The organism is Enterobacter sp. CP102 (assembly GCF_025152625.1).
Classification (GTDB): Bacteria; Pseudomonadota; Gammaproteobacteria; order Enterobacterales; family Enterobacteriaceae; genus Enterobacter; species Enterobacter soli.
In genome coordinates, this window is record NZ_CP104014.1 from 2,697,406 (window position 1) to 2,755,076 (window position 57,671).

The 57,671-nt window shown below is 55.9% G+C and carries 53 protein-coding genes and 1 pseudogene; 23 read left to right on the forward strand and 31 right to left on the reverse strand.

What is annotated here, in order from left to right; genetic code table 11:
• Positions 1-10: 10 nt before the first annotated feature.
• The 3 genes from N1249_RS12780 to N1249_RS12790 are packed head-to-tail and all read left to right on the forward strand — an operon-like array spanning position 11 to position 4,250.
• Positions 11-3,250, forward strand: coding sequence for an ATP-binding protein (locus N1249_RS12780; RefSeq protein WP_259829793.1), 3,240 nt, complete (start codon positions 11-13; stop codon positions 3,248-3,250).
• On the forward strand, positions 3,247-3,849 hold the full coding sequence (locus tag N1249_RS12785) for an HNH/ENDO VII family nuclease (protein ID WP_259829795.1): 603 nt from the start codon (positions 3,247-3,249) through the stop codon (positions 3,847-3,849). Before N1249_RS12780 ends, N1249_RS12785 begins: the two co-directional genes overlap by 4 nt.
• Positions 3,846-4,250, forward strand: coding sequence for an SMI1/KNR4 family protein (locus tag N1249_RS12790; RefSeq protein WP_259829797.1), 405 nt, complete (start codon positions 3,846-3,848; stop codon positions 4,248-4,250). Before N1249_RS12785 ends, N1249_RS12790 begins: the two co-directional genes overlap by 4 nt.
• A 50-nt stretch (positions 4,251-4,300) precedes the next feature.
• Here the strand turns inward: N1249_RS12790 and N1249_RS12795 are convergent.
• Positions 4,301-5,011, reverse strand: a pseudogene (locus N1249_RS12795) (carboxymuconolactone decarboxylase family protein); the annotation flags it as partial.
• A 22-nt stretch (positions 5,012-5,033) separates the two neighbouring features.
• Entirely contained in the window at positions 5,034-6,080 is a 1,047-nt protein-coding gene (locus tag N1249_RS12800; protein ID WP_259829801.1) for an aldo/keto reductase, read from the reverse strand.
• 146 nt (positions 6,081-6,226) lie between these two features.
• Between N1249_RS12800 and N1249_RS12805 the strand changes: the two genes are divergently transcribed.
• The 3 genes from N1249_RS12805 to N1249_RS12815 all read left to right on the forward strand — a co-directional run bounded on the left by N1249_RS12805 (position 6,227) and on the right by N1249_RS12815 (position 10,841).
• Complete coding sequence (locus N1249_RS12805; RefSeq protein ID WP_259829807.1) at positions 6,227-7,126, forward strand: LysR family transcriptional regulator; 900 nt, start codon at positions 6,227-6,229, stop codon at positions 7,124-7,126.
• Positions 7,127-7,544: 418 nt separating this feature from the next.
• Positions 7,545-9,833, forward strand: coding sequence for an FdhF/YdeP family oxidoreductase (locus N1249_RS12810; RefSeq protein ID WP_259829818.1), 2,289 nt, complete (start codon positions 7,545-7,547; stop codon positions 9,831-9,833).
• Positions 9,834-9,938: 105 nt separating this feature from the next.
• Complete coding sequence (locus N1249_RS12815) at positions 9,939-10,841, forward strand: LysR family transcriptional regulator (RefSeq protein ID WP_259829824.1); 903 nt, start codon at positions 9,939-9,941, stop codon at positions 10,839-10,841.
• A 17-nt stretch (positions 10,842-10,858) separates the two neighbouring features.
• On the opposite strand, the gene N1249_RS12820 is transcribed toward N1249_RS12815, so the two are convergent.
• The gene (locus tag N1249_RS12820) at positions 10,859-11,173 is read right to left on the reverse strand and encodes a cupin domain-containing protein (protein WP_259829826.1); all 315 of its coding nucleotides are present in this window, start codon (positions 11,171-11,173) and stop codon (positions 10,859-10,861) included.
• A gap of 120 nt (positions 11,174-11,293) precedes the next feature.
• Here N1249_RS12820 and N1249_RS12825 point away from each other — a divergent pair, with 120 nt between their 5' ends.
• The 7 genes from N1249_RS12825 to N1249_RS12855 all read left to right on the forward strand — a co-directional run bounded on the left by N1249_RS12825 (position 11,294) and on the right by N1249_RS12855 (position 17,197).
• Positions 11,294-12,034: an AzlC family ABC transporter permease gene (locus tag N1249_RS12825; RefSeq protein WP_259829832.1), complete on the forward strand. Its 741-nt coding sequence runs from the start codon at positions 11,294-11,296 to the stop codon at positions 12,032-12,034.
• 1 nt (position 12,035) lies between these two features.
• Entirely contained in the window at positions 12,036-12,356 is a 321-nt protein-coding gene (locus N1249_RS12830) for an AzlD domain-containing protein (RefSeq protein ID WP_014070589.1), read from the forward strand.
• A gap of 160 nt (positions 12,357-12,516) precedes the next feature.
• The gene (locus tag N1249_RS12835) at positions 12,517-13,605 is read left to right on the forward strand and encodes an ABC transporter ATP-binding protein (RefSeq protein WP_259829834.1); all 1,089 of its coding nucleotides are present in this window, start codon (positions 12,517-12,519) and stop codon (positions 13,603-13,605) included.
• Positions 13,598-14,227, forward strand: a complete 630-nt coding sequence (locus N1249_RS12840) for an ABC transporter permease (RefSeq protein ID WP_166715711.1) — start codon at positions 13,598-13,600, stop codon at positions 14,225-14,227. The genes N1249_RS12835 and N1249_RS12840 overlap by 8 nt, the downstream gene beginning before the upstream one ends.
• A complete protein-coding gene (locus N1249_RS12845) occupies positions 14,227-14,904 on the forward strand; it encodes an ABC transporter permease (RefSeq protein ID WP_259829837.1) in 678 nt (225 codons plus the stop codon). Before N1249_RS12840 ends, N1249_RS12845 begins: the two co-directional genes overlap by 1 nt.
• A gap of 30 nt (positions 14,905-14,934) precedes the next feature.
• Positions 14,935-15,825 (forward strand): ABC transporter substrate-binding protein, encoded by an 891-nt coding sequence (locus N1249_RS12850; RefSeq protein ID WP_259829844.1) that lies wholly within the window; start codon positions 14,935-14,937, stop codon positions 15,823-15,825.
• Positions 15,826-15,880: 55 nt separating this feature from the next.
• Positions 15,881-17,197: an LLM class flavin-dependent oxidoreductase gene (locus N1249_RS12855; protein ID WP_259829846.1), complete on the forward strand. Its 1,317-nt coding sequence runs from the start codon at positions 15,881-15,883 to the stop codon at positions 17,195-17,197.
• Between the two features lie 4 nt (positions 17,198-17,201).
• Here N1249_RS12855 and N1249_RS12860 read toward each other — a convergent pair whose 3' ends face one another.
• The 19 genes from N1249_RS12860 to N1249_RS12950 all read right to left on the reverse strand — a co-directional run bounded on the left by N1249_RS12860 (position 17,202) and on the right by N1249_RS12950 (position 33,000).
• A complete protein-coding gene (locus N1249_RS12860; RefSeq protein ID WP_259829847.1) occupies positions 17,202-18,002 on the reverse strand; it encodes a phosphate/phosphite/phosphonate ABC transporter substrate-binding protein in 801 nt (266 codons plus the stop codon).
• Positions 17,995-18,966: a fatty acid desaturase gene (locus N1249_RS12865; RefSeq protein WP_259829849.1), complete on the reverse strand. Its 972-nt coding sequence runs from the start codon at positions 18,964-18,966 to the stop codon at positions 17,995-17,997. The genes N1249_RS12860 and N1249_RS12865 overlap by 8 nt, the downstream gene beginning before the upstream one ends.
• 132 nt (positions 18,967-19,098) lie before the next feature.
• Positions 19,099-20,025: a catechol 1,2-dioxygenase gene (catA, locus tag N1249_RS12870; protein WP_259829851.1), complete on the reverse strand. Its 927-nt coding sequence runs from the start codon at positions 20,023-20,025 to the stop codon at positions 19,099-19,101.
• A 35-nt stretch (positions 20,026-20,060) separates the two neighbouring features.
• Positions 20,061-20,348: a muconolactone Delta-isomerase gene (gene catC, locus N1249_RS12875; protein WP_259829853.1), complete on the reverse strand. Its 288-nt coding sequence runs from the start codon at positions 20,346-20,348 to the stop codon at positions 20,061-20,063.
• A gap of 9 nt (positions 20,349-20,357) precedes the next feature.
• Positions 20,358-21,473, reverse strand: a complete 1,116-nt coding sequence (locus N1249_RS12880; protein ID WP_259829855.1) for a muconate cycloisomerase family protein — start codon at positions 21,471-21,473, stop codon at positions 20,358-20,360.
• Positions 21,457-22,236, reverse strand: coding sequence for a 3-oxoadipate enol-lactonase (gene pcaD, locus N1249_RS12885; RefSeq protein ID WP_259829857.1), 780 nt, complete (start codon positions 22,234-22,236; stop codon positions 21,457-21,459). The genes N1249_RS12880 and pcaD overlap by 17 nt, the downstream gene beginning before the upstream one ends.
• Positions 22,237-22,248: 12 nt before the next feature.
• The gene (locus N1249_RS12890; protein WP_259829859.1) at positions 22,249-22,911 is read right to left on the reverse strand and encodes a 3-oxoacid CoA-transferase subunit B; all 663 of its coding nucleotides are present in this window, start codon (positions 22,909-22,911) and stop codon (positions 22,249-22,251) included.
• On the reverse strand, positions 22,908-23,591 hold the full coding sequence (locus N1249_RS12895) for a 3-oxoacid CoA-transferase subunit A (RefSeq protein ID WP_259829861.1): 684 nt from the start codon (positions 23,589-23,591) through the stop codon (positions 22,908-22,910). The genes N1249_RS12890 and N1249_RS12895 overlap by 4 nt, the downstream gene beginning before the upstream one ends.
• Entirely contained in the window at positions 23,588-24,841 is a 1,254-nt protein-coding gene (locus N1249_RS12900; protein ID WP_409193176.1) for an MFS transporter, read from the reverse strand. The genes N1249_RS12895 and N1249_RS12900 overlap by 4 nt, the downstream gene beginning before the upstream one ends.
• A gap of 90 nt (positions 24,842-24,931) precedes the next feature.
• Positions 24,932-25,426 carry a flavin reductase gene (locus N1249_RS12905; RefSeq protein WP_259829865.1) on the reverse strand — a complete coding sequence of 165 codons (495 nt, stop codon included), beginning with the start codon at positions 25,424-25,426 and terminating at the stop codon, positions 24,932-24,934.
• A gap of 10 nt (positions 25,427-25,436) precedes the next feature.
• The gene (locus tag N1249_RS12910; RefSeq protein WP_259829867.1) at positions 25,437-26,369 is read right to left on the reverse strand and encodes a PDR/VanB family oxidoreductase; all 933 of its coding nucleotides are present in this window, start codon (positions 26,367-26,369) and stop codon (positions 25,437-25,439) included.
• Positions 26,370-26,378: 9 nt separating this feature from the next.
• On the reverse strand, positions 26,379-27,113 hold the full coding sequence (locus tag N1249_RS12915; protein WP_259829869.1) for an SDR family NAD(P)-dependent oxidoreductase: 735 nt from the start codon (positions 27,111-27,113) through the stop codon (positions 26,379-26,381).
• 10 nt (positions 27,114-27,123) lie between these two features.
• On the reverse strand, positions 27,124-27,603 hold the full coding sequence (locus tag N1249_RS12920; RefSeq protein ID WP_409193177.1) for an aromatic-ring-hydroxylating dioxygenase subunit beta: 480 nt from the start codon (positions 27,601-27,603) through the stop codon (positions 27,124-27,126).
• A complete protein-coding gene (locus N1249_RS12925) occupies positions 27,603-28,916 on the reverse strand; it encodes an aromatic ring-hydroxylating dioxygenase subunit alpha (RefSeq protein WP_259829873.1) in 1,314 nt (437 codons plus the stop codon). Before N1249_RS12925 ends, N1249_RS12920 begins: the two co-directional genes overlap by 1 nt.
• A 19-nt stretch (positions 28,917-28,935) precedes the next feature.
• Positions 28,936-29,448, reverse strand: a complete 513-nt coding sequence (locus N1249_RS12930) for a nuclear transport factor 2 family protein (RefSeq protein WP_259829875.1) — start codon at positions 29,446-29,448, stop codon at positions 28,936-28,938.
• Positions 29,449-29,459: 11 nt separating this feature from the next.
• Positions 29,460-29,819, reverse strand: a complete 360-nt coding sequence (locus N1249_RS12935) for an IacB protein (protein WP_166715748.1) — start codon at positions 29,817-29,819, stop codon at positions 29,460-29,462.
• Positions 29,820-29,841: 22 nt separating this feature from the next.
• Positions 29,842-30,969 carry an acyl-CoA dehydrogenase family protein gene (locus N1249_RS12940; protein ID WP_259829877.1) on the reverse strand — a complete coding sequence of 376 codons (1,128 nt, stop codon included), beginning with the start codon at positions 30,967-30,969 and terminating at the stop codon, positions 29,842-29,844.
• Between the two features lie 99 nt (positions 30,970-31,068).
• A complete protein-coding gene (locus tag N1249_RS12945; protein WP_259829879.1) occupies positions 31,069-32,193 on the reverse strand; it encodes an amidase in 1,125 nt (374 codons plus the stop codon).
• 333 nt (positions 32,194-32,526) lie between these two features.
• Positions 32,527-33,000 carry a MarR family winged helix-turn-helix transcriptional regulator gene (locus tag N1249_RS12950; protein WP_014070613.1) on the reverse strand — a complete coding sequence of 158 codons (474 nt, stop codon included), beginning with the start codon at positions 32,998-33,000 and terminating at the stop codon, positions 32,527-32,529.
• A gap of 265 nt (positions 33,001-33,265) precedes the next feature.
• Here N1249_RS12950 and hpaX point away from each other — a divergent pair, with 265 nt between their 5' ends.
• The 4 genes from hpaX to gap all read left to right on the forward strand — a co-directional run bounded on the left by hpaX (position 33,266) and on the right by gap (position 38,106).
• Positions 33,266-34,654, forward strand: coding sequence for a 4-hydroxyphenylacetate permease (hpaX, locus tag N1249_RS12955; RefSeq protein WP_259829884.1), 1,389 nt, complete (start codon positions 33,266-33,268; stop codon positions 34,652-34,654).
• Positions 34,655-34,787: 133 nt separating this feature from the next.
• Complete coding sequence (locus N1249_RS12960; protein WP_259829886.1) at positions 34,788-35,984, forward strand: DUF2235 domain-containing protein; 1,197 nt, start codon at positions 34,788-34,790, stop codon at positions 35,982-35,984.
• 52 nt (positions 35,985-36,036) lie between these two features.
• A complete protein-coding gene (locus N1249_RS12965) occupies positions 36,037-37,017 on the forward strand; it encodes a GlxA family transcriptional regulator (protein WP_259829888.1) in 981 nt (326 codons plus the stop codon).
• 78 nt (positions 37,018-37,095) lie between these two features.
• Positions 37,096-38,106: a type I glyceraldehyde-3-phosphate dehydrogenase gene (gene gap / locus N1249_RS12970; RefSeq protein ID WP_259829890.1), complete on the forward strand. Its 1,011-nt coding sequence runs from the start codon at positions 37,096-37,098 to the stop codon at positions 38,104-38,106.
• A 110-nt stretch (positions 38,107-38,216) separates the two neighbouring features.
• On the opposite strand, the gene N1249_RS12975 is transcribed toward gap, so the two are convergent.
• On the reverse strand, positions 38,217-39,404 hold the full coding sequence (locus N1249_RS12975) for an MFS transporter (RefSeq protein WP_259829897.1): 1,188 nt from the start codon (positions 39,402-39,404) through the stop codon (positions 38,217-38,219).
• 116 nt (positions 39,405-39,520) lie between these two features.
• Here N1249_RS12975 and N1249_RS12980 point away from each other — a divergent pair, with 116 nt between their 5' ends.
• Positions 39,521-40,477, forward strand: coding sequence for an AraC family transcriptional regulator (locus N1249_RS12980; protein WP_259829899.1), 957 nt, complete (start codon positions 39,521-39,523; stop codon positions 40,475-40,477).
• A gap of 13 nt (positions 40,478-40,490) precedes the next feature.
• Here N1249_RS12980 and N1249_RS12985 read toward each other — a convergent pair whose 3' ends face one another.
• Both N1249_RS12985 and N1249_RS12990 read right to left on the reverse strand, forming a co-directional pair.
• Positions 40,491-41,873, reverse strand: coding sequence for a carbohydrate porin (locus N1249_RS12985; RefSeq protein WP_259829901.1), 1,383 nt, complete (start codon positions 41,871-41,873; stop codon positions 40,491-40,493).
• A gap of 97 nt (positions 41,874-41,970) precedes the next feature.
• The gene (locus N1249_RS12990) at positions 41,971-43,329 is read right to left on the reverse strand and encodes a glycoside-pentoside-hexuronide (GPH):cation symporter (RefSeq protein ID WP_259829903.1); all 1,359 of its coding nucleotides are present in this window, start codon (positions 43,327-43,329) and stop codon (positions 41,971-41,973) included.
• A gap of 356 nt (positions 43,330-43,685) precedes the next feature.
• Here N1249_RS12990 and N1249_RS12995 point away from each other — a divergent pair, with 356 nt between their 5' ends.
• A complete protein-coding gene (locus tag N1249_RS12995; RefSeq protein WP_311202491.1) occupies positions 43,686-45,371 on the forward strand; it encodes an alpha,alpha-trehalase in 1,686 nt (561 codons plus the stop codon).
• Between the two features lie 187 nt (positions 45,372-45,558).
• Here the strand turns inward: N1249_RS12995 and N1249_RS13000 are convergent, their stop codons facing one another.
• Together N1249_RS13000 and N1249_RS13005 are read right to left on the reverse strand one after the other, a co-directional pair.
• Positions 45,559-47,661 carry a TonB-dependent siderophore receptor gene (locus N1249_RS13000; RefSeq protein ID WP_259829905.1) on the reverse strand — a complete coding sequence of 701 codons (2,103 nt, stop codon included), beginning with the start codon at positions 47,659-47,661 and terminating at the stop codon, positions 45,559-45,561.
• 113 nt (positions 47,662-47,774) lie between these two features.
• Positions 47,775-48,029 carry a GlsB/YeaQ/YmgE family stress response membrane protein gene (locus N1249_RS13005; protein ID WP_259829907.1) on the reverse strand — a complete coding sequence of 85 codons (255 nt, stop codon included), beginning with the start codon at positions 48,027-48,029 and terminating at the stop codon, positions 47,775-47,777.
• A gap of 206 nt (positions 48,030-48,235) precedes the next feature.
• Between N1249_RS13005 and N1249_RS13010 the strand changes: the two genes are divergently transcribed.
• Positions 48,236-48,967, forward strand: coding sequence for a flagellar brake protein (locus N1249_RS13010; RefSeq protein ID WP_257273316.1), 732 nt, complete (start codon positions 48,236-48,238; stop codon positions 48,965-48,967).
• A gap of 37 nt (positions 48,968-49,004) precedes the next feature.
• Here the strand turns inward: N1249_RS13010 and emtA are convergent, their stop codons facing one another.
• Positions 49,005-49,616 (reverse strand): membrane-bound lytic murein transglycosylase EmtA, encoded by a 612-nt coding sequence (emtA, locus tag N1249_RS13015; RefSeq protein WP_166715770.1) that lies wholly within the window; start codon positions 49,614-49,616, stop codon positions 49,005-49,007.
• Between the two features lie 108 nt (positions 49,617-49,724).
• On the opposite strand from emtA, the gene ldcA reads away from it, so the two are divergent.
• Positions 49,725-50,639: a muramoyltetrapeptide carboxypeptidase gene (gene ldcA / locus N1249_RS13020; RefSeq protein ID WP_259829914.1), complete on the forward strand. Its 915-nt coding sequence runs from the start codon at positions 49,725-49,727 to the stop codon at positions 50,637-50,639.
• A 97-nt stretch (positions 50,640-50,736) separates the two neighbouring features.
• Positions 50,737-52,470, forward strand: coding sequence for a potassium/proton antiporter (locus tag N1249_RS13025; protein ID WP_257273318.1), 1,734 nt, complete (start codon positions 50,737-50,739; stop codon positions 52,468-52,470).
• Positions 52,471-52,525: 55 nt separating this feature from the next.
• Here the strand turns inward: N1249_RS13025 and dadX are convergent, their stop codons facing one another.
• Both dadX and N1249_RS13035 read right to left on the reverse strand, forming a co-directional pair.
• A complete protein-coding gene (dadX, locus tag N1249_RS13030) occupies positions 52,526-53,596 on the reverse strand; it encodes a catabolic alanine racemase DadX (RefSeq protein WP_259829916.1) in 1,071 nt (356 codons plus the stop codon).
• Between the two features lie 12 nt (positions 53,597-53,608).
• Complete coding sequence (locus N1249_RS13035) at positions 53,609-54,907, reverse strand: D-amino acid dehydrogenase (protein WP_014070630.1); 1,299 nt, start codon at positions 54,905-54,907, stop codon at positions 53,609-53,611.
• Positions 54,908-55,229: 322 nt separating this feature from the next.
• Between N1249_RS13035 and N1249_RS13040 the strand changes: the two genes are divergently transcribed.
• Complete coding sequence (locus N1249_RS13040) at positions 55,230-56,762, forward strand: SpoVR family protein (protein ID WP_166715777.1); 1,533 nt, start codon at positions 55,230-55,232, stop codon at positions 56,760-56,762.
• 110 nt (positions 56,763-56,872) lie between these two features.
• Here the strand turns inward: N1249_RS13040 and fadR are convergent, their stop codons facing one another.
• Positions 56,873-57,592, reverse strand: coding sequence for a fatty acid metabolism transcriptional regulator FadR (gene fadR, locus N1249_RS13045; protein WP_257273320.1), 720 nt, complete (start codon positions 57,590-57,592; stop codon positions 56,873-56,875).
• Positions 57,593-57,671: the final 79 nt, after the last annotated feature.

Genomic DNA, 57,671 nt, shown 5'->3' on the forward strand with positions numbered 1-57,671 from the left:
AGGCATCACCATGCAAAAACCAATGATGCCACTGCAAATCCAGGAGATGGAACAGCGCGCGGCAGGTACCCTCGCCTCTGCTAACACGCTGATTAACCGTAGCTATCTGGCTGAAATGCGCCACTACCCAGTGCAATCGCTTGAAGATTATCAGGGCGTGCCAATCCACCGCGCCGGTGATATCCGCCTGTTTCGCATTGAGCGTATTGTTCAGGAAAACAAGCAATCGGTGCTGGAGAGCACCACTGCCGCTTACACCGCATTAGGCGCTGCCGGTTATAGCGTCTTTTTGCTGCTGAAATCCGATGGACGGGAAACCGATGTCTATATCGGCACACGTGGTGCTCCAGGTAAGATGCTGGGGCAAAACTCCGGTGAACTGCTCAATGAAACGTTCAAAGGACATTTCCCCGGCAGTAAGCTGATTGCGCAGGACGCGCAACAAACCGCACAGTTACTGGATGGTGCGCTGGCGCAAAAAGAAAATCCGTCCTCCTCGGTGACCGCCGTCACGGGAGTACCGTCGCTGGCAACAGAAGACAGCGAACATTTTATGCAAGGGCTGGAGCATTTTATTGATGCCGCCGAAAGCCGCGTTTATCAGGCCATTATCCTTGCAGAGCCGGTGACGCCGCCGGAACTGGATCGCATTCGCACCGGTTATGAAAAGGTCGCCACCCAGCTCTCTGTCCTGGCAAAGCGTCAGTACGCTTTTGGCGTGCAGGACAGTGACAGCGTAGGCCTGAGCATCAGTGAAGGTCTGAGCCAGTCTCTCGGTGAAAGTTTAGGTATGACGGTGTCTCAGGGCACTTCTTTCACCCGTGGTACGAACCACTCCACAAGCGTTGGCATCTCAAGCAGCGAATCCACCTCCGGGGTCCTTGCTGACGTCATGGCGGGCTATAAAAAGGGCAGCCAGATATCACTCGGTGCGACCTTTAAAGGTGTGCTGCAGGGTATCGCCCTCAACCGTACCCACTCGGACAGCGTAAGCGAAAATACCACCACCGGCACGTCGGAAACACAAGGCAGCAACACTTCCCAAAGCGAGTCGCGCACGCTGAACCGAAACGATACCACCACCCGCACTGACGGCCAGACTATCAATAAAACGACGGGCAACAGCCAGCAGATTTCGCTGGAGGTGAATGACAAAACCATCGAGAACCTGCTGGCAAAAATCGATCATCATCTGGAACGAGTGAATGAAGCGCGAACCTATGGTGGCTGGCAAACTGCCGCCTACTTTATTGGTGACAGCACCGCCTCGTCAGAATCGCTGGCCAGCATTTTCCTGGGGTTAATGCGCGGAACCCGCTCAAGCACGGAGGATTTCGCTTTAACCACCTGGAACTCACAAAGCAAACAACCCATTCTTGACTGGCTGTCGGTACTGGCGCACCCACCGCTGAAACCCGCCATTGCCCCGGTGCTGGCTATCGACTGGCTCACCCCGGCAACGCTGGTTTCCGGCAAAGAGATGGCTATACAGTTGAGCCTGCCCCGTCGTTCAACCTCCAGCGTCGCAGTACTGCATACCCAATCATTCGGGCGAAAAGTCCTGCCCCTCGACGGCCCGGAGCCTGATGGAAAACAGAGCCGGACGCTGCGGCTCGGGCAGATGCGCCATTTGTGGAACGATCTGGATATGCCCATCGATCTGGACGTGGACAGGCTCACCAGCCATGTATTTATCACCGGTTCCACCGGCGCAGGCAAAAGCAACACCATTTACGCATTGCTGGAACAACTGGGTCAGAACAATGTCCCGTTCTTGGTTATTGAACCGGCTAAAGGTGAGTACAAGCAAGTCTTTGGTCATCGTGATGATGTCTCGGTCTTTGGGACGAATGCTCGCTTTTCACCCCTTCTGCGTATTAACCCGTTCCGCTTTCCTGAATCCACCCACGTTTTTGAGCATATTGACCGCCTGGTGGATGTTTTCTCCATGTGCTGGCCGATGTATGCCGCCATGCCTGCTGTATTAAAAGATGCCATTCTGCAAGCTTACACCGTGTGCGGCTGGGATCTGGTGACATCGGAAAATCACTGGCACCCCGCCCCTCTTTTTCCAACTTTTGCCGATCTGCAGGAACAACTTCGCCAGGTGATTGAACAATCCGAGTGGTCGCAGGAGGTGAAAAGCAACTACATCGGTTCACTGGTGACACGCGTTAACTCGCTGACCAATGGCCTGAATGGGCAAATTTTTAGCGGTGAGGAGATAGATAACAGCCTTCTTTTTGACAGTAATACCATTATCGACTTAAGCCGTATCGGCTCGCAGGAAACCCGATCGTTCATTACCGGTATTCTGGTGATCCGCCTCAGCGAACATCGTGCCGCGATGAGCGGGATGAACCAGGCTTTACGCCATGTGACCGTGCTTGAGGAGGCCCATCACCTGCTGAAACGCAGCGGCGGTAACGCTGGCGCAGAAGGTGCGGATATCACGGGTAAAGCCGTGGAAATGCTCGCGAATGCCATTGCTGAAATGCGCACCTGGGGCGAGGGTTTTATCATTGCCGATCAGTCACCTGCGGCAGTAGATATGGCAGCCATCCGCAACACCAATACTAAAATCATCATGCGTCTGCCGGAAGATACGGATCGCCGCACTGCCGGAAAATCAGCGGCCCTGAGTGATGAACAACTCGATGAACTGGCGCGCCTGCCACGTGGGGTCGCGGTGGTGTATCAGAACGACTGGCTGGAGCCGGTACTTTGTAGAGTCAGGAAGTTTGAGGCCCCAGCAGAGCCATGGCAGTACAAGCCCACGGTAGCGCTGGTTGCCACAAATCCGCAAGCCTGGACGCCGCTTTTAAGCTGGTTACTTAACCATCGTCTCCCCCATCCGGTCGACATCACGCCGCAACAACTGGTCGAGCGGATCGATACACTGATGCTGTCGACGCGCAACAAAATCCTGCTGCGCTCATTAATTGCAGAGTTCGAAACCCATCGAACTCTGCGAATTCAACGTGAAGACCAGTTCCGTCAGTTAGCCAGCACCATCACCGGGTTACTCGATTGTCGTCGTGAGCTGATCCATCAACTCAGCCAGTGCAGCGACTTCAGCACCCTGAATAGCACACTTGATACCCTGCTTACCCGTCGCACCGGTGAGTTACCTACAGCGCTGCGTATTGCAGTACAGCAGTGCCTGATGAAAGACGTTTCGGCGGAGTCAGAAACATGGCTGAAGACCTACGCCGGGTGGCGTAAACACGTACAGGAAACCCTGCAATGAGCGAAATGCTAGTTTTAGAAACGGCCCTTGAGATCGTGGGTGAGCACGGAGAGCTGACTGAACTCACTAAAGATATTGATATTACCGACATTGACATTGATAAGCTGGATGAGCCCCTGAAGACGGTTGACACTCCGCTGACTGAACTGAGTGACGAGATGCGTGAAACACTGCGTGACAAAGGCTACAGTGAAGACGTCATTGAACGCATCGGAAGCGAGCAGGAAGCGCAGATTTACCTTGATGCCGGGCTGGAATGTGAAACGGTCAACGGGAAAGATGTGCTGGTGCAACCGGATATCGACCCCGACCAGGTGGATGAACTGGGCAGAACGAATCTTGAGCGAATGGAAAAAGGTCTGCCGCCGCAGGATGCCGACGGCAAGCCTTATCAGCTTCACCATATCGGGCAAAATGCGGATTCACCATTAGCAGAGCTGACGCAAAGCGAACATATGGGCGGTGGTAATAATAAAATCCTCCATGATGTCACCAAAGATTCGGAAATTGACCGCGGTGATTTCCAAAAGGAACGCACCGACCACTGGAAACAGCGTGCAGAAGATATTAAAAATCAACGAAGCGAGGCCGCAGCATGAAACAACTGAAAACGTTTATCGAACAACATGATGTGACTACCCGCCCGGTTGACGCGGCAACGATCAACAACGCGGAAAAGGCGCTTCATATTACCTTCACCCCGGACTATAAAGCCTGGCTGCAAAACGTCGGGATCCTCTCTTATGAAGCCACCGAAGTGTTCGGACTGGGGGTAAAGGAGACAGCGTGGTTAAACATTCTGCGCTCGACGGCGGAGTTACGTCAGCAACACCCCAACTTCCCGGTCTGCGCGGTTCCGCTAATGGATGCGGAGGATGGTCACTATTATCTCTATGACAACGCGACCGGCAACATTGTGCGCTGGTCACCGCTGTCCGGCGTGCGCGAAACCCTGAACGTCTCATTAGAAACCTTCGTGTTACAACAAATCGAGCAATAAAACACGCCTGTTGCGCCCCCTGCCGCTGCAGGGGGCGCAACACTATCAGTTTAACAAGGCCGAACCAGGCTTTCCTTCCCTGCAATACTTCCCCCCACCACACCAACCGCTGAAAAGGCATTTGGCCAGCCGGCGTAGAATGCGGCGTGCGCCACAATTTCCCCCGCCTCCTGCGCGGTAAGTCCATTGTCCATCGCCCGGTTCAGGTGATAGCCGATTTGCGCACTCTGCCCGGCGGCAATCAGCGCGCTGACGGTAACCAGGCTCCGGTCACGGGAGGCGAGCGCTGGCCGTTGCCACAGCTCAAGAAAAAGAGGATCGGCGGTGAATTTCACCAGCCCCGGCGAAACTGGTTCAACGTTCTTTTTCACGGTTTCAGCTCGTAGCCGTTCAGCCTCTTCATTCAGGGGCAATAGCTGCGGTGTCGCCTGTGGGAGTTCATCAGGGCTTACTCCGCGTGTGCGGAAAATATCTTTAGTCACCGCAATGGCAGCCATCGCATTCGGCCAGCCGGAATAAAACGCCAGATGGGTAATCACTTCAGAGATTTCAGCCGGGGTTACGCCGCACTCGAGCGCTACTTCCACATAGTGCTTCAGTTCGGCAGGCTGATTTCTGGCGATAAGAATAGCCAGCGTGACGATACTGCGATCCCGCGCTGACAGCTCATTTCGCTGCCATAGTTCACCGGAGATAACCTCATTACCAAACCGGACAAGTGCGGGTGATACCGACTGAATATCGGCGTCAGACAGTACGGATGCATTAACTTTCATTGTGTGTTCACCTTATTGATTCTCCGGGCCGTTTGCGGGTCCAGACCTGTTTCTGGTCTTTCGTGGCTGGGGTGTTTTGCGCCATGATCCCCGATAATGCGTGAGGCTGATAGCAGGCCTCCAGATAACGGATATCTTCCTCGCTCAGCCGCAAGTTCACAGCTTTTACCGCGCCCTCGACATGCTGCATTTTCGTTGCGCCCACAACCGGGGCCGTCACTTTGGTTAACAGCCAGGCCAGTGAAACCTCGGTCATTGACACCTGGTACTGGCTGGCCAGCTCCGCCACGCGGGCAATTATCTCTGCGTCCTGCTCTGCCGTTTTGTCGTATTTCCCTTTGGCATAGCTGTCTTCCCTGGCGCGTCGCGTCTGAGCATTATCAATGCGGGAAAGACGACCACTGGCCAGCGCGCTGTAGGGCGTCATGGCGATATTGTCCTGCGCGCAAAGCCCCGCCAGCTCGCGTTCATCCTCGCGCATAATAAGGTTGTAATGACTCTGGACAGAGACAAAAGGCGTCAAGCCTTCGCGTTCCGCCAGCGCGTTGGCTTTCGCCAGCTGCCAGGCAAAGCAATTTGAGATGCCAATGGCTCTCACTTTTCCCGCCTGAACCGCCTGGTGCAGCGCGATCAACACGTCAAGGACTGGCGTGTTGTAGTCCCAGATGTGGTAGATATAAAGGTCGATGTACTCCATGCCGAGGTTTTGCAGGCTCTGGTCAAGCGAGTGCGCAATGGCCTGCTGGCCGCCGATCCCCGCGGCAATCTGTTGCCCGGTGCGGGGCAAAAATTTCGTTGCCAGCACCACCTCATCTCGCCTCGCCATGTCGCGAAGCGCTTTCCCGACAAAACGTTCACTTGAGCCATTCTGGTAGGCGATAGCGGTATCGAAGAAATTGATCCCCTGCTCCAGGCCGTAGCGGATGATGTCCCGGCTTTCCGGCTCGCTCAGGGTCCAGCTGTGTTGACCCGAAGAAGGATCGCCAAACCCCATGCCCCCCATACAAATGCGGGAAACGCGTAAATCGCTGTTACCCAACTGACTGTATTGCATTCGCTTTCCCCACCTGAACGTAGCATGAATGTAAAAAGACACCGCCAGTATAAGGTCGCGATCGCGGGAAGATTAGGTCATCATTGATTCAAAGATAGTTAGCCAACAGCTAATAATCAGTATGCTGATTACATCAGGATGGCCTAATGAACAATGTGATTTATAACCAGATACGGATCTTTCAGAGCATTGCCCGCGAGGGCAGCATCACAGCTGCGGCCAGAAAGCTGGAAATTACGCCCCCGTCCGTGAGCAAGGCGCTAAAACTGCTGGAGCAGCACATCGGGCATCCTCTCTTTGTCCGCACAACGCGGCATATAGCGCTGACGGATGCCGGGCAACAGCTGTTACAGCAAACTCAGGCGGCGGTAGCGTCACTGGAAAATGCGCTTGAGGGCATCAAGGACACGCATCAGGCACCTTCCGGGCTGGTCAGGATCACCTTGTCCCGCTTCGCATATCTGTTGATCCTCAAGCCTCATATGGCCGAGTTTTGTGCTCAGTATCCGGGTATTCAGCTTGAGGTATCCGTCTACGATGGAACCATCAACATTGTCGATGAGCGCTATGACCTGGGGATCCGGTTTGGCGATATCCTTGAAGGCGGGGTCGTCGCACGTCAGCTGATGGCACCCTTTCGTGAGGGCTTGTATGCCTCATCCGCCTATCTTGAGGAGTTTGGTATTCCAGTGACCCCCGCAGATCTTTCGCGGCATCGACTGATAGGCTATCGGTTTATCACCAATAACCGTATCCTGCCGTTGATTCTCGAGGAGAACGGTGAGCAGTTAACCCTTGATATGCAAGGCCAGCTTATCAGTAATGATATTGACGTGATGGCAGACGGGATCCGCAGCGGATTGGGCATCGGGCGTCTTTTCGAGCCGGTGTATCGGTTACAGTCCGATAAAGACCGTTTTATTCCGGTAATGGAGCCCTACTGGAAAACCTATCCCCCGGTGTTTCTTTATTATCCTAAAAGCGCGGGTAAAACCAAAAGAGTCCAAAGCCTTATTGAATTTTTAATCTTAAAAAACGCCAGGTAATACGGTTTTCCATTGCACAATGGTCAATGTAATTATTAATAAACACGGCCTGGTGAATTTTAAATATGTCAGTGTGTAAGATTTCAGCGCTGACATTGAAATATAATTAACAAATTCACCTGCACACAGTAATTCCTGAATAGGTTAAATTTAATAAGTGATAGATAACATTTATTATGAAGATGATAAATTCCTGTTATAATTTCTTTAAATCAAAAGCATTGATTTTGTTAACCGCTGCAAACTGTGTGTTTTAAACGAAACTCATCATCGGTTATGTAATGAGTTATACAACGATTATTCATTGCTTCTGTTTATTATCCCAACCCACTGCTGTAGTGGCCCCTTTAATTAACCATAGTTTATTTATGGTTAATCTGGCCGCGCTTTGTCATGACCAGAATAGTCAGGAGTTCGTATGAATAAGAAAAGACGTTCAGTTCCCGGGATCAGACATTATGACGGGCCTGCCGGTGGCTGGGGTGCCTTAAAAGCGACGGCGATAGCCGTACGCACGCAGATGGATGCGCTGGACGCTCCCGTCACGCTGCTGCGTACCAACCAGCCCGATGGGTTTGACTGCCCGGGCTGCGCGTGGCCGGATAAAGAACACAAATCCACGTTCCAGTTCTGCGAAAACGGCGCGAAAGCCGTAACGTGGGAAGCCACCAACAAGCGCGTCACCCCGGAATTTCTGGCGAAAAACACCGTTACTTCCCTGCTGGCAAAATCCGATTACGAGCTTGAAGGCTATGGCCGTCTGACCCGCCCGCTGCGTTACGACCGGGCAAGCGACACGTTCCGCCCTGTTGAGTGGGAAGAGGCCTTTGAGCGGATCGGCGAAGTCCTGCGCGGGCTTGAACCAGACCAGGTGGAATTTTATACCTCGGGCAGAGCATCGAACGAAGCGGCTTATCTGTTCCAGCTGTTTGCCCGTGAATACGGTACGAACAACTTTCCTGATTGTTCCAACATGTGCCATGAAGCCACCAGCGTCGGCTTACCGCGCTCTATCGGAATCGGGAAAGGCACCGTTTCACTGGATGATTTCGACAAAACAGAGCTGGTTATCTCTATTGGTCACAACCCGGGCACAAACCACCCGCGCATGATGGGGACGCTTCACGAGCTGGCGCGCCGCAATGTGCCGATCATCGTATTCAACCCGTTGCGTGAAAGAGCCCTGGAGCGTTTTGCCGACCCGCAAAGCGTCTTTGAAATGGCCACCTACAGCTCGACCGATATCGCCTCTACCTATTTCCAGGTGAAAGCCGGTGGCGATGCCGCGGCCTTAAAAGGGATCGCCAAACACCTTCTGCAAATGGAAGAAGAACGTGGTGGCGTGCTGGATAGCGAATTTATCGCCGAACACACTCAGGGGTTCCCGGCCTTTGCGGACGATATCGCGCAAACCTCCTGGGAGGCGATTGAACGCGAATCCGGGTTAACCGCAGACGCGTTGAAAAGCGTGGCTGAAGCCTATGCAAAATCGAACGCTACCATTATCACCTACGGTATGGGGATCACCCAGCACAACAAGGGTACGGCGAACGTGCGGCTGATTGCCGATGTGCTGCTAATGCGCGGCAACATCGGCAAACCGGGTGCGGGGATTTGTCCGCTTCGTGGCCACTCGAACGTGCAAGGCAACCGTACTGTGGGGATCACCGAAAAACCTACCGCAGCGTTTATTGCGCGCCTTAAGGATGTTTTCGGCTTCGATGCGCCAGCTAAACATGGTCACGATGCCGTACAAGCCACACAGGCGATGATCGACGGCCATGCCAAAGCCCTTATCTGCCTTGGCGGGAATTTTGCGGTTGCGATGCCCGATCACGAGAATGGATTCCCGGCCATGCAGACCCTGGATTTAAGTGTGCACGTGGGCACCAAACTAAACCGTACTCACCTGCTGGTGGGCAAAGAAACCTATATCCTGCCCTGTCTTGGCCGTACCGAGCTGGATCTGCAGCAGACGGGGCGTCAGTCCATCACCGTGGAAGATTCCATGTCGATGGTTCATGCCTCCTCCGGTAAGCTGAAACCCGCCTCCCCGCTGATTCGCTCTGAACCGGCCATCGTTGCGGGCATGGCTCGCGCAACGCTGAAACAGACCAAAGTGAACTGGCTGGAACTGGTGACAGACTACGATCTGATCCGCGAGTTAATCGAGCAAACCATCCCCGGTTTTGACAACTATAACGACCGCATTCGTGTGCCGGGCGGTTTCCGGATGCCGCTGCCGCCAATCCAGCGCATCTGGCCTACAGCCACCGGTAAAGCGATGTTCTCCGTGTTCGATGGCGTGGATGAGAATGCCAGAGGCGAAGGGGACAACGTTCTGCGCCTGATTACCCTTCGCAGCCACGACCAGTACAACACCACCATCTATGCGCTGGACGATCGCTATCGCGGCGTCTTTGGCCGCCGCGATATTCTGTTTATGAATGAAGGCGATATGGATAGCCTGGGTCTGGAGCACGGCGATCGCGTGGATATCGAAACGGCGCTGGCGGGAAGTGTTCAGCGCCTCGAGGATATTACCGTGGTGGCTTACAGCATCGCGCCAGGCTCCGTTGGCGCCTACTACCCGGAAGCTAACGTGCTGGTGCCGCTTAACTACCTCGATAAAGACAGTGGTACGCCGTCCTATAAGTCCGTGCCTGTTCGTGTGACCCTGCGTTCAAAAGAAATCCGGATGCTCTGATCTCAGTCCCCCTTATTCAACGCTCCGGCAATGAATAAGGGGGATTTCTCAATTCCTTCCGCATCTATGTAATACTCGTAGCACCTGCTCGTTCTGAGAATAATAATGGACATAAAACAATTAAAATATTTGATCGCCCTGGATCAAACCCGTCACTTTGGTAAGGCGGCAGCGCAATGCAATATCACTCAGCCGACGCTTTCCATGCGTATTCGCAGCCTGGAAGAGGAGCTCGGCCTGGTGTTGATCGTCCGTGGGCAACGCTTTGAGGGCTTTACGCCAGAGGGAGAACGGATCCTGGCCTGGGCGTGCGCGCTGCTTGCCGCACACGATGGGCTTCAGGCGGAGGCTGCCCTGTGCAAAGGGCAAGTAGTGGGTGAACTGCGTCTTGGCATGGTTCCGCTGGCGAGCGTTGACCCGATGATCTTTATTCGCCAGCTGACGCAAAAATACCCCGAACTGAAATTTAGCCTGTACTCCATGTCGTCAGAACAAATCGCCGAAGGGGTAAACAGTAATCAGCTGGAACTGGGGATTTGCTATCTGAATAATATTAACACCAGCGTTTTTAATGTTATTAAGCTGCCGAAAACCAAAATGGGCTTACTGCATGACTCCCGCCATTTCCGGATGGATAAGACAACGCTCACCTGGCAGGATCTGGTGAATTTCCCGCTGGGGTTCCTGAGCAAAGGGATGCACTATCGCGACCATATGGACGTCAGTTTTAAATCCGCCGGGATCACCCCGGACTATGTGTTTGAGAGCGACTCAACCTTTCAGATAATCCAGGCGGTAGAAAGCGGCATCTGCTGTGCCGTCATGCCGCTGAATAACGGGCTTGAGAACTTAAACAGCCACTTTTTGATTACCCCGATAACCGACTCAAACATCGACGCCCCTATTGGCCTGATTATGCGCAAACAGGAGCCGGTGTCATCTCTGGCACTGCGCTGCTTTACCGACGCTCAGGATATTTATACGGTGGAAAATGAGAGTTACGAATAGCGGGGCGCGGGTGAGCATTACGGCCCCGGTGCGTGAATATCCACCAGCAACAGTGTGCCGACACTCCCCGCAGGGACATGGTGCGTTACGCCACGCGGCACAACGACATACTCTCCGGCAGACAAAGTGAACACGTTTTCTGCCACCACCAGCGGCAATTCACCCTCCAGTACCAGCAGCCATTCATCGAAATCGTCATGCACTTCCGGGGGGATCCCCTCTCCGCCCATCCTGATAACTTTAATGCTGGCATCGCCAACCAGCCCCAGAATGCGCGACTGCCAGAACTGCGGCAGCTCTTCTGCCACACTAAAAATGGAACTCTTTTTCATCGGAACACTTCGGCCAGGACGTGATAAGTTAGTTGTACATCACCGTTTGATGTTCACAAATAACAATAGATCAAATGATTATCACGATTCTGGCTTAATGCACTGGTACAGGAAATACTGATGTTGATGAAAACAAAGGCCTCACACAGAGATGAGGCAGGCGCGGAGTTTCGCGCAGGGATCACCGCCTGTTTGCCCACGATCCCCGGTTACTGGAGTATTGGTTTTGCCGCTGGGGCTATCGGCACCCTTTCCGGGTTTACCACCCTGCAAACCGCACTGCTGGCAAGCGTGTTATATACCGGCTCGGCGCAATTTCTGTTCTACTCACTATGGGCGGCCGGGGCAGAAGTGGCCTCGGTGGTGTTCAGCGTCTTCCTGGTGAATTTGCGCTACCTGCTGATGAGCTCCGCCATGAGCGTCTTCTTTCGCGAACACAGCACCCTGCAAAAACTGGTAAGCGGCCTGCTACTGACCGATGAGACCTTCGGCGTTGCCGTGCAGCGCGGCAGCCAGCACAGTACCGTTCCGTTTGCCTGGATGCTTGGGCTTAACGTCGCCGCCTGGCTTAACTGGATCCTCGCCTGCGTGGTCGGCGCGTGGCTGGCCTCTGCCCTTCCGCCATCGCTGATGGAAGGCCTGAGCTTTAGCCTGGTATCGATGTTTATTGGTCTGGTGCTGATGCTGTGGTTTGCCAGCCACCGAAAAGCGCTGGAAACATTCAGTATCGCCGCCGCGGTGGTGATTACGCTGCTGACCGCCCGCCAGATGGATATCAGCCTGGTGGTGATTATCGCGGCATCGGTATCGGCCACGCTTGCCACCCTGGGATTGCGATTCTTCAGTCAGGGAGGGAAATAAGATGGAACGCAATATTCTGCTCGCGATTTTCATCTCTGCGCTGGTTACCGCACTGATGCGCACCGTGCCTATTCTGCTGCTTTCCCGTTTTCGCCTTGCACCAGCGTTGCAGCAGTGGCTGAGTTTTATTCCTGCCGCCATTATGGCCGCCATTATTACCGCCGAGCTGCTGGGCAAACCAGCACTGACACCGTCCGGGGTCAGCATTTCGCTGCTGGCGGCGGCGGTTGCTGCATTAGCGGGGATAGTGACGCGCAGCCTTTTCGCGACGGTGCTTGCGGGAATGGTGGCATTTTCAGGTCTGAGCTATTTTTTGATGTGATGTTCCCCTCTCCTCCTGGAGGAGAGGGCGTTGCTGGTGCCCGCATTATTAATCCAAATACCTGCAATACAAATGCAAATATCATATTTGCGCCCTGTTCATCGCCTCTGTAATTTGTGTTTGATATAAACGAAATAATTTCAGGGCGCTATTGTTTCATATGATCAGACTCGAAAACATAAACAAAACGTACCCTGGTAGTACGCACGCCGCGATCGGCAAATTAAATATCACGATCAATGAAGGTGAATTCTGCACATTCGTTGGCCCCAGCGGTTGCGGGAAAACCACCCTGTTACGTATGATTAATCAACTAGATATCCCGGATGCCGGTTCGGTTTATATTCAGGGTATTAAAATAGCCGATGCCGATATTATTCAGGTGCGACGAAAAATCGGTTTCGTGATGCAAAGTGCAGCCTTATTCCCGCACCGGACCGTTGCCCAGAATATCGCAACCGTTCCGCGTCTTCTTGGCTGGAATAAAAAACATATTCAGGCGCGTATTGATGAGCTGGTGGAGGTCATGTCCCTCGACCCGAGCCTGCTTGCGCGCTACCCCCACCAGCTTTCAGGCGGGCAGCAAGGGCGGGTGGCGATTGCCCGTGCGCTGGCGGCCGATCCGCCTATTCTGTTAATGGACGAGCCCTTTGCGGCCATCGACCCGGTCGTGCGGGAAAAGCTCCAGGACGAGCTGTTGCAGCTCCAGCAGCGCCTGCACAAAACTATCGTGCTCGTCACCCATGACATCAATGAAGCCATTCGCCTCGGCGATAAAATCGCCATCTTTCAGGAAGGTGGCGTTCTGGCTCAGTTTGATACGCCCGATCATATTCTCGCCCAGCCTGCCAGTGAGTTCGTGGCGCGATTCATCGGGCCTGAGCCCAACTTAAAACGCCTCGCCAGGCTTCAGGTTGGGCAGCTTCCACGCCACGATGTTCCCCTGGTGGACGAGGCGCTAACGCCAATTTCCAGCCAGCATCCGGTGGTTGCCAGCCCGCTGCGCCTGGTGCTCGATAAACAGCTGCGCCCGTTGTACTGGCTCGACCCTGAGCGGCGCACCACCCTGCCCGTTTCGCTCACCCTGAAGGCGCTTCACTCCCTGCGCTTCGCCTACAGCGCGCTTCTGGATACGCCGGGCGGCGTACTGGTGCACGTCAACGGAGACGGTCAGTATCAGGGCAGTATTTCCCACGGGCTGCTCCAGCGCGTGCTGGACGGACATGTGGATGTGCGCCGCTATGATTGACTGGCAGTGGATTGTGGATAATCAGGGCCCGATTGCCGCCCTGCTCTGGCAGCACACGCTGCTGGTGGCCGTATCGCTCTTTTTCGGCACGGCGCTCACGGGGGTGTTGATTGGCCTGACACTACGCTGGCCCGCATCAGCTCCGGCACTGCTTGGTCTGTGCGGGGTGCTGTTTACCATTCCTTCACTGGCGCTGTTTATTCTGCTGATCCCGTTTACCGGTCTGTCGCTCACCACATCAGTGATCGGCTTAACGCTCTATTCGCTGCTGATCCTGCTGCGCAACGTGGTCGCCGGAATCGAAAAACTGCCGTTCGACGTACTGGAATCCGCCCGCGCGCTGGGCTACACCCGCTGGCACCGTTTTGTTGACGTTGAACTGCACCTGATTATTCCGTCTTTGTTTGCCGGGCTGCGTATTGCCTCGGTCACGCTGGTGGGGCTGGTTACGGTCACGGCGCTGATTGGTCAGGGCGGGCTTGGGCAACTGCTGCTGTCGGGCTTTAACCAGGATTTCCTGACGCCGATTGTAGTCAGCGTGGTGCTGAGCCTGGTCCTGTCGTTTCTTTTTGACTCTCTGATAGCGCGCGTGGGCTATTGGGTTACGCCGTGGGCACGATAATGGACATCTTAACCGCAACCTGGCACTGGCTAATTCAGCCAGAACACTGGCTCAGCGATACGGGGATCCTGCTGCGCTTGCGCGAGCATCTCTGGTATGTGCTGGTGAGCATGGTCATCGCTTCGGCCATTGCGTTACCTCTGGGCGTGGCGCTGGGCTACTGGCGCAAAGGGGCTTTTCTGGTCATCAACCTGTTTAACATTGGCCGGGCGATCCCGTCCCTGGGCCTGATTTTACTGTGTATTATTCTTTTTGGTTTCAACGATGTGCCGGTGTTTGTTGCGCTGATCGCGTTGTCTGTCCCGCCGATCCTGACCAATACCTGGGTGGGGATCTATCACGCCGACCGTACCCTGTGCGATGCCGCCACCGCGCTTGGCATGACGCCCATACAGAGCCTGTGGCAGCTGCGCATTCCGCTGGCGATGCCGCTGATCTTCGCCGGGGTTCGCACCGCACTGTTGCAGCTAATCGCCACGGCGGTAGTCGCCGCCTATGCCGGGCTGGGCGGGCTGGGCCGCTTCCTGATTGATGGTCTGGGTCAGCGCGATATCCCGCAGGTCATTTCCGGCTCCCTCGTGGTAACACTGCTGGCGCTTGCCTGCGAGGGGATATTTTCACTTATCAACAACATGTTATTTCAGTCACAGGCCGCACCCGCAATAACGGAATCATGATAAAAACCACCTGCAAATAAAAGAGGCATTATGAAGCAATCATTATGGCACGCGTTTAACCGCCGTGGATTTAAATTATCCCTTCTGGCGGCAGGATTATTCAGCTTAAGTTTTACTACTCTGGCGGAAACCGTCACCATTGGCGGAGCGAATTTTACCGAAAGCTCCATTCTTGCCAATATTTACGCCAGCGCATTAAAGAAAAATAATATCGATGTTAAAACGCGGCTTAATCTGGGTAACCGCGAAATTATTATTCCGGCGCTGAAAAGCGGTGAAATAGATATTGTCCCGGAATATCTCGGCGCACTGCTGAATTATTATGACGGGAAAACGCTGGCAACCACCCAGAGCGACGTCAGTGCCGGGCTGGCAAAAGTGCTGCCAGCAGAATTCACGCTGCTCACTCCCTCTTCCGCCAGCTCGGTCACGGCCTGGGCCGTCCGCGCCGAAACCGCCAAAAAATACGGGTTAACCAAACTCTCCGATCTGACGCCTGTGGCACACGAGCTGGTGATCGGCGGCCCGCCGGAGTTTCCGGTTCGCGCCCTCGGCCTGCCGGGCCTGAAGCGCGTCTACGGCCTGGAGTTTAAAGAGGTGAAATCCCTCGACATGGGCGGGCCGTTGTCCCGCCTGGCGCTGAACTCCGGCAAAATTGATGTGGCAACGGTGGTCTCCACTCAGGGCTCACTCGCCAAAGAGGACTGGGTAGTCCTGGAAGATGATAAACACGAACAGCCAAGCCAGAACGTTGTCCCGCTGGTACGCAAAGCGGCGCTGACGCCAAAAATCGACGGCATCCTCAACCAGGTGTCTCACAAGCTGGATAACACCGCTCTGGTCGAGCTGAACAAACAGGTTGACCTCCAGCACAAAGATCCTGCTGCCGTGGCAGAACAATGGGTCAACACCAACCTGTAACGTTTTTAATTATTCAATGGCCAGGGATCGGCCACAACCTGACACAGGCCCCACAATGTCGCACAACTCCATGATCCTGAATCTGTTCTTTTTCAATCCCCAGGGTGATTACCGGTTCTCATGGCGTCACCCGGACGCCCCCGAACACGAGGTTTTCACCCTCAGCTACTACACCGCCCTTGCCCGCAAGGCCGAAGCCGCCACGCTTGATGCCCTGTTCATTGCCGACCATACCGGGATCTGGGACAGCGGCCTTGCCCATTACGCCAATGCCCGGCTTGAACCGCTGACGCTACTCTCGGCGCTGGCCGCCGTGACGGACAATATTGGCCTGATGGCAACGGCTTCAACCTCTTATACCGAGCCCTATAATCTGGCGCGCTATTTCGCCTCGCTCGATTTCCTGAGCAACGGGCGCGCAAGCTGGAATATAGTGACCTCCTGGCTGGAAGAGGAAGCCGCCAATTTCGGGCTGGATCAGATCCCGCAGCACGGTAATCGTTACCAGCGCGCCGGGGAGTTTATCGATGTGGTCACCCGTCTGTGGGACTCATGGGAAGATGGCGCGCTCCTGTTTGATAAACCGCACGGCCTGTTTGCCGATGCCGACAAAGTGCATCATCTTAACCATCGCGGGGATTTCTTTAAGGTGCGCGGCCCGCTTAACGTGCCACGTCCGCCACAGGGGCATCCGGTACTCGTGCAGGCAGGCTCTTCCGAAGCCGGTAAGCAGCTTGCGGCCAGCAGGGCGGATATGCACTTTGTGTTTATCAAATCCATCGAACAGGGAAAAGCCTACCGCGAAGAGATGAATCAGCGCCTGAACGCGCTCGGACGTTCACCTGAAGACTTTAAAATCATCGCCGGGGTGCTGCCGGTGGTGGTGAATTCCGAAGCTGAAAAAGCCGAGCGTCAGCAGCTTAACGCCGGGCTGATGAACGATCGAATGGCTATCGATCTGCTGTCGGCCTATCTGAAGCTGGATCTGAGCCCGTATCCGCACGATGAACCGCTGCCGCCGCTGCCGGACGAAGCAAACTTCGACGGTATTCGCACCACGCTGCAACTCATCCGGGATTACGACCCCGCCCTGACCATTCTGGAGCTGGGCCGCCTGTTGCTGCAAAGCTCCGACAGCTGGCTGGTGATTGGCACTGCGCAGGAGGTTGCCGATACGCTGGCGGAAATCTATCTTTCCGGGGCCGCAGACGGCTTTAACCTGATGTTCCCGCTGCTGCCGGGGGATTTTGATCGCTTCACGGAACAGGTTGTCCCTGTTCTGAAAGCCAAAGGCGTAATGAAAACCGACTATGCGCCGGGCACCCTGCGTGAAAAACTGGGCCTTCCACTGGCCAAAAACCACTTTGCCTGAAGGGCTACAGCCGGGCTATCCCGGCTGTTTGCGCCGCCTTACGCCAGTCCAGTAACCGCGAATAAGGCTGGCGCGTCACTTCGCTAAACCCGCCAATCAGCAGCGCGGTACAAATTTCCCGGTATTCCGGCGCACTGACCAGCGTATGAAGCGCCTCGCGCAGCAAAGCAAGCGTATCGGGAGAGGTTCCACCTGCGGTGATGAGCGGCAATCCTGGTGCCAGCGGGCTTTGGTCGATGATCGCCAGCCCCTCCAGTAACGCGGGTTCATGGTGTTGTAATAGCGCCCAGGTTACGCAGTCGATAGCCGCGATATCCCCTTCCCCACGCTGCACATCAATCAGCGACTGACGATGGCTGCCGCTCAGGGCAACGCGCGAGAAAAAGCGCCCGTTCACCGCCAGCGGCGTCACCATCTTCATCAGCACGTTGTAGCCTGACTGTGAATCGGTGGAATTGCACACCACCGGCCGGCCACGAAAATCAGCAAAAGTTTGCTGTTTATCCTCTTCACGCACCACCAGCACGCTGCGGTAATAGATATTCTCGCAGCCCGGCGCGGTGTAGTGAAAACAGCCAACCACCTGAACATCCAAAAGCTGTGTCACCAGCGGGTAGCCGCAGGTCTGGCTCAGGATCAGTTGCGGGTTTTGCCAGTGTGCCACCAGCGACTCCTGCGGCAATACGGGCGTGAGGCTTCCCACCGGCACGCCCCGGGCAACCAGCAGCCCTTGTACCGCCAGCCACAGGGCATCGGTGTCGCGGCGGTTCACGGCGTACATCGGGAATGCCAGCGGATCACTCATGACTGTCTCCTTTATGAATGCCCGGATGCACCGTCACATCCACCGGTTTACCCCAGAAATGGCGTAACCATTCGCCGTATCCCTTCACCAGGAAACCGTGGTTGCGCTGCTGATAAGCGTCGCGATTGTGCAGGTAAACCGCCTTCAGCCCGTACCAGGGCACTCCCGGCAGATCGTGATGTACAGAATGATAGTTAAGATTCAAAAACAGGACCCGCCAGAACAGTCCGGCCTCGTTGATTACCGACCGCGCCAGCGGATCGTCCGCCGCGCGGTGCTCAAGAAAAGATCGCACTTTGGTCAGCGCCAGCGCAGGGTAACTCACCGCCAGAACAAACCACAGCGGGGAGAAGCCAAGGTGCGACATCCAGACAAAAAGCACCGCGAGTAAGGCTACGTGGATTATCCACATCAGCATGGCGGAAACCTGTAAGCGGCGAAAGGCCGACACAGCGCAGCCCAGCGTCAGCACAATATCAATTAACGGTGCCAGCAACAGCCGTCCGATGAAAGTGTTACGCAGATGAATCACCCGCTTCTGCCACGGGCGAAACCGCGCCCAGCTTTCATCGCTAAAGTAATACGACTCAGGATCGTCCACCGGCACGGTCAGGTGGTCGTTACGGTGATGCGCCAGATGGGAGTCCCGGTACAGGCCATACGGATACCAGACCGCCAGCGGCAGCATGCCGAAAAGCTGGTTCAGCCGGGGAAAACGCGTGGGATGTCCGTGGATCAACTCATGCTGTAGCGACATGTACCAGGCGGTAAACCCGATAAGCAGCAACGTGGCGGGATACAAACCCAGCACCTGCCAGTTTGCCAGGGTCGCAAACCAGCCACCATAAATGGTTATCATGAGTATCCAGGTCGGGAGTTCGCTGCGCCACAGGATGCTGGTTGAAAGCTGGTGAATATGTTCTCGTTGTTGTTGATGTAAATAGAGGGAGTTTCGTTTACCCATTCCTTCAGACGCCCTTTCCGCCATTGACTCTATGGCATGAAGATCCGGGATAACGCCTGAAATAACAAAGAACTTAAATCGCTATGCTTTGCCAGAAAAACAGGGGCAGCACCGGGATGCTGCCAGCCAGTGTTACTCTTTCACGCGCGAGCGTTTCCCTCTCGTCTCCTCGGCATTTTCGGCGGCCTGCACCAGCGAGAAGTTAAAACTCACTTCCGTATGCGGCGCGTTGATATCGCGCTCACGGGCGAGCGTGCTGTCGGTAATTTTCACCGGGTCAGCAATCAGCTCTTCACGGGTTGCAAAGGCAAAGTCATCCCACAGGTATTGATCGCCATTGAGGTTGATCTGGGTGGTCAGGTGTTTGAAGCCCGGTGCCGAGACAAAGAAATGGACGTGTGCCGGACGATTGCCGTGACGGCCAAGGCCGGTCAGCAGTTTTTGCGTTGGGCCATCCGGCGGGCAGCCATAACCGCATGGCACAATGCTGCGCACCGCGTAGCGGCCGTCCGCGCCGGTTTTAACGCGGCGGCGCAGGTTGTACTCGCTTTGTGACGGGTCGAAGAACGAGTAGCCGCCAAGCGTATTGGCGTGCCAGATATCGACAATCGCCCCCGCAACCGGCTTACCGTCAAGGTCAGTCACGCTACCGTGCAGCCACATGGTTTCGGCGTTTTCGCTGCCGTCATCCATGCGGGCGAAACCTTCGCTCAGTGGCGCATTGGCCACATACAGCGGCCCTTCGATGGTGCGTGGCGTGCCCACGTCAGTACCGGCAGCGGCCTCTTTTTCATCGGCGCGCATATCCAGATAGTGCTCAAGGCCTAAGCCTGCCGCCAGCAGCGCCGCCTCTTTGCGCTCGCCCAGTTCGTTCAGGTAGTTCACCGCCACCCAGAACTCTTCGTCGGTGATGTCGAATTTTTTAATAGTCTGGCACAGGTCGCTCAGGAGCTGGTGCATGATGTTCTTAAAACGATCGTTTCCGCCGTCGGCGTTCAGACCGCTGCTGATGGCGAGTAAGGTTTCCAGTTCAGACTGATATGCAGGATTTTTGGACATTGCATGTTCCTCGTTATTGTAGGGTACGGTTTTTACTATTTTTCGTTATCAATCGACGACGGATGCGCGCATAACGGCTGCACGGCGATGTCCATATACGGGTAGAGCGGTAACTCCGTTAACAGCGTGTGCAGCTCCTGATTGTCGGCAACGTCAAAGATGCTGACGTTGGCGTATTGCCCCACCACCCGCCAGATATGCAGCCATTTGCCTTCGCGCTGTAGCCGTTGCGAATAGGCTTTCTCTTTGGCTTTAATTTCATCCGCCTGCACCTTTGGCAGTGAGGCGGGAATGTTGACCGTCATTTCCACTTTAAACAGCATATAAACCCCTTACTGGCGCGCGTAATGGCGCAATTTATCGTCATCAATCTCAATACCCAGCCCTGGGCCTTTCGGTACGCTCACCTGCCCCTGGCTAAAATCGAGCGGGCGCACCACGATGTCGTCTTTTAGCAGCAGCGGGCCAAACATCTCCGTGCCCCACTGCATCCTGACCGTTGACCAGGCATGGAGTGAGGCAACGGTTCCCAGCGTGCCTTCCAGCATGGTGCCGCCATAGAGCGCCACGCCTGCCGCCTGGGCCACCTGAGCCAGCTTCAGCGCCTGCACCGGGCCACCCGCTTTGGCAATCTTCAGCGCATAAGCGCCTGTGAAGCCGCCACGCGCCAGCGCATAGCCGTCATGGCGCGTGCCCACCGCTTCGTCCGCCAGAATCGGTACCTCAAAGCGCTGGCTGAGAGTGATTAACCCCTGCGTGTCCCACTGCGGGATGGGCTGCTCCACGAGGTCGATCCCCCCGTCCTGCAACTGGCGCATTCCTTTCATTGCGGTGGTAAGATCCCAGGCCTGATTCACGTCCACCCGAATACTGACCTCATCCCCCAACGCGGCCTTAATCGCCAGCGCGTGACGCACATCTGTTGCCAGTTCGCGGGCGCCAATTTTGAGTTTGAACGCGTTGTGTCGGCCTTCCGTCAGCAGGCGTTTGCCCTCTTCAATGTCTTTGTCGGTATCACCGCTCGCCAGCGTCCAGAGCACCGGCAACCGTTCGCACAACGCGCCACCCAGCAGGGTACTGACGGGCACACCAAGGGCTTTTCCCTGCGCATCAAGGAACGCGGTTTCGAGGGCAGACTTCGCAAAAGTGTTGCCCTTCACGCTGGCGTTCATGGTTTCGGCCAGCGCCGCCGGGCCGCTGAAGCTTTTGCCGCACAGCAGCGGTGCCAGATAGGTTTCAATGGCTGATTTAATGGCCTCCGGGCTTTCGGCCCCGTAGCTCAGGCCGCCGATGGTGGTGGCTTCGCCCCAGCCCACCACACCCTGCGCACAGGTCATGCGCACGATGGTGAGCGTCTGGCAGCCCATCGTGGTCATCGACAGCTTGTGCGGACGAATGGTCGGGATATCCACCAGCCAGCAGGCGATGGATTCAATCGTGATGCTCATGTTCTGCTCCGGCAGTTAAGAAAGAGATGACATGCTGGCTGAATGCCTCAGCACAGGCGATGTTCGACAGATGCGAGGCGGGAAGCGCCAGGTAGTGCGCGTGCGGGGCTTCCACTACCAGCCATTCGGCGTCGTGCGTAGTGGTCACCGGGTCATCTTCTCCGGCAATCACCAGCATCGGGCGCTGCATGGCGGGCACCTCATCGCGCAGGTCGGCGCGGGCCAGCGCTTCACAACAGGCGGCATACCCCTCCGTGGGCGTGTGGGCCAGGGTGGACACCAGGTTTTCCATCACCGCCGGATGAGCCTGACGAAATGCTGGCGTAAACCAGCGGTCGGCAGCGCTGGCGGCCACGGGCGCCATACCCTGCTCGCGCACCAGGTTTGCGCGCTGCAACCACCCGTTTGTTTCGCCGATTCTGGCGGCGGTGTTTGCCACCACCAGACGATGAAAACGCCCCGCCGCGTGGCGGTTGAGCCACAGCCCGGTCAGGCCGCCCAGAGATAGACCGCAGAAAAAGGCGCGCTCCACGCCAAGATGGTTGAGCAGCGAAACGACATCCTGCCCAAGCGTGGCCAGGCTGAGATCATGCTGCGCTAACGGCGAACGGCCGTGCCCGCGCGTGTTGTAACGCAGCACGTGAAAATGCTGTGTCAGGGCGGGCAGCTGCGCCTGCCACATCTCCCAGGTGGTGCCCAGCGAGTTTGAGAGCACCAGTAGCGGCAGAGAGCTGTCGCCATCCAGTCGGTATTCGAGATCCATCGTCACCCTCCGTTACGCCGTGGCATCGTCAGTCTGTAACGCGAACGTCAGTGCAACGGGCGTGACAGATTGCAGATAGTCGGCAGTGATATCGCCAAACAGCTCGCGGACCATCACGCCGCTGGCGGTGATATCCATCACCGCCATGTCGCTATAAATGCGGTCAATACAGGCCATCCCGGTGAGCGGGTAAGTACAGGCTTTGACGATTTTGCAGGCGCCGTTTTTGGTCAGGTGTTCGGTCATCACAAACACTTTTTTTGCGCCAATCGCCAGATCCATCGCCCCGCCCACGGCAGGAATGGATGACGGTTCACCGGTGCTCCAGTTCGCCAGGTCGCCACGTTCGGACACCTGATACGCGCCCAGCACGCAGATATCGAGATGGCCGCCGCGCATCATGGTGAAGGAGTCGCCATGGTGGAAATAACAGCCGCCCGCCAGCAGCGTGACGGGCTGTTTTCCGGCGTTGATGAGTTCGGGGTCTTCCTCTCCCTGCGCGGGCGCAGGCCCCATGCCGAGAATGCCGTTTTCGCTGTGCAGGAATATTTCACGGTCTGGCGGAAGGTAGTTCGCAATTTGCGTAGGCATCCCGATGCCGAGGTTAACGTACGCCCCTTCCGGGATATCACGCGCAATACGCTGCGCCAGCTGCTGATGGGTTAATTTATTCACGCAGTCTCCTTAAGCGCCGCCGTAACCGACACCACGCGCTGCACAAAAATCCCCGGCGTGACAACGGCTTCGGGATCAAGCTCGCCGAGCGCGACGGTTTCACTCACCTGCGCAATGGTGCAGGCCGCCGCGGTGGCCATAATCGGGCCGAAGTTGCGCCCGGTTTTGTCAAACACCAGATTGCCCCAGCGGTCTGCCTTCAGCGCCTTGATCAGGGCAAAGTCGGCTTTCAGGGGTGTTTCGAACACATAATCTTTGCCGTCGATACGGCGAGTCTCTTTGCCCTGCGCCAGCTCCGTGCCGAAGCCGGTTGGCGTGAAAATACCCCCCAGACCCGAGCCACCCGCCTGGATCCGCGCCGCGAGGTTGCCCTGCGGCACCAGCTCAAGCTTCACTTCCCCGCGACGATAGAGGTCGTCGAACACCCAGGAGTCCACCTGGCGCGGGAAGGAGCAAATCACCTTTTTCACGCAGCCGGCTTTCAGCAGCGCCGCCAGGCCGTAGTCGCCATTGCCCGCATTATTGCTGATAAGCGTTAGCCCGCGAGGCTTACGGCGGATCAGCGCGTCCAGCAGCTCCGACGGTTGCCCCGCCGGGCCAAAGCCGCCCACCATCACCACCGCGCCATCGAACACGTCCGCCACCGCGCTGTCGATGTCCGTCATCCTTTTATCAATCATTGTTTTTCCTCTTGTTGAGACGGCAGGCTACGTAGCGCAACCCACGCCAGAAGTGCGTAGACCACCAGTAAAATGGAGACCGGCCAGGCAGCGTCGAACTCGATAAGCAGCGCCACCGCCAGCATCGGCCCTAATCCGCCGGAGAAAATCGATCCCACCTCATGCCCCAGCGCCAGCCCGGAGTAGCGCACCCGCACCGGAAAAAGATCGCTCATGATGCAGGGCTGCGTGCCGATCATCGCCCCGTGGCAGAACGGCAGGCCGAGGAACATGGCCAGCATGATCGCGCCGTAGTTCCCGGTTGAAAGCAGCCAGAAGAACGGAAAGGCCATCACCAGCAGGCCAATCACGCCGATGTAATAGACCGGTTTGAGGCCGATGCGATCCGACAACGCGCCCCAGAACAGAATGGAGAAAAACTCCACCAGCATCGCCAGGGTCACGGCGCTGATGATGTCCCCGGTGCTGATGCCGATGTGTTTGGCATACACTACGGAGAAGGTGAAAAAGATGTACGACGCACCGTTTTCCGGCAGACGCAGGGCGATGGCCTGTAGCAGCGCTTTCGGGTGTTCACGCACCAGGACCAACAGCGGTATTTTTTCGTGTTTCTCTTGCGGCTTCGCCTGGGTAAACGCCTTGCTTTCGCGGATGTTTTTACGGATATAAACCCCGACCAGAAAGATGACGATGCTCAGCAGGAACGGCACGCGCCAGCCCCAGGACATAAAGTCGGACTCCGGGAGTTTTTGCACCAGCCAGAAGGCAAACGCCGACAGCACAAACCCGCCCGAAACCCCCATCTGGCTCCACGCGGTGTAGAATCCCCGCCGCGATGCCGGTGCATTTTCGCTCAGCATCAGCACGCCACCGCCCCACTCGCCGCCCGAGGCCACGCCCTGCAAGAAGCGCAGAATAATCAGCGTCAGCGGTGCCCAGATGCCAATCTGGCTATAGACCGGCAGCAGACCAATCACAAAGGTGGTCGCCCCCATCAGCGTTAAGGTCATGATCAGCGTCATCTTACGGCTGTAGCGGTCACCCAGGTGGCCAAAGACGATGCCGCCCAGCGGACGCGCCAGAAAGCCGACCGCAAAACCGGAAAACGCCAGCAGCGTCCCCTGAAGAGGATCGCCGCCGACCGGGAAGAACAGCGGCCCAAAGACCAGCGCCGCTGCGGTGCCATAGAGGAAAAAGTCATACCACTCGAGCGCATTCCCCAGTACCGAGGCAATCACCAGCTTGCGCATCTGGCCTGCATCCTGGTTCACCCCGGCGGTGATGTTGTTTTCTGTGACGACATTGCTCATTACGCACTCCCCTGTATTCGGGAAAAAGGCTTAAGCCTCAATGTCATGCCCGATGGCATGGTAACGACGGTTGAAATAGACCAGCCCGCGCGGCTGTTCGCTGATGCGAATGGCCTGCACCTGGCAGTAAAAGACCGAGTGGCTGCCGACTTCATGGCAATCGGCTATCAGGCAGTCGAAACTGGCCACCGAGGAACTCAGCACCGGTGAGCCACTGCTCATTACCTGCCAGCTGTCATGCAGAAAACGCTGGTCCGAGCGCAGGCTGGCGTTGGCAAACACGCCGGACAACTCCTGATGGCTGCTGGAGAGCACGTTGACGCACAACACCCCGTTGCGGCGAAAGTGTTCGTGGGCGTAAGAGTTGCGGTTCATACAGACCAGCAGGGTTGGCGGCTGATCGGTCACGCTACAGACGGCAGAGGCGGTGAAGCCAAATTTGCCCGCCGGGCCGTCGGTGGTGATCACCGATACCGCGCTGCCGAGCTGTGCCATCGCATTACGAAATTCAGTTTGCAGAGTCATGGGTGTCACCTTACAGATCGATAACTAAACGCCCGCACTTTGCGCGGGAACAGCACAGCAGGATTTGATCGCCGTCGGCTTTCTCTTCATCGGTGAGATAGTGGTCACGATGATCCACATCCCCTTCCAGCACGTCCGTTAAACAGCTGCCGCAGATCCCCTGCTTGCAGGAGACATTGACCTTCAGCCCGGCCTGGGCCAGGGCTTCGACAATGGTCTGGTTTTCCAGCACCTTCACGGTGATCCCGCTGGTAGCCGCCACCACATCAAAGGCCGAGCCGCCGGTTTGCACCTCGGCGCTAAAACATTCCTGATGGATTTGGCCCGACGAGTACCCCCGGGTTTGCGCCTGTTCGGCGACGGCATCCATCAGCCGCGTGGGGCCGCACACATACACGTGGGTATTTGCAGGCACATCGGTCAGCACCGCCGCCAGATCCAGGCGTTGTTCGTTGCTGAAGTGCAGTTGCACCTGCGCTGCATAAGGGGCACGTTCCAGCTGTGGGACAAACGCGGCCTGTGCACGCGAACGGGCGCAGTAGTGCAGTGTGAAAGCGCGCCCGGCGGCGTGCAGTTCAGCGGCCATCGCCAGCATCGGCGTGACCCCAATTCCCCCGCCAATCAGCAGGGTGTGCGCCGCGCGTTCGTCCAGCTCAAACAGATTGCGCGGCTCGCTGACCGCAATGGCATCACCTTCACGCAGGGCATGTACCGCAAGCGATCCGCCCTTTGAGCGCCCTTCTTTCAGGATGCCCAGCTGATAGTGCTGCCGGTCCTGCGGATCGCCGCAAAGGGAGTACGGGCGCACCAGTCCGGCGCTGAGATGCAGGTCGATATGCGCCCCCGCGCGAAAAGCCGGCAGTGCGATGCCCTCAGAATGCGCCAGGGTCAGCAGCACCACGTCGCCCTGCACCTCGCGTCGGATAACCTGTAATGTCAGCATGTTCACTCCTTAACGCATAAACAGGCCGCCGTTGATGTCCCAGGTCGCCCCGGTGACAAACGACGCCTGGGGTGAAGCCAGCAACGCAACGGCCTGGGCGACAAACTCCGCCTCGCCCAGTTTGCCCACCGGGATCATTTGCAGCAGCCCGGCCATCTTCTCTCCCGGAACCAGCGCGTGAACGGTGGGCAGATCCATCGGGCCTGGCGCGATGGCATTCACCGTTACGCCGGATTTGCTCAGCTCACGGGCAAAGACTTTAGTCAGCGTTAAAATGCCGCCCTTGGAGGCCGCATAGTGCGCCCCGGATGCCGTGCCCCCGTTTTGCCCGGCCAGGGACGCCAGGTTGATGATTCGGCCATAGCCCCGGCCGGCGAAATAGCGCCCCATCGTCTGGCACCCGATAAAGGTGCCGCGCAGATTGGTGGAGATCACCCGGTCGAATTCGTCGACGTCTATCTCCATCACCGGCGTGGCCAGCGTCAGCGCGGCGTTGTTCACCAGCACCTCCAGGCTGCCAAAGCGAGCGAGGGTGGCATCAAGCGCGTGGGCGAAATCCTGCGGCTGGCGGATGTCCAGCCCAAGCGCCAGCACCTTGCCGTTATCCAGTTCATCTGCCGCCTGCTGTGCGCGGCGGGCGTCTACATCGGTCAGCACCACCTGATAACCCTGCTCCAGCAGCGTGGCGGCAATAACCTGTCCCAGACCGGCGGCAGCGCCGGTCACTAATACGGTTTGCGTCATGGTCAGCTCCTCAGAGGATGTAGCCGATGCTGTGCAGCACATCGTCGCTGTTCACCAGGCGGATCACTTTTTGCTGAATAAGCCAGCGGCCATCCTGCTGCCGGAGGTGCCAGGTAATGTCCGCCGCATAGTGGCGGCTGTGGCCTTTACGGTGCTCCCACAGGGACTGCGCCCCCCGCACCACAATGCTGTCCCCGGCTGATTCCAGCACGCGAAAGCGCGACAGAGTGCGCAAGGTACGGGCACGCGGCGTGGTGGAGATCGACTCCCCGCTGTACAGACGTTTCACACGTTTTTCCCGCATATGGTGATCGTCACAGGCGTAGTTGAGGGTGTTTTTGAAATCCGTTTCGGCAGGGTCAATCGGCACCACGTACAGGCCATCGTGCTGCCACAGTTCAAGCCAGGTGTTGAATTCGCCCTGATCGAGCAAATCACCTTCGAGATTGATTACCGACATGGCGGTAAAGAGTGCTGAGTCAGGCGTTATCATTGTGCGTTCTCCGTCATGAGCTTTTTCCACTGCTGGTAGGCGGCGCGCATCCCGGTTTCGGCGCTCACGTCGCTGCGCAGGCCATCATCGGTGCGGTATTCCCCTGCCAGCCCACGGTTGAGCATGATCCAGAGATCGTTGCCCGAGGAGGCCCCGCGCTGAACGCGCTCCCAGGCCTCGGAGTCGTCCGGCGTGCCAAAGCCCATCGGCCCCTGGAAGTGTTCGTGCAGACGCAGACGCGCCTGGTTGGCGATTTCCGGCCCGCCATCCATGGTGATCACCGCGTGGTGAATTTCGGTTTCGTTGACGGACACCGGCTGAAGCACGCGGAAGAACGCCATCGAGCAGGCAATGTTCGGGAAGATATTGAGGTTAAAACCGGAGCCGCCGACCGCGCGCACAATACGGCGCACCTGCTCTTCGTCGTGGTCTGCGCGCAGGGCGTCTGCCAGTTCACTAAAGCGCTCCGGGATGGGCGCATCAAGGTTAGCGTCCAGATCCACCAGCTCCGGGATCATCACCATCACGCTGTGGCCGTTGCCTAAGTCTTCGACGTAACCGCTGCCGTCCACAAAATTCAGCATCTCTTCCGTCTGCTTATCGACTGAACTCAAAAACGAGCGGTGAACCACCGGGAAGTGGTAGCCGTCAGTGGTGTTTTCGAGCTGGATTTTCCAGTTGCCCGGGAAGCGGAAACGGTGTGCCGGGCCGGTTTTGATCGGGTAACCAGCCCCCTGCTTCATAAACAGATCCATCCACTTCTTCGCCACGCCGAGGAAATCCTCCAGCGGCTCAATCTGGTCATTAAAGGTGGCGAAAATCATCCCGGCGTACTGTTCGGTACGCAGCGACACCAGCCCCAGCTCGCCTTTTTCCAGCTGGTCGGCGTAGCTTTCCGGGTGCGGCACGCCTCGCAGGCTGCCGTCCAGCGCATAGCCCCAGCCGTGGTATGGGCAGACAAAGCTGTTGGTTTTGCCGCTGCGGTGCTCGCAAACGGTCGCGGCGCGGTGGCGGCAGCGGTTCAGCAGAGTGTGTACCGTGCCTTTGCGATCGCGCACCACGATCACCGGCTGTGTGCCGATCTCGGTGGTTTTAAAACTGCCGGTGTCCGGGATTTCACTGGCGTGGGCAACCCACACCCAGGTTTTGCTGAAGATCCTGTCCAGCTCCAGGCTGAACAGATCTTCCGAGGTGTACAGCGAGGTGTGTACCCGGTCGTGCTGCACCAGCGCCGCAATCTCCGCCGCCGTCGGCGTGGCTGGCGTGGTGGTATCGATATTCTTCACGTTGATGAGGTGATCGCATTGCATGTCCAGTCTCCTGCAAGTCTTATTTTTTATCCGGTACGGGAAGCACATCCGCCGCGTGCCAGTGATCAACCGGCCTGCTGAACAGATTGCGGGTCGTGAAATGGGCCATCGCCATGGCGTGCTCATCGCGCACGAAGGTGACGCGGATTTCCGCCGCATTCAGGTGTGCCCCGCCGGCACTGAACGCCGAGGTTTGCAGCATCAGCCAGCGGCCCTTCAGCTGCCCATCCGGCTCATGCCATATCGCCTCGGAGCACAAAAAATGGGCGTTCATGGCGAAGTGCGCAGGCTTGCGCACGTAACCGGCCATCATGGTGACGATGGCCTCGCGCCCCAGATGGCGCCCCAGGCGCGTGGCATAAGGTTCACCGATGCCCTCCCAGCAGGCATCGGCAGTAAACAAGGCGCCAATGGCCTGCACGGTTTCAGGGCTGTCGAGGCTGTCGCACAGGCGCATGTAGTCGCTTATACAGACGCGGGCGGCCTGGCAGTCTTCAAGCTGCTGTAAACGCAGCGCATCCTGGGCGTTCATCGCGGGCTCCGTTAGTTCTGGATAATCAGTTCACGGCCCACGCGGGCTTCGATTTTGCAGTACTTCCACAGCTTGCTGCCGCTGTCGCCTACCGGCGTGGTGCGGAACAGATTGCAGACGGCCGCCACGTTTTCCAGGCGCTCGGCATCTGCCAGCACGTAGGTTGTCCAGGGGGCGGTGGTCGATGGCCCGACCATCAGCTGATCGTCATCCATGTTGCCGATCACGCGGATCCCCGGCGTCTCGTCGATGCCTTTCATCATCACGCCAAAGGCGGCCCAGACCTGTTTGGCTTCGGTCGCGCTGGCGTCAAAAAAGTTCTGATTCACTCCGATACAAAACAGCACGCGTAAGGTGGTTGACTGGCTCATGTGTTGCTCCTTTCGTTAAAAATCACAGGTAACCCGGCAGAGGTTTGCCGCCGAAAAAGACCGTCCCGGCATTGAGGTACGAGAGGTCGCCCATAAAGGCGTGTTGGGTAATAACCAGCGTGTCACGTACGTAACGTTGCAGCGGGCTGCGCATGGTGACGCCGCCCATGCCGTTGAGCGCCAGCGCCTGACGCGCCACGTCGGCGGCCACGCGGGTCACGTGCGTTGAGGAAAGACGTAGTGCGTTAATTTGTTCGCAGCTGGCGTCATCGCCCGCCAGAAGCCGCTGCCACACGTCGTCGATGGCGTCGTAGAACCAGGCGCGCGCTGAGCGCAGTTCCGCCTCGCAGCGGGCAATTTGCATCTGTGCCTGCGGCCGGTCTGCCAGACGCGGTGCGCCGGTGACGGACTGCTGACGATGGGCGATGGCGTAGATCTCGTTGAGTGCGGCACGCGCCACACCGAGCGCCACCACCGACAGCACCTGGGTCGCCAGGGAAAGCACCGGGTAGCGGTACAGCGGCCCTTCCAGGTTCAGTGCGCCGCCGCGAATAAAGGTCCATTCGTTCGGAACAAAGGCGTCGTTTACCACCAGGTCATGGCTGCCGGTACCGGCCAACCCGACGGTGTCCCAGACCGGATCAATCTGTACACACTCACGGGGGAGTACCGCCATGCGCGGCAGAGCCTGATCGCCTTCCGGCAAAATGCCCACACCCAGCACCGTGGCGCCCATGCTGCCGCTGGCAAAGCTCCAGCGACCGCTCACACGATAACCACCATCGGCCTGGGTGGCTTTTTGGGTAGGGAAAATGCCGCCCGCAAAAACCACGTCCGGCCCGTCGCGATACAGTTCTTTCAGGGTATCCGGCGGCAATGCGCCCAGGTAAAACGGGCTCATGCCAAAGCTTGCCACCCATCCGGCCGAGCCATCGGCGGTAGAGATTTGTTCTATCAGCTCGCAAAATTGCGCCGGAGAGCATTCCTCCCCGCCGTACATTTTCGGCACCAGTGCGCGGTATACGCCCACCTCCCTGAAACGGGCGATCACATCGTCAGAAATATGGCGCTGGTGCTCAAAATCAGGGCTGCGTGCGGCAACATCATTCAGCAGCGAAACCAGCTCTTCACGAACCTGTACAGCAGACATAGCGACCTCCGAAAAGTTATCCGCGGCTGTCGCGAGGGCGAACGGGGCCGCAATGAGTCGTACTCACTGAGAAATCAGGAAAATGAAAACAGGGGGTGGCTAGTGGCGTCGTCGCGCCGTGAGCCATTCGGCAGCCTGCACCAGCAGACCATCGTGCCCTTTGCGGGCGACCAGTTGCAGAGCCACGGGGCGACCGTCGATCTCACCCACCGGTAGCGTGAGTGCGGGATGGCCGCTCAGGTTGAACGGGCGTACCAGTCGGGTCAGGTTGACCACTGTGAGCGGATCTTGTGCTTCCTGTAACGTGGGCGGCAGCTCTGGCAGTGTGGCCAGCGCCAGCAGCGGCGTCTGTTCGAGCACGGCATCAAGGTGTTGGCTAAAGGCCACACGGACCTTTTCTGCCTGCTCCAGCGCTTCGCGGCTGACGTCAGCTCCGGCGCGGATACGGGACGCCACGTCCGACGAGACAGCACCGCTTGCCAGCAGCGGGCCTAATGCCAGCCAGTTTTCATGGCTGATTAGCGTTAACCCCGCGCGGTGCGCCTCTTCCAGCAGGGGCAGCGTGATTTCCTGTGCAGAAACCCCGGCCTGGGAGAGTGCGTTCAGGATACAGGCGTCGATATCAGGCTCCGCTGCCAGCACAAACGCCACCGGCGGCAGGGAATTCAGCGGGGCACCAACCGGCACCGACAGGCGCGTCATGACCTGGCGCAGCACCGCGGCATCACGGGTGAAGACACCCACGCAATCGAGAGAGCTTTCGGCGGGCATGACACCCTGACGGCTTAACACGCCATAGCCTGGCTTAAGACCCATCACGCCGCAGCAGGCCGCTGGCATCCGCACGGAGCCGCCGGTATCGGTGCCGAGTGAAAAATCCACCTCACCGGAGGCCACCACCGCCGCCGAGCCGCTGGATGAGCCACCCGGGATCAGCGCCGGGAAACGTGGGTTAACCGGCGTACCGCAGCGCGGATTGATGCCCGTTACCCCGAAGGCCAGTTCATGCAGCGTGGTTTTGCCCGTCAGTACGCAACGGTTTTCCAGTAATTGCGACACGACGCCTGCATGGCGGCGCGCGGCAGGCGACGTTGCCAGCGCCGGGCAACCCGCCTGGGTGCGGTATCCGGCGATATCCAGCGTGTCTTTGACGGCGAAGCGCAGATCGCCTTCGCCGAGGATAAACTGCTCAGTATAACCATTGCTCTCTGAAACTGGCTTCATGATTGACACCTTGACCAGAAATGTTGAATCACATTCAGGCTGACAGTCATTGCTGTCTTTTTGTCCTGACTAACGTTAGGTCAATCATGGAAGAATTAGATGAAAATTCAAGTAATGTTTCACGTTAATTTTACGTAACAGTAACATTTTATTAACCATTCAATGTGCATGGTTAATCATTCATGGTGATGAAAAATAAAGCAAAAAAGACAAAAGCGGCAAGAACCACCGTTGCAAGCACTTGCAACAGCGGCTGAATGAAAGGCGATGTTTTACAATGAGTTAAAACGAATTTCTACGCAGGTCACAAATTTGTCATTCGGTTTTGTTGGCTTAAAGCTCGTTGAGATTATCGAGGACTTTTGCCAGGGAGAGGTTCATTTTGGCCACCTGATTACGGGTCATTCCTTTGAAGCCTTTCTCGAACACTTTGCCTGCCTGGGCCATCGCTTCTTCCACTTTTTGCCGGCCGGCGTCGGTGAGCATCACCTCTGTTACCCGGGCGTCATTTTCGCTACTGGCGGTGGTCACCAGGCCATCCTCCCGCAGCCGCCCGACGATTTTGGTCACCGTCGGCATTTTTGCCATCGCGTATTCGGAAATCTGCGAAATGCTCGCTTTGCCGTACTGGTGCGTCACCATCAGCACCCGGAAGCCAGAGACATCCAGCTGCGCTTTTTTCAGTGTAATTTCCATGATTTGCGTGTAGCGCGCATAGACATTAACAATCCAGTAGAAGGGAAATTCTTCACGATGAAAGGCAGGATCGGTGGCCTGTTCTTCGGCTGTTTTTTTTATATTACTCATGCGTTTCCTTACCAAAAAAAGCGGCAGATAACGCGATTATACCCTGCGAATCTGTGACGGCTATAGCACCATTGCAGCCAGCAAAACCCCAGGCGGCGATCCGGGGAGCTCCGGGTGCGATCCCCGTCTCATTATGATTCACAAATGCTATGCAATTAACAAATACGTATCATTTTTTGAACATTAATTTGACGCTTCATGTGGCGATTTTCTATACGTTAGCCGACCTGCACACTCATACTAAAAAACGCAATGTGGAGCTTTCATGAACGATAATGCCTCTGTAGAACAGACCCACAACGGAACGCTGGCCCCGCCAGCCACGGGAGATACCACTCTGGATCCCCGCCAGCAAGCCGTTATCAAAAAGCTGTTCCGCCGTTTAATTGTTTTTTTATTTATTCTGTTCGTCTTTTCCTACCTCGACCGCATCAACATTGGCTTTGCCGGGCTAACCATGGGCAAAGATCTGGGGCTGACCAGCACCATGTTTGGCCTGGCCACCACCCTGTTTTACGTGATGTATGTGATTTGCGGGATCCCCAGCAACGTGATGCTGAGTATTGTCGGCGCACGCCGCTGGATTGCCATCCTGATGGTTATCTGGGGGATTGCCTCCACCGCCACCATGTTTGCTACCGGGCCAAACAGCCTCTACGTGTTGCGAATGCTGGTGGGGATTGCCGAAGCCGGTTTCCTGCCCGGTTTGTTGCTCTATTTAACCTACTGGTTCCCGGCGCACTATCGCGCCCGCGCCAACGCGCTGTTTATGATTGCGATGCCGGTGACCATGGCGCTGGGTTCGCTGGCCTCCGGGTATATCCTGAATATGGACGGCCTGCTGAACCTGAAAGGCTGGCAGTGGCTGTTCCTGCTGGAAGGGTTCCCGTCCGTGCTGCTGGGCCTGGTGGTCTGGTTCTGGCTGGACGATAGCCCGGCGAAAGCCAAATGGTTAACGGATGATGACAAAGCCTGCCTGAACGAGATGCTGGAGGCGGACAAAGTGGCGGTGCAGAAAACACAGCTCGCGGCAAACACCGCGCCTGTGGCGCAGCGCAGCCTGGCGCGCGAACTCTTTACCCCGGTCATTATCCTCTACACCGTGGCTTACTTCTGCCTGACCAACACCCTCAGCGCGCTGAGCGTCTGGACGCCGCTGATTTTGCGCAGTATTAACGAAGCCAGCAGCAACGTGACCATCGGCATTCTGAGCGCCATTCCACAGGTCTGTACCATCGTGGCGATGGTCTGGTGGAGTAAGCGTTCGGACAGGCTGAACGAACGTAAAATTCACACCCTGCTCCCCTATCTGTTTGCGGCCGCTGGCTGGATGTTAACCGCCACCAGCACCACGCCACTGTTCCAGTTCACCGGGATAGTGATGGCCTCTGCCGGTGCCTTTGCCGCAATGGTGATTTTCTGGACCACGCCGGACCGGTTTATCTCCGTGCGCGCCCGTGCGGTGGGCATTGCGGTGATCAACGCCACCGGGATGACCGGCGCAGCGCTTGGCCCGCTGCTGATGGGCCTGATGAAAGACGCCACGGGGAATTTCAATGCCGGGATCTTCATGGTGGCCGGGTTCCTGGTGCTGGGGGCTGTGATAATCGCTGCGATCCCAATGGCAAAAAACGCGGCACAACCCGCACATTAAGCACAGCCCCGGACCCGAAACGGTATGTATCGTTTCGGGTTTTAATCGCAAAGATCATCAATACTCATGAGGGTTAACACCGTTAACCACGCCGAAAATTGAGTGGTATTCCCGTTATGTGAGAAAACACATCATGAGTAAAAACATTATCTTTTGTGCAGATGGTACGTGGAATGGGCCGAATAACGACGATAACAAGGACGATATTCCCGATTACACAAACGTTTTACGGCTGTTTAATGAGCTGGATGGCTCCGCCGATACTCCCGATATGTTTGTGCGCAATGAGCAGGAAAAAACCCTGCGAAATAAATCGGGGGTTGTTTTGCAGGTCAGTAAGTACATTCATGGCGTGGGAGATTCAAATAACTGGCTCGATAAAATACTGGGCGGCGTGTTTGGTGCGGGGATCATTGAGCGCATTGTGCGTGGATATACCTTCATCTGCCGTAATTACGACAGAGATGATGATATCTTTCTTATCGGGTTTAGCCGGGGAGCCTACACGGCACGGGCTCTGGCAGGGATGATTGGTGAATGTGGGCTTCTGGATAAAAACAAAATCGACCTCACTGACAAAGAGGAAGCCTACCGTCTGGGTACCGCGGTATGGCGACAGTACCGGCAAAAAACCAACGTTGACGGTTCGCTGTTAGACCGAATTATTCGCGATGCCCCGATGTTTTTGCATGAGCAGGTTGATCCGAACAAGATTATCTATTTTGTGCCGATTAAAGCCGTGACCGTCTGGGAAACCGTGGGCTCATTGGGTATTCCTGAATATATTAAAGACGCCCGTATCGACGCCTTCAAATTTGCCAGCACTGCGCTCGGGGGGCACGTCAAATATGGCCGACAGGCCATTGCCATTGATGAAATGCGTCTGGATTTTACCCCCACCTTCTGGGACAAGCGCGACAATATCGTGCAGCTCTATTTTCCGGGGATTCACGCGGATGTCGGTGGCGGTTACAGCAGCACCAATAATGGAACCGGATTATCGAACGGCGCTTATCTGTGGATCCGCACCGAGCTGGGTCAGCTTGGCGTGCATCTGGATCCTGTGCAGGTCAACGTAGATTTCAAAGGACCTATCCATTGCGAGTGGTACCAGATACCTTACAAGCTGGGCGTCCGACAGCTTCGACGTCCCGACAGCCCGGACCTTGCTATCCACAGCTCAGCGGTATCGAGAATGGCCTGGCCGACTCCGCTTCCCGTCCAGGATAACACCGGGATGTGGGGAGCGCAGCTATATCACCCGGCGTCGATACAGCCTTATGTCAATGCCAGCTGGCAACCGCTGAACGGGATTGTTATCCATCCCTGATTAAGCACAGCTGCTTCTTGACTTATTTTGCGATAAAGGTACTTTTCAGGACATGAAGAAGATCCTGATTATCGTTCCGGATGGCGGCATGTTGTTTGAAGCCGCCGGTATCGCCGACATTTTAATGCAGGCCAACCGGCTGCACCCGGAAGGCCTGCAACATCCCTGCTATCGCATTATTATCGCCACCACCCAGCCCCACCAGGTGATCCACGGCCAGTCCGGGTTAAACCTGCTGGCGGACTACCGCCTGCCGGAGCTTGATCCCCGCGAGCCACTCGACACCATCATCATTACCGGACGCGGGATGAATGAACTGGAGAGCACTGCGGTGGTCGACTGGCTGCATCTCGCTGCGCCGCACGCGCGCCGTGTGGCGTCGATTTGCGGCGGAGCGATGCTGCTGGCGCAGACCGGTTTGCTTGATGGCCGACGGGCAACGACCCACTGGCGGCTGCTGGAAACCATGCAGGCCACCTACCCTAAAATCAACGTTGAAGGCGGGCCGCTATACATTCAGGATGGCCCGATATGGACATCCGGCGGCGTTAGCTCTGGCTTTGACCTGACGCTGGCGCTGGTTGAAGATGATTACGGATTTAGCCTTGCGCGTGACGTGGCGCAGGACATGGTGATGTACCTGCGCCGCCCCGGCGGGCAGCTTCAGTTCAGCCGCTATAACCTGCATCAGCCCGGCGCTTCCGGACCGATAAATGAGCTGCAACGCTGGATCCTGCAGCATCTCACCGCCGACCTGTGCGTTGAGAATCTGGCGGAAAAAGTCGCCATGAGCCCACGTAACTTTACCCGTGTGTTCACCCGGGAAACCGGTGCGTCCCCGGCGCGATATGTCACCGAGGCACGGCTGGCGACGGCACGACAGTTGCTGGAACAAACCACAGAGCCCCTGGATCGCATTGCCGAAGAAAGTGGTTTTGGCAGCAGCATCAATCTGCACCGGGTGTTTGAAAAGCAGCTCCACCTCACTCCGGGCGAATATCGCCAGCGTTTTCACTGTCGCAAGATGGCGTAATGTGATCCTTTTTTGTCATTTACGCCATTTCACCTAAAGCCTACATTGACTCCAGACAACACAGATAAGGAGTTAATCATGGTTAAGGTCGGTATTAATGGCTTCGGCAGGATCGGACGTAATTTCTTACGCGCTGCGCTGGGTAACCCGGATATTCAAATTGCAGCAATTAACGATCTGACGGACAGCAAAACGCTCGCCCATTTACTGAAATACGATTCCTTGCTCGGTACCTTACCGGTTTCTGTTGAAGCGGCAGACGGCGCATTGCAGGTCGATGGCCAGCGCATCAGGGTGTTTAGCGAGCGTGATCCGGCAAACATTCGCTGGCGTGATGTGGGCGTGGACGTGGTTATCGAAGCGACCGGATTTTTCACCGAGCGCGAAAAAGCGGCGGTACATATCACCCGCGGTGGCGCGAAACGCGTCATTATCTCGGCACCTGGCAAGAACGATGACCTGACGGTGGTGATGGGCGTTAATCACGGGAATTACGACCCGGCTCAGCACTTCGTTGTCAGTAACGGGAGCTGCACCACCAACGGGCTGGCACCGGCGGCACAGGTACTGCATCAGACATTTGGTATCGAACACGGGCTGATGAATACCACCCACGCGTACACCAACAGCCAGGCATTGCACGACCAGCCGGAGAAAGATCTGCGCGGCGCGCGGGCGGCGGCCCTGTCGATTGTGCCTTACTCCAGCGGTGCGGCAAAAGCGCTTGGCAAGGTCATTCCTGAACTGGATGGCAAGCTGACGGGGTATTCACTCCGCGTACCGGTTCCGGTGGTGTCGATTGTGGATTTAACGGTAACGCTGAGTCGAAACGTGACCGCTGAAGAGGTTAACGCTGCCTTCCGCGAAGCCGCTGCCAGCGGGCCGCTGAAAGGGATCCTGGGTTATAGCGATGAGCCGCTGGTATCAAGCGATTATCAGGGTGACCCACGTTCTTCCATTATCGATGGTCTTTCCACGCTGGTGATTGGCGGCAATATGGTCAAGATCCTCGCGTGGTATGACAACGAATGGGGATTCTCGAACCGCCTGGTGGATCTGGCCGTACTGATGGATAAGAAAGGGTTGTAAGTGTCTGGTAATTGAGGTTAAGGAACATAGAGCTACCTTTCGCTTTATGTTCCTTGCTTCACTGTCACCACAATAGCCCGGTGGCGCTACGCTTACCGGGCCTACAAAGGCTATTCCGCCTTCACCTTCACGCCCATAAACACAATCACCATTGCCGTTACCAGCAGCAGGCCGCTTCCGGCAAATACGCCGCTGGCACCATTGAGATCAAATACCGCACCGCCGCCTGCCGCACCCGCACTGATGGCCAGCTGGATGGATGCCACCAGTAGCCCCCCTGCACTTTCGGCTTCATCCGGTACGGTGGTGGCAAGCCAGGTTGACCAGCCGACCGGCACCAGGCCAAACGCGAAGCCCCAGAGCGCCACCAGTAACCCATCCAGCATCGCCAGATGTCCGAACGCCACCATCATCAGCGCCAGGATCCCCATCGCGAACGGGACTAATGCCAGCGTCAGGCGCAGATTTCGGGCCAGCAGATGCCCGGCAATCGACGTACCGATAAAGTTCGCCACGCCAAAGCCCAGCAGGATCAGCGAAATACTTTCAACGCTTGCCTGCCCAACCGTTTCAAGGAACGGACGCAGATAGGTGAAGAAGGCAAAGTGACCGCTGAAAATCAGGATAGTCGCCAGCATCCCGCCAATCATGCCGGGACGGCGCAGCACGCGGAACAACGTCCCCAGGTTACCGCTGCTTTCCGGTTTCATGGAAGGCAGAACCCACAGCTGCCAGAGCAGCGCCAGCATACTTGGCAGGATGCAGAGGATAAATACGTTGCGCCAGCCAATAAGGCTGCCGAGATAGCTGCCCAGCGGAGCGGCAACCACCGTGGCAATCGACACGCTGGAGAAAATCACCGCCAGCGCTTTCGGCACTTTATCGGCGGGCACCAGACGCATCGCCGTGGCGGTAGACATCGCCCAGAAACCACCGATGGCCACCCCCAGTAGCAGGCGCCCCAGCAGCAACACCTGCAGGGTTGGCGCAAACGCGACCAGCAGGCTGGAGATAATTTGCAGCACCGAGAAAAACATCAGTACCCAGCGTCTGTCGATACTTTTGGTGGCTGAGGTGATCAGCAGCCCGGTCACCAGTGCCACCAGCGCCGTTGCGGTCACGGCTTGTCCGGCCATCCCTTCGCTGACGCCAAGACTGGCCGCCATCGGCGTCAGTAAACTGGCGGGTAAAAACTCTGCCGTTATCAGGCCAAAGACCCCCAGACCCAGTGAATAGACTGCTCGCCAGGCGGGCTTTGCGGGTGCAATGGCCTCTCTCGCCGCGACACATGAATTCATCTGTTGTTCTCCCGTTAGAAAAATGTGACAACTGTCGCAAAAGCATAGTGAGTTCCCCATGGACGATCTATGACATATAATCTCTGATTATTGATAATTCGTCCGGAAGTGAAGACATGAGCCACCAGTCACCCGATTTGATCAGCGAGCTTCTCCGTGGAATGCGCCTTTCCGGGGTGAAATATCGTCGCATAGAAGCCAGCTCTCCCTTTGGCGTGGCGTTCCATCAGGCGCCAGGCAAAGCGCAATTCCACTTTGTGAGCCACGGCTCTGCGCTGCTGCGCATGGAGAGTGGCGCGACGTTCACCCTGAGCGGCGGCGATGCGCTGTTTATCCCGAACGGCAACGCCCATGCCCTGCTTTCTGACGAACATGCCGACATCACGCCGGTCAGCGCATTTCCAAGTGAGCCGATTTGTAACTCCGTCTGCGCCATCACCTGCGAACCCTGCCCGGACAGCGAGAACACGATAATATTCAGCGGATGCATGGATTTTGAACTTGGCGGGATGCAGCCCCTGATCAAGGCGATGCCGGAAGTGATGATGGTAAGCCGCCTGATGTCCACGTGGCCGGAGATCCATCCGCTGCTCGCGGCAATGGAGCGAGAATCCATGACCCGGCAGGTCGGTTTTGCTGGCATCCTGGCACGCCTTGCCGATGTGGTGGCGGCGCTGATTGTGCGTGGCTGGGTAGAAGCAGGATGCGGAAAAGCGACCGGATGGGTGCAGGTGCTGCGCGACCCGCGTTTAAGCCGCGCGATCTATGCCATGCATCAACAGCCGGGGGTCAACTGGAACGTGGCGGACCTGGCAAAAGAGGCAGGGACATCGCGCTCTGTCTTCGCCGAGCGTTTTCTGTCGGCAACCGGCACCACACCTGCCAAATACCTGTCAGAGCTGCGGATGCGGCTGGCCATTCAGTATATTCGCCATGAACATCAGCCGCTCGAAACGGTTGCGCTGCGTCTGGGGTATGGGTCACTTGCCGCGTTTAGCCGGGCGTTCAAGCGCATTGTCGGCCAGGCGCCCGGTTCGCTGCGTGAAACCAGCCAGACCCCGGAAGAGGTCTGACTGTCAGGCGCTATCAGAAGTAGTATTTAAAGCGTACGCGGCCACCGTATCGGGAGTCGTTATTACCGTCGCCCTGGTTTGGATGCGCTTCAACCCAGGAGGCATACGCACCCAGATAAATATTGAAGTTCTTCATCTTCATGACGTTATCGAAGAGATAGGATGCGTGAACGGTATGGATATCGTAATCGCCCGGATCGGTTATCCAGCAGTCGTTGTCGCAGTCGGCGTTAAAACTGGCGGTGTCAAATTTGTCTATCTCGTTATGCGCATAGATATAACCCAGCTCTAACTTGTGCCATAACCCGTTGATCCCCGCCGTGAAGTCTTTTTCATCCGTGGCGTCCATGTAGGCCGTATTCAGGTTGATCACCGTGCCATTTTCCGGATCGGCTTTCTGGCCGTTCCAGGTCATCGTAAGCCCGTAACCGGTACGATCGGACTGATCTACCCATTTGCCGGATGCATCGCGGTAGCCATAAGCGTTGTTCACCAGATTGCTCTCCATCGCGATGGCGGTTGAGAAGCCCCCGCTTTGCCATGAGATGACCGGACGCACATAAGCCACGTTCTTGTCGTTATCAAGATCAACGCCGTGATACTGCTGATCGACGAACAGCGTGCTGCCGTTTTCCAGCAGCGTGTTGACCTCGAAATACCAGTTATCCATCGTTTTACTGAGCAGGAAGTTACCGCCGCTGTCACTACGCCCGCGCCCCTCTTTCAGCATATAGATGTAGCCATAGCCATCGCTGTAAAGGTCGTTTGCCGTGTTGCCGGAATACTCGATGAAGGTGTCCTGGTTCAGCGGGAACATGTCGTAGGCTTCAAAGCGGCCCACTTTTACCTTCCAGTCGTTTTCAGTTCCGAAGAAGAACACGGCATCATCAAGGTTCATTTTACCGGTCAGGTCGGCAAGCGGTTGCACGGAGAAACCGGCGAAATTACCGTTATCCATCCGGCGATAACCGTCAAAACCGAGCAGCAGGCGGCCGTTGATATCCCAGCGCTCGTTGCTGCCAGGCGCCCAGTCTTTATTGGCCGTCGTTTTCATTGACGTCAGGCTGCCGGTTTTGCTGGCCGCATCCATATTAAATTCCACATCACCGTAGAATTTAATATCGCCATAACCTGATAACGTCAGTTTTGGTATAGCGGGTGTCGTTACAGGCTCCGCTGATTCCACATTAACGCTTGCGGGTTTCTGCGCGGTAACAGCCTGTTGTTGCTGGAGAGCCTGAATTTGCGCTTCAGCCTGCGCCGCGCGGTTTTCTGCACTTTCCAGGCGAGCTTCCAGTTTCGCCAGTTTTTCTTCCAGGGTTGGGGTATTTTTTGCTGCGAAAGCGCTTGTGGTACAAAAAGCACTAATGACCAGAGCAATAGCCTTAACTCTCATGGATTCCATCCTCGTGAATTATTCATTACGTCCTGAGTTGTACTACCCTATGCCGGTAATACGACTGTATTACCGGTTTAATACATCAATCGTTATTTTATTCCTTCGCGAATTCACCTTTATTCAAATCACGGACTACACCGTTCATCACATTTTCAGTCAGTCCATAAAATTTAATGGAAAATGCCGTGAGTAAATAAAACAACGATGGGATGAGGGTGAATAACAGAATAACGCCCTGCACGGCGGAATCAGACTGTATTTCACTGTTTGATTCATAGTTGAACCAGGCCAGAACCCATCCCAGAATTGCGCCACCGACGGCAACACCCAATTTAATGACAAAAATATTGGCAGCAACATTCATCCCTGTTATTCGACGCTGGGTTTTCCATTCACCATAGTTATTTGCATCGGTAATCATTGACCACTGCAATGCCCCATTTCCACCCTGCACTATCTGAATCAGGACGTGGGCGATTAACGGCATTATCCAGAACTCCAGCGGGAGCCAGAAGCACACCACGCCGAGGGCGGCATTGAGGATATTGATCCAGAACGACAGTTTCACCTTACAAAAACGTGTCCCGAAGGGTTGCGCCAGCACCGAACCAAACATCGAGGCCAGCATTCCACCCAGCATAAAGAAGGAGATGATGTCCGCCCCTTTATTCAGCACCGTATTGACGAAATACACCACGGCGCCACCGCGGATCACCACTGCGACCAGCATCATAAAGTTATAGACCGACAAAATGCGCCACTGGTCGTTACGAAAGAGGATCTTAACGTCACGAGCGATATTCAGATTCTCTTCTTTAATGGGCTGAACCCGCTCTCTGGTGGTGAGAAAACAGGCCAGAAACATCAGACAGCCAATCACGCCAAAGATCCCCATCGCCACCTGAATGCCGGTGGCGCGATCGCCCGGGAAAAGATAATCCGCCAGTGGCAGAATGCAGGCCGTGCCCAGCGCGCCACCGATGGGGGTGATGGCAAAACGCCAGGACTGCAACGAAAGATTTTCACGCGGGTCGGAGGTTAACGCCGCACCGAGCGAACAGTAAGGAATATTAATGGCGGTATACATCAGGGTCATAAAAATATACGCCCCAACGGCATAATAGATTTTCCCGGTTTCGGTAAAGTCAGGAATGGAATACACCAGCACGCAACTTACCGCAAAGGGAATGCAAATAGCTAACAGCCACGGGCGAAAACGCCCCCAACGCGTTGACGTGGCATCCGCAATGGCTCCCATTATCGGGTCGGTTATCGCATCTAATAATCGGACCAGCAGGAACATTGTCCCCATTACTGCAGGAGGCAGGCCGTATATATCAGTGTAATAATACGCCAGAATAGCCACTGACGAGTCAAATACAATATGACTCGCCGCATCCCCCAGGCTATAACCTATTTTTTCTTTTACTGGAATTCGTTCTGTCGCCGCCATAGATTCACCTCATTTAATGAAACCGGTTTCTGTTGTCGGCGATAATTTCGCTGAGAGGCGTACGATTATCCATTATGATTTTTCACTACAAGATTATGTTTTTTGCTTTATGTGATCCTGACAATTAAAAAAATGCAATGACCGCAAGAACGCCCTCCCCTTTATATTAAATAATGTCTTACTTATTTCTCCGGTCAATATTTCCATTATTCCGATGTGACCCTCAACGCAACGGTAAATTGTCTGAGTCTGCGAAAAATGGGATATTCAACACGCGAACCTCTCAATATTCGTCTAAGGTTTTCACGTGGTTGATGACAGCGGTCACGCTGCTCAGCAAATACAGGAGAGAACCGATGATAAAACCTCATATGCGCCACCCTACACTTTTATCGCTCGCACTTGGCGGTGCACTGCTGGGCGTAACCTTATCTGGCTACGCGGAAGACAAGGTTACTGGCCAGTCGACGCCCCCTGACATACTGCTCGGGCCCCTTTTTAACGATGTCCAGAGCGCCAAACTCTTTCCCGATCAAAAGACCTTTGCCGATGCGGTTCCTAAAAGCGATCCCCTGACTATCCTGGCGGATTACCGGATGCAGCACACCCAGTCCGGCTTCGACCTGCGGCATTTTGTGGAAATGAACTTTACCCTGCCGATGGAAGGCGAAAAGTACATTCCGCCGTCAGGACAGAGTTTGCGCGCACATATCGACGGGCTGTGGCCAGTACTGACGCGTACCACTGACAAAGCCAGCAAATGGGACTCTTTGCTGCCGCTGCCAAAATCTTATGTGGTACCCGGCGGGCGTTTTCGCGAGGTGTATTACTGGGACAGCTATTTCACCATGCTCGGCCTGGCGGAAAGCGGCCACTGGGACAAAATCAACGATATGGTGGACAACTTTGCCTATGAAATTGATACCTGGGGGCATATCCCGAACGGCAACCGCAGCTATTACCTGAGCCGCTCCCAGCCTCCGTTCTTCGCACTGATGGTTGAGTTGTTAGCCACGCACGACAGCGACGCGCTGAAAAAATACCGCCCGCAGATGGAAAAGGAGTACCGGTACTGGATGGACGGCGTGGACGCACTCCAGCCGGGGCAGGCCAATAAGCGGGTGGTGAAACTGGACGACGGCACCATCCTTAACCGCTACTGGGACGACCGGGATACACCGCGTCCGGAGTCCTGGCTTGATGATGTGACCACCGCGAAAAATAACCCTAACCGCCCGGCAACGGAGATCTATCGCGATCTGCGCTCCGCTGCCGCCTCCGGCTGGGATTTCAGCTCCCGCTGGATGGACGATCCGCAAAAGCTCGGCACGATCCGCACCACCAGCATTGTGCCGGTCGATCTTAACGCGCTGATGTACAAGATGGAAAAACTGCTGGCCAAAGCCAGCCAGGACGCAGGGGATACGGCTAGTGCGACAAAATATGACGCCCTGGCAACCGCGCGCCAGAAAGCCATTGAGGGCCATCTGTGGAATGAAAAAGAGGCCTGGTACGCCGATTACGATCTGAAAAGCAAAAAGGTACGTAATCAGCTGACCGCTGCCGCACTCTTCCCGCTGTTTGTGAAAGCGGCGGCGCAGGAACGTGCGGATAAAGTGGCGGCCGCGGCCTCTGCGCGACTGTTAAAACCCGGCGGCATTTCGACGACCACGATCAACAGCGGGCAACAGTGGGATGCACCAAACGGCTGGGCGCCATTACAGTGGATCGCGACGGAAGGATTGCAGAATTACGGGCAAGACAAGGTGGCCATGGATGTGACCTGGCGGTTCCTGAAAAATGTTCAGCATACCTACGATCGCGAGCAGAAACTGGTTGAGAAGTATGATGTTTCTACTACTGGCACAGGTGGTGGTGGCGGTGAGTATCCGTTGCAGGACGGCTTCGGCTGGACGAACGGCGTGACGCTGAAAATGCTGGATTTGGTGTGTCCGAAAGAGAAGCCGTGCGAGAGTGTGCCGGTGAATCAGCCTGCGGCAAATGAGGAGGTCGCGGCACCAGCGAAAAGTGCGGCGCAGTAGGTGGTGATTGTCGGGGATTGTGGTGGAGTGAGGGGTACATACGGCTGAAGTGGTCATTCCGTTCACTTTATGTTCCTTGCTACTCTGTCACTACATTACTCGTGAACGTGCCAGGGTGGCTCTCCGCCACCACCCTGGCAACCCGGGGTCCCGGCAAGAAAATCGCCACCGGGCATCAGACCCATCATCAGAAACTGTAACTTGCTCCCAGCTGCCAGGTGCGGTCGCGGCCTATCCAGCAGTTGCTGGCGTCATAGCAGGTCAGCGTCTCTTTGTTCGTGATGTTCTGTGCGCTCATCTTCAGCGTCAGCCCCGCAAGTGACGGCAGGAGCTCGCCCATACGATAAGACGCCGCCAGGTCATACTGCGTGGTGCCACCCAATTTCCCCGCATCGTTGGCTGGTGAAATTTCCATTGGCCCGGTATAGCGGGCACCGGCACCAATATTCACCCCTTTCAGCGGCGTGCTGTCGAAGGTGTAATCGCCCCACAGGTTAAACGCATTCTCCGGCACCTGGGTCGGGCGTTTGCCTTTGTACTTATCATCTTCGGTGTTAATCGCGTGGGTATACGCATAGTTGACCACCAGCGTCAGGTTGTCCGTCGGGCGGCTGGTTGCTGAAAGCTCCGCACCTTCAGATTCAACCTCGCCAGTCTGGCGATAGTTCAGGAAACCAGGATCGGTTGTGACCACATTCTTCTGGCGAATGTTAAATACCGAGGCAGTCAGCGTGGTCGCGAAATCCTCCATGAGATACTTCACCCCGCCTTCCACCTGCTTACTGGTCGTTGGCTTGACGTCCCGGGCCGTCAGCGTGCCTTGCGGCGATACCGGGGCAAATCCTTCGGAGTAACTGATGAACGGCGATATACCATTGTCGAAGGCATACAGCGCGCCCAGCCGTTTGGTGACACGATCCTGTGAAACCCACGCTTTATCCCCGTTTTGCAGGTAGTTGGTGGTCACAGAGCGGTAATCGTCATAACGCAGGCTACCCAGCAGGTTAAGCCCGCCAAAGACCACCTGATCCTGCACGTAATAACCGTCCTGCTGATAGCTCAGGCGGTTTTTCTGCGCGGTATATAAACCCAGCTCGCTTTCATGAATTTGTGAGTAGTCCGGGTCGCGCATATCGATGCCCGGTGTGGCAGAGGCGTAGCGATAGTGGAAGTGGGAGTTCAGCTTCTGGTAATCGAACCCCGCCAGCAGATGATGTTGCCACTCACCGAGGGTTACCGTTTTGGTGACCTGGTTATCCATGTTGAAGCTCTGGAGGTCTTCATCCGTGGTATAGGCGAAGCGGTTAAGTTCATACACTTCACTTCCCTGCCCGGTGGAATAGGCGCTGCGCTGATGCGTATCCACATCGAAATAACGCACTTTCTGGCTGAAGCCCCAGCCACTGTCGAAGGCATGTTCGAAGTGGTACCCGAGCATCCATTGCCGCTGTTTGAAACCGCTCCATTCGTCCCCGGCATAATCACGACGTCCGGCATACTCAGAGCGCAGATAGGCTAACGGCAGCGGGTTAGACGGCGACAAACTCGGAGTGTTTTGCGCCAGAGCATCAATCGTGAGGCGCGTGTTGCTGTCTGGCTGCCAGGTCACGGACGGCGCCACCAGATAGTTTTCATAGCGCGTGGTGTGCGGCTGGTCGTCATTTTCGGTGGCTTTACCCAACAGACGGTAATTCCAGTCGCTGTCAGCTATTTGCCCGGTCGAATCGAGATATCCCTCTTTCAGATTGCGGTTACCGGTGGTAAAGCCCAGCTCGGTTTTCGCCTCTTTTTGCGGCATCTTGCCCTGAATATTCACCAGACCACCCGGAGAGCCCCCGCCATACAACACTGACGATGGCCCTTTGAGAATATCGACGTTCTCGATCAGCAGCGGGTCGATGCGCGCTTTGGTGTTGCCGGTGACGTTGTAAGGAAGTTGCAGACCGTTGTAGAACTCCTGGTCGACGGTAAAGCCGCGAATTTTATACTCGCTCATGTACGACGTATTACCACGGACCTCGGTCGACACGCCCGGCGCATAGCGCAGGATCTCGTTCACCGATTTCGCATGGCGTTGTTCAATCTCTTGTGCAGAGAGGGTATTGATGACCTGCGGGGTTTTACTTTCCGCCACCGCAGATTTGGTGGCACTGTTCGTCCAGACCGGCAGCGCATCGCCCTGCGTTGCCCCCGTAACTACAATTGTGGATTCTTCGGCAAAAGCCGCTCCCTGCAATGCCAGCGTCACGGCTCCTGCCAACGCACATAACGCAAAACGCGAAGTGATCATATTGTCGTCTTATTATTAAATGATATTAGGAACGACAATTATTATCATTTGCATAAACAAATCAATACCACCAAAGAAAACGGCCCTCCGGAGAGAGCCGTTTTTCACTGTTCTTATGCTCTTCTGAGTAACCTGAACACGCCCAGTACCACGATGGCGCCCACTACGGCAACCAGGAAACTGTGCATATTAAAACCACTCACGTTACCTCCGAGGCCAAACATTGTTGCCAGCCAGCCACCAACAACTGCACCAACGACCCCGAGGACACAGGTCAAAATAAAGCCGCCACCATCACGCCCCGGCATGATAAGTTTGGCGATAGCGCCGGCAATAAGACCAAAGATAATCCAGGCGATGATACCCATAGCGATGCCCTCTTGCAGGTTTAACGCATACGCAGAAAACCTTCTGCACATGTACTCTAATTATAGGCTAAAGCCATAAAACCGATTTCATCTCACCGACTTAAATTACTGCCGCCATGAAAAAAACTCACCGGTTTGTATTAAGTTTCATTTCAGGCTGCCGATAACTCAAAGACAGTCTGTCACACATCGAGGAGCCATCTGGCGTGAGTAATTACAGTGAGCAGTTCCTGAAACAAAATCCGCTGGCTGTATTAGGGGTATTACGCGATCTGCAAAAAGGTGAGGTGCCACTGCGCATCAGTTGGGCAACCAATCAGTTTATCAGCAAAATCCTCGAAGCCTCGCCGGAGCGCCTGGTCATCGATCTGGGTAGCCAGGAGTACGAAAACCGCGCGGCACTTCGGGCAGAAAATATCTCAGTGATGGCTGAAACGCAGGGTGCAAAAGTAGAGTTTGTGCTGCCACGACTGACACAGGGTGAATTCCAGGGGCTTCCTGCGTTTATCACACCCTTGCCGACTAACCTGTGGTTTGTGCAACGCCGCGAATATTTTCGTATCAGCGCCCCGCTTCATCCGGCCTATTTTTGCAAGGCGCGAATGCCGGATAAGAAAGAGTTTCGCTTCCGCCTGTTTGATCTGTCCCTCGGCGGGATGGGCGCTTTAATGGACACGCCAAAACCCGACGGACTGGTCGAAGGAATGCGTTTTTCGCAAATTGAGCTGGATATGGGCGGCTGGGGGCGGTTCTATTTTGATGCCCAGCTGATTGCTATCAGCGAGCGCAAAGTGGTTGATAGCAAGAACGAAACCATCACCACCCCGCGTCTGAGCTTCCGTTTTCTGAATGTCGGGCCAGGTGCAGAGCGGGAACTTCAGCGCATTATTTTTTCACTGGAACGCGAAGCGCGGGAAAGAGCCAACAAAGTCCTGTGACAGATGTCGGGCAGCAGACCGCCGCCCGACGACGGCATTACATGGCATCCATCGCTTTCTGAACTTTCCAGATATAACGTGGGGCCTGTGGTGCCGGATGATTCTTCACCACATGTTCAAAGAACTCGTCTTTATCCATGCCGTTAATCTCGTCGATCGCTTCTTTCCGGTCAGATGAGAATGTCCTGAGCAACGCGCCCGCACCGTTCACGTAAGAGACCACCAGCGCATATTGCATCACTTCTGGATCTTCGATGCCTTTTAGCACGCCGTGTTCCAGAATGCTCAGATACGCCGTCCCCATTGAGATATTACGTTCCGGGTTTTTCAGCTCGCTGGTCGATGGCTGCCCGCTCCATCCCATATAGCGATAAACCTCTTTCCCGGCCGTCGACGCCTTTAGCTGCATCAGCCCCACCGCATTGGATTTACTGACCAGGGTCGGATTACCACCCGACTCCACCGCAATGATCGCCGTCACCAGACGCGGACTCACGCCCCAGGCCTTTCCGGCTTGCTCGCTGATTGGCATCCACTGCATTGCCCGTTTAACAGGCACTTCCGGGTTCCACGGCGGATTTTGGTAGTCATGTTTGGTACTACAGCCAGCAAGCAACACAATCAAAAAAGCAAACCATCTCAATTTCACGTCATCTATCCTTATAGCCGGTCATCGCGGTCACGCTGCCTCTTGAAGGTGGCATCGTGTAAGCGGCATGATATAGACAATTAGCTTCTCATTCAGCAAGGAATTGCCATGTCTCAGTTTCATCTCATCGCGCCGTCGGGCTACTGCATTAACCAGGAAGCGGCACAGCGGGGCGTTCAGCGCTTACTGGAATCCGGCCATCAGGTAGAAAATCAGACGATTATCCCCCGCCGCCAGCAACGTTTTGCCGGGACGCAAGCGCAGAGACTAAATGATATCAACGGTCTGGTGAACCTGAAGGGTGAGAATAACATCGTGCTGGCGGTGCGAGGCGGATACGGCGCCAGCCGGTTGCTGGAAAGCATCGACTGGGCGGGGCTGGCCAAACGTCAGCAGCACGATCCCCTGCTGATTTGCGGCCACAGTGACTTCACGGTTATCCAGCTTGGCCTGCTGGCACTGCATAATGTCATTACTTTCAGCGGCCCGATGCTGGCCGGGAATTTTGGCGCACCAGAGCTTGATGCCTTTACCCAGGAGCATTTCTGGCGCGCCCTGCGCAATCCGACCTTCAATATCGAGTGGCAAGGCGACGGGCCAGACTGGGAATGTGAGGGGCAGCTGTGGGGCGGAAATCTGGCGATGCTGGTGTCGCTGATTGGCACACCGTGGCTGCCGGATATTGATGACGGCATTCTGGTGCTTGAAGATATCAATGAGCACCCGTTCCGCGTCGAGCGAATGCTGCTTCAGCTTTATCATGCCGGTATTCTTGCGCGTCAGTCGGCTATCGTGCTCGGCAGTTTTAGCGGCTCCGCGCCGAATGAGTACGACGCGGGCTATTCTCTTGAAACGATGGTCGATTTTATCCGCTCCAGGCTGGATATTCCGGTGATAACCGGGCTGGCATTCGGCCATGAACAACAAACGGTGACCCTTCCGCTTGGCGCGCAGGCTTTCCTGAAGCACGATAATTCGGGCAGTCGGCTAACAATAAGCGGCCATCCGGTCATAAAGGCATAAAAAAGCCGTTAAACCACCGCAATAAAACGCTGTATCTGCCGTTAATATGTTAGGGTTTTAATAACAGATACAGCATTAAGGTGGGAGTACGACAACATTGGATGCCGCAGCGATAATCAGCCTATTCATTCTGGGTTCTGTCCTTGTAACCTGTAGTATTTTATTAAGTTCATTTTCTTCGCGCCTTGGCATCCCTATTCTTGTTATTTTCCTCGCTATCGGGATGTTGGCCGGTATAGATGGTATCGGCGGTATTCCTTTCGATAACTATCCCTTCGCTTATATGATCAGTAACCTCGCCCTGGCGGTCATTTTGCTGGATGGCGGGATGCGTACTCAGGCCAGCTCGTTTCGGGTCGCCTTAGGCCCGGCGCTTTCACTTGCGACTGTCGGGGTGCTTATCACCTCCGGCCTGACCGGGATGATGGCGGCGTGGCTGTTTCATCTCAACATCATGGAAGGCCTGCTGATTGGCGCGATTGTCGGCTCGACCGATGCGGCGGCGGTCTTTTCCCTGCTCGGCGGTAAAGGGCTGAACGAGCGTGTTGGCTCAACGCTTGAAATTGAATCCGGCAGTAACGACCCGATGGCGGTGTTCCTCACCATTACCCTGATTGAGATGATCCAGCAGCACGAAACCGGTTTAAGCTGGATGTTTGCCTGGCACATTTTGCAGCAGTTTGGTCTGGGGATTGTCATCGGCCTTTCCGGCGGCTATTTGCTACAGCAAATGATCAACCGCATCTCCCTGCCTGCAGGGCTCTATCCGTTGCTGGCCCTGAGCGGCGGGATCCTTATTTTCGGCCTCACTACGGCGATGGACGGCAGCGGTATTCTGGCGGTCTATTTGTGCGGATTCCTGCTGGGCAACCGCCCTATTCGCAACCGCCATGCTATTTTGCAGAACTTTGACGGGCTGGCCTGGCTTGCACAAATCGGCATGTTCCTGGTGCTGGGACTGCTGGTTACGCCATCCGACCTGCTGCCAATTGCCGTTCCGGCGTTGATCCTTTCTGCCTGGATGATTTTCTTTGCCCGCCCGCTGTCGGTCTTTGCCGGACTGCTGCCGTTTCGCGGGTTCAACCTGCGCGAGCGTATTTTTATCAGCTGGGTCGGGTTGCGCGGCGCTGTGCCGATTATCCTTGCCGTGTTCCCGATGATGGCGGGCCTGGATAACTCGCGGTTGTTCTTTAACGTGGCCTTTTTCGTGGTGCTGGTATCGCTGTTATTCCAGGGGACATCTCTGGGCTGGGCGGCCAAAAAAGCCAAAGTGGTGGTTCCGCCTGTCGGCTGGCCGGTCTCCCGCGTGGGGCTGGACATTCACCCGGAAAACCCCTGGGAACAGTTTGTTTATCAACTGAGCGCCGACAAGTGGTGCGTGGGTGCTTCGCTGCGCGATTTGCACATGCCTGCCGAAACGCGAATTGCCGCCCTGTTCCGCGATAATATTCTGCTGCACCCGACCGGCAGCACGCGCCTGCGGGAAGGCGATATTCTCTGCGTTATTGGCCGCGAGCGTGACCTTCCGGCATTAGGGAAGCTGTTCAGCCAGTCACCTCCGGTGGCGCTGGATCAGCGCTTCTTCGGTGATTTTATTCTGGAAGCCAACGCCAAATTTGCCGATGTCGCGCTGATTTACGGTCTGGATGAGGGGCTTGAGTACCGCGATAAGCAGCAGACGCTCGGCGAAATTATCCAGCAACTGCTGGGTGCGGCGCCGGTTGTCGGTGACCAGGTGGAGTTTGCCGGGATGATCTGGACGGTGGCCGAGAAAGAAGATAACGCGGTGCGTAAGGTCGGCGTAAGGCCGATGGACGAGGACGCGGAGTAGTAGGTTTGTGCCGGGTGGCGGCTTCGCCTTACCCGGCCTACATTTGAGTAAAATGTTACACCGTCACAACTGGCACTCTCGGTGCCAGCGCGCACATCAGTTCATACCCGATAGTCCCCGCCGCAGCGGCCACATCATCGATTTTAATCTCATTCCCCCACAGCTCGACAGGCGACCCAATCCCCGCCTGCGGGCAAGTTGTTAAATCAACCGCCAGCATGTCCATCGAAACGGTTCCCACCGTACCGGTGCGAACGCCATCAACCCATACCGGCGTGCCCGATGGTGCAATGCGGGGATAGCCGTCAGCATAACCGCCTGCCACAATCCCGATACGCTGATCGCCTGTCGCACGGTAGCGGCTACCGTAACCGACGGTATCCCCGGCCTTCAGGGTTTGCACGCCAATGATTTCACTGCGCAGGGTCATCACCGGTTTCAGGCCGCTGTTGGCAATATCCTGCCACTGGCCCGACGGAGAAGCACCGTACAGAATAATCCCCGGACGCACCCAGTTATAGTGTGCTTCAGGGTGCCAGAGCGTGGCCGCTGAATTGGAAAGCGAACGCGGGCAATCCAGACCTTCGGCGGCCTGCCCGATACGCGTCATGGCGTCGGCAATACCATCAGGTTTTTCTGCATCGGCGAAGTGCGCCATTAACGTCATTTCACCCACATTTTGCAGGGCGCGGAGCTGCTGCCAGACCGTATGCACCCGCTCAGGCTGGAAGCCCAGGCGGTTCATGCCGCTGTTCATTTTGACGTAGATATCCAGCGGGGCATGTAATTTCGCATTTTGCAGCGCTTTGATTTGCCAGTTACTGTGCACGCTGGTAGTCAGGCGATACTTATCCAGCAGCGGCAGATCGTCGGCATGGAAGAACCCTTCCAGCAGCAGTATCGGCCCTTTCCAGCCGCGCTCGCGCAGTAAAATGGCTTCTTCCAGGTTCAGTAAGGCAAAACCATCCGTGCTGCTGAGCGCGTTCCAGATGCGATCAATACCGTGGCCGTAGGCGTTAGCTTTGACAACCGACCATACACGCGAGCCTGGCGCTGCACGACGAACAATCTGGAGGTTATCCTTCAGCGCCTTCAGATCCAGCTGAGCCAGAATAGGACGGGACATGACAACTCCTTGTTAATTATGCGCGCCGTGCAGGTGCTGTGGGCGCGATGGGGTAAACCCCGATTGATAACGCGCGGCACTTAAATCGTCGAACGGGATCGCCGGTGTACGCCCGGAGATCAGGTCGCTCAACAGCTGGCCTGAACCGCAGGCCATCGTCCAGCCCAGCGTGCCGTGGCCCGTGTTGGTCCACAGATTTTTAAACGGTGTACGCCCAACGATAGGCGTGCCGTCTGGCGTCATAGGGCGCAGCCCGGTCCAGAATGTCGCCTGCTCAACAAAGCCGCCGCGAGGGAACAGATCGCCCACCACCATCTCCAGCGTTTCACGGCGCGGCTGTAACAGCTCGGTGTTAAAGCCCACGATTTCGGCCATACCGCCCACGCGAATACGGTTATCAAAACGGGTGATCGCAATCTTGTAGGTTTCATCAAGAATAGTTGAGACCGGCGCGCCGCTTTCCTCTTTGACCGGAATAGTCAGCGAGTAGCCTTTCAGCGGATAGACCGGAATATCAAGAATGCCTTTCAGCATCGCGGTGGAGTAAGAGCCAAACGCCATAACATAAGCATCGGCTTTAATCACTTCGTCACCGCACTTCACGCCGTAGATGTTTTCACCTTCCGACAGCAGCTTATCGACGGAAGTGTTAAAGCGGAATTTCACTCCTGCCTGTTCGCACATCGCGGCCAGACGCTGAGTAAACAGCTGACAGTCGCCGGTTTCGTCATTCGGCAAACGCAGCCCGCCGGTCAGCTTGTGTGCGACTTCCGCCAGCGCCGGTTCAACCTGCGCCAGCTGACTGGCTTCCAGCAGCTGATACGGCACGCCGGCATCTTCAAGCACGGCGATATCGCGCGTGGCGTTTTCGTACTGCTGCGCGGTACGGAACAGCTGCAAAGTGCCGCCCTGACGGCCTTCATACTCAATGCCGGTAGAGGCACGCAGCGCTTTCAGGCAGTCACGGCTGTATTCCGCCAGGCGAACCATACGACCTTTGTTTTCCATGTAATGACGGGTGTCGCAGTTGCGCAGCATCTGCCACATCCACTTGAGCTGGAATTGCGAGCCATCAAGGCTAATCGCCAGCGGTGCATGGCGCTGGAACATCCATTTGATCGCCTTCAGCGGCACACCCGGAGCGGCCCACGGTGCTGCATAGCCCGGAGAGATCTGTCCCGCATTCGCCGCACTGGTTTCCAGTGCCGGGCCGGGTTCCCTGTCGATAACGGTAACGTCATGTCCTGCCTGACTTAAATACCAGGCGCTGGTTACACCAACGACACCACTTCCCAGTATGACAACACGCATAGCCAACTCCATTATGTGCAAAAGAACAATCTTCTAATTACAGATTGATAACCTAGTTGAAAATATTATTCAACATACGACTTTTTTATGGTGACTTATCTCACATCTTCCCCTGTACACGGGGACAGGGCTTATTTGGGATCTCCTGCTGCGCGGTATTTTTATCCAGCATAAAATATTGCAGACAGCGGCTTTTCACCCGTTTCAAAAACGGGAAATCGCAAAGAAAAAATTTCTGCGCCAGCACGCTTTTGAATGCGTTGTTCTATGCTTGAAAAGAGGCTCTCCAGACAGAGAGAGCACCAACAACGAGGGCGCGCTAATGGCTACTATTGATTCCATATCCAAGGACAGCACACGTCTGAGCGATGGACCCGACTGGACATTTGAGTTGCTGGATGTCTACCTGGCCGAGATAGACCGGGTGGCAAAACTGTATCGCCTGGATACCTACCCCCATCAGATTGAAGTGATTACCTCCGAACAAATGATGGATGCCTACTCAAGCGTTGGGATGCCTATCAACTATCCGCACTGGTCTTTTGGTAAAAAATTCATTGAAACCGAGCGGTTGTACAAACACGGTCAGCAGGGGCTGGCGTATGAAATCGTCATTAACTCCAACCCGTGTATTGCTTATCTGATGGAAGAGAACACCATTACCATGCAGGCGCTGGTGATGGCCCATGCCTGCTATGGGCATAACTCGTTTTTCAAGAATAACTATCTTTTCCGCAGCTGGACGGATGCCAGCTCGATTGTCGATTATTTGATTTTCGCCCGGAAATACATCACCGAATGCGAAGAACGCTATGGGGTAGATGAAGTTGAGAAATTGCTCGACTCCTGCCACGCGCTGATGAACTACGGGGTAGATCGTTACAAACGTCCGCAGAAGATCTCCTTGCAGGAGGAGAAAGCCCGGCAGAAAAGCCGGGAAGAGTATCTGCAAAGCCAGGTGAATATGCTTTGGCGTACCCTGCCGAAACGTGAAGAAGAGAAAACGGTGACGGAGGCGCGCCGTTATCCGTCTGAGCCGCAGGAGAACCTGCTCTACTTTATGGAGAAAAACGCGCCGCTGCTGGAGCCGTGGCAGCGTGAGATCCTGCGCATTGTGCGCAAGGTGAGCCAGTATTTCTATCCGCAAAAACAGACTCAGGTAATGAACGAAGGCTGGGCCACCTTCTGGCACTACACCATCCTTAACCATCTGTACGATGAAGGGAAAGTTACCGAGCGGTTTATGATGGAATTCCTCCACAGCCACACTAACGTGGTATTCCAGCCGCCGTACAACAGCCCGTGGTACAGCGGTATTAACCCGTATGCGCTCGGCTTTGCGATGTTCCAGGACATTAAACGTATTTGCCAGTCACCCACGGAGGAAGACAAATACTGGTTCCCGGATATCGCAGGCTCCGACTGGCTGCAAACGCTGCACTTTGCGATGCGTGACTTTAAAGACGAGAGTTTTATCAGCCAGTTTATGTCGCCGAAGATCATGCGTGACTTCCGCTTCTTTACCGTACTGGATGATGACCGGAATAATTATCTGGAAATTTCCGCAATCCATAACGAAGAGGGATACCGCGAGATCCGCTCCCGCCTCTCTTCCCAGTACAATCTGAGCAACCTCGAACCGAACATCCAGGTGTGGAATGTGGATTTACGCGGCGACCGCTCGCTGACGCTGCGCTACATTCCGCATAACCGCGCGCCGCTGGATAAAGGCCGCAAAGAGGTGCTGAAACATGTGCATCGCCTGTGGGGGTTTGACGTGTTGCTGGAGCAACAAAACGAAGATGGTAGCGTGGAGCTGCTGGAACGCTGCCCGGCACGGTTAAATACGCTGTAGTTTTTTTGCCGGGTGGCGGCTACGCCTTACCCGGCTTACGGGTTTTGTAGGCCCGGTAAGCGAAGCGCCACCGGGCGAAAAAAAACCTCTCGTACGAGAGGTTTTTTATTTTAGCGGCCCTGGATGACCAGGTCGCCTGGCAGCGTTTTCTGCATCCGGTGCCAGATCTCGCCGGAGTCGTGTCCGTAGCGACGCACGGTTTCATAAACCTGATCGTGCATACCCGATGAGCACAGCTCGCTCAGCTTGTGATAGAACCCCAGCGCCAGGCTACGGGCTTCCGGGTTCGCAAAATAGTGACGACCAATACGGGTGTACAACCCTTTCATGCCATTGAGGATCAGGCCGTAAATCGGGTTACCTGATGCGAACGCCAGACCGCGGAATACGTTGTAATCGAGGGTGGCAAAGGCATCGGCATGATCTTCAACCGCTTTGGCGCTTTCCAGCACTTCCAGCGCGTTGTCCGGATGCTGACGGAATGCCGTACGGATAAAGATGGTGGCAATGTTGGTTCGAACGGACAGCAGGTTATCAATCAGCTGCGGCACGCTTTCGTGATCGAGACGCGCGAGCGTTTCAAGAATATTCAGCCCGGACGTTTCCCAGAAGTTGTTCACTTTTGTTGGCTTGCCATGCTGAATCGTCAACCAGCCATCACGCGCCAGTCGCTGAAGAACTTCACGCAACGTGGTACGGGTGACGCCAATCAGTTCAGAGAGTTCGCGTTCAGCAGGAAGAATTGACCCCGCAGGGAAACGATTATTCCAGATGCTTTCAATGATGTACTCTTCCGCGAAACCCGCCGGGCTCTGCGCCTTAATGACCATAGTGAGATTTCCATTACACAGCTTTAGCAAATTGGACTCATCATACCAGAGGCCAGAACCGGCAGGTAGCGCAGCAGCG

Excerpts from the sequence above, each read along its gene's own strand:
- N1249_RS12975 (WP_259829897.1), bottom strand. The coding sequence starts at position 39,404 with ATGAATTCATGTGTCGCGGCGAGAGAGGCCATTGCACCCGCAAAGCCC.
- N1249_RS12835 (WP_259829834.1), top strand. The coding sequence starts at position 12,517 with ATGATCAGACTCGAAAACATAAACAAAACGTACCCTGGTAGTACGCAC.
- N1249_RS12985 (WP_259829901.1), bottom strand. The coding sequence starts at position 41,873 with ATGAGAGTTAAGGCTATTGCTCTGGTCATTAGTGCTTTTTGTACCACA.
- N1249_RS12865 (WP_259829849.1), bottom strand. The coding sequence starts at position 18,966 with ATGGGTAAACGAAACTCCCTCTATTTACATCAACAACAACGAGAACAT.
- N1249_RS13005 (WP_259829907.1), bottom strand. The coding sequence starts at position 48,029 with ATGGGTATCATCGCCTGGATTATCTTTGGTCTTATTGCCGGCGCTATC.
- N1249_RS12925 (WP_259829873.1), bottom strand. The coding sequence starts at position 28,916 with ATGCAATGCGATCACCTCATCAACGTGAAGAATATCGATACCACCACG.
- N1249_RS12990 (WP_259829903.1), bottom strand. The coding sequence starts at position 43,329 with ATGGCGGCGACAGAACGAATTCCAGTAAAAGAAAAAATAGGTTATAGC.
- N1249_RS12855 (WP_259829846.1), top strand. The coding sequence starts at position 15,881 with ATGTCGCACAACTCCATGATCCTGAATCTGTTCTTTTTCAATCCCCAG.
- N1249_RS12895 (WP_259829861.1), bottom strand. The coding sequence starts at position 23,591 with ATGATTGATAAAAGGATGACGGACATCGACAGCGCGGTGGCGGACGTG.
- N1249_RS12830 (WP_014070589.1), top strand. The coding sequence starts at position 12,036 with ATGGAACGCAATATTCTGCTCGCGATTTTCATCTCTGCGCTGGTTACC.
- N1249_RS12910 (WP_259829867.1), bottom strand. The coding sequence starts at position 26,369 with ATGCTGACATTACAGGTTATCCGACGCGAGGTGCAGGGCGACGTGGTG.
- N1249_RS12805 (WP_259829807.1), top strand. The coding sequence starts at position 6,227 with ATGAACAATGTGATTTATAACCAGATACGGATCTTTCAGAGCATTGCC.
- N1249_RS12905 (WP_259829865.1), bottom strand. The coding sequence starts at position 25,426 with ATGACTCTGCAAACTGAATTTCGTAATGCGATGGCACAGCTCGGCAGC.
- N1249_RS12940 (WP_259829877.1), bottom strand. The coding sequence starts at position 30,969 with ATGTCTGCTGTACAGGTTCGTGAAGAGCTGGTTTCGCTGCTGAATGAT.
- N1249_RS12785 (WP_259829795.1), top strand. The coding sequence starts at position 3,247 with ATGAGCGAAATGCTAGTTTTAGAAACGGCCCTTGAGATCGTGGGTGAG.
- N1249_RS12935 (WP_166715748.1), bottom strand. The coding sequence starts at position 29,819 with ATGAGCCAGTCAACCACCTTACGCGTGCTGTTTTGTATCGGAGTGAAT.
- N1249_RS12995 (WP_311202491.1), top strand. The coding sequence starts at position 43,686 with ATGATAAAACCTCATATGCGCCACCCTACACTTTTATCGCTCGCACTT.
- N1249_RS12900 (WP_409193176.1), bottom strand. The coding sequence starts at position 24,841 with ATGCGCAAGCTGGTGATTGCCTCGGTACTGGGGAATGCGCTCGAGTGG.
- N1249_RS12880 (WP_259829855.1), bottom strand. The coding sequence starts at position 21,473 with ATGAGCATCACGATTGAATCCATCGCCTGCTGGCTGGTGGATATCCCG.
- N1249_RS13035 (WP_014070630.1), bottom strand. The coding sequence starts at position 54,907 with ATGCGTGTTGTCATACTGGGAAGTGGTGTCGTTGGTGTAACCAGCGCC.
- N1249_RS12840 (WP_166715711.1), top strand. The coding sequence starts at position 13,598 with ATGATTGACTGGCAGTGGATTGTGGATAATCAGGGCCCGATTGCCGCC.
- N1249_RS12945 (WP_259829879.1), bottom strand. The coding sequence starts at position 32,193 with ATGAAGCCAGTTTCAGAGAGCAATGGTTATACTGAGCAGTTTATCCTC.
- N1249_RS12780 (WP_259829793.1), top strand. The coding sequence starts at position 11 with ATGCAAAAACCAATGATGCCACTGCAAATCCAGGAGATGGAACAGCGC.
- N1249_RS12825 (WP_259829832.1), top strand. The coding sequence starts at position 11,294 with ATGTTGATGAAAACAAAGGCCTCACACAGAGATGAGGCAGGCGCGGAG.
- pcaD (WP_259829857.1), bottom strand. The coding sequence starts at position 22,236 with ATGGATCTCGAATACCGACTGGATGGCGACAGCTCTCTGCCGCTACTG.
- N1249_RS12960 (WP_259829886.1), top strand. The coding sequence starts at position 34,788 with ATGAGTAAAAACATTATCTTTTGTGCAGATGGTACGTGGAATGGGCCG.
- catA (WP_259829851.1), bottom strand. The coding sequence starts at position 20,025 with ATGTCCAAAAATCCTGCATATCAGTCTGAACTGGAAACCTTACTCGCC.
- catC (WP_259829853.1), bottom strand. The coding sequence starts at position 20,348 with ATGCTGTTTAAAGTGGAAATGACGGTCAACATTCCCGCCTCACTGCCA.
- N1249_RS12815 (WP_259829824.1), top strand. The coding sequence starts at position 9,939 with ATGGACATAAAACAATTAAAATATTTGATCGCCCTGGATCAAACCCGT.
- N1249_RS12965 (WP_259829888.1), top strand. The coding sequence starts at position 36,037 with ATGAAGAAGATCCTGATTATCGTTCCGGATGGCGGCATGTTGTTTGAA.
- gap (WP_259829890.1), top strand. The coding sequence starts at position 37,096 with ATGGTTAAGGTCGGTATTAATGGCTTCGGCAGGATCGGACGTAATTTC.
- fadR (WP_257273320.1), bottom strand. The coding sequence starts at position 57,592 with ATGGTCATTAAGGCGCAGAGCCCGGCGGGTTTCGCGGAAGAGTACATC.
- N1249_RS13000 (WP_259829905.1), bottom strand. The coding sequence starts at position 47,661 with ATGATCACTTCGCGTTTTGCGTTATGTGCGTTGGCAGGAGCCGTGACG.
- N1249_RS12790 (WP_259829797.1), top strand. The coding sequence starts at position 3,846 with ATGAAACAACTGAAAACGTTTATCGAACAACATGATGTGACTACCCGC.
- N1249_RS12915 (WP_259829869.1), bottom strand. The coding sequence starts at position 27,113 with ATGACGCAAACCGTATTAGTGACCGGCGCTGCCGCCGGTCTGGGACAG.
- N1249_RS12820 (WP_259829826.1), bottom strand. The coding sequence starts at position 11,173 with ATGAAAAAGAGTTCCATTTTTAGTGTGGCAGAAGAGCTGCCGCAGTTC.
- N1249_RS12850 (WP_259829844.1), top strand. The coding sequence starts at position 14,935 with ATGAAGCAATCATTATGGCACGCGTTTAACCGCCGTGGATTTAAATTA.
- N1249_RS12930 (WP_259829875.1), bottom strand. The coding sequence starts at position 29,448 with ATGAACGCCCAGGATGCGCTGCGTTTACAGCAGCTTGAAGACTGCCAG.
- hpaX (WP_259829884.1), top strand. The coding sequence starts at position 33,266 with ATGAACGATAATGCCTCTGTAGAACAGACCCACAACGGAACGCTGGCC.
- N1249_RS13040 (WP_166715777.1), top strand. The coding sequence starts at position 55,230 with ATGGCTACTATTGATTCCATATCCAAGGACAGCACACGTCTGAGCGAT.
- dadX (WP_259829916.1), bottom strand. The coding sequence starts at position 53,596 with ATGTCCCGTCCTATTCTGGCTCAGCTGGATCTGAAGGCGCTGAAGGAT.
- N1249_RS12845 (WP_259829837.1), top strand. The coding sequence starts at position 14,227 with ATGGACATCTTAACCGCAACCTGGCACTGGCTAATTCAGCCAGAACAC.
- N1249_RS12810 (WP_259829818.1), top strand. The coding sequence starts at position 7,545 with ATGAATAAGAAAAGACGTTCAGTTCCCGGGATCAGACATTATGACGGG.
- N1249_RS12980 (WP_259829899.1), top strand. The coding sequence starts at position 39,521 with ATGAGCCACCAGTCACCCGATTTGATCAGCGAGCTTCTCCGTGGAATG.
- ldcA (WP_259829914.1), top strand. The coding sequence starts at position 49,725 with ATGTCTCAGTTTCATCTCATCGCGCCGTCGGGCTACTGCATTAACCAG.
- N1249_RS12950 (WP_014070613.1), bottom strand. The coding sequence starts at position 33,000 with ATGAGTAATATAAAAAAAACAGCCGAAGAACAGGCCACCGATCCTGCC.
- N1249_RS12860 (WP_259829847.1), bottom strand. The coding sequence starts at position 18,002 with ATGAGTGATCCGCTGGCATTCCCGATGTACGCCGTGAACCGCCGCGAC.
- N1249_RS12800 (WP_259829801.1), bottom strand. The coding sequence starts at position 6,080 with ATGCAATACAGTCAGTTGGGTAACAGCGATTTACGCGTTTCCCGCATT.